51 protein-coding genes and 1 pseudogene (2 of these 52 only partly in view) are annotated in these 57,671 nt (G+C 58.6%); 43 read left to right on the forward strand and 9 right to left on the reverse strand.

What is annotated here, in order from left to right:
• From ACP7DE_RS14670 to ACP7DE_RS14785, 24 genes and pseudogenes are all read left to right on the forward strand, one after another.
• A protein-coding gene (locus tag ACP7DE_RS14670; RefSeq protein ID WP_426072782.1) for an EpsD family peptidyl-prolyl cis-trans isomerase crosses the window boundary here: on the forward strand, positions 1-707 show its 3' portion. 280 nt of this gene lie to the left of the window's left edge; the window shows 707 of its 987 coding nt (coding positions 281-987); its start codon lies off the left edge, out of view; it ends in the stop codon at positions 705-707.
• 56 nt (positions 708-763) lie between these two features.
• Positions 764-1,552 (forward strand): polysaccharide export protein EpsE, encoded by a 789-nt coding sequence (epsE, locus tag ACP7DE_RS14675; RefSeq protein ID WP_426072783.1) that lies wholly within the window; start codon positions 764-766, stop codon positions 1,550-1,552.
• Between the two features lie 59 nt (positions 1,553-1,611).
• Positions 1,612-3,021: a chain length determinant protein EpsF gene (gene epsF / locus ACP7DE_RS14680; protein ID WP_426072784.1), complete on the forward strand. Its 1,410-nt coding sequence runs from the start codon at positions 1,612-1,614 to the stop codon at positions 3,019-3,021.
• Positions 3,022-3,035: 14 nt separating this feature from the next.
• Positions 3,036-3,908, forward strand: a complete 873-nt coding sequence (gene epsG / locus ACP7DE_RS14685; RefSeq protein WP_426072785.1) for a chain length determinant protein tyrosine kinase EpsG — start codon at positions 3,036-3,038, stop codon at positions 3,906-3,908.
• Positions 3,908-4,804, forward strand: coding sequence for an exosortase B (xrtB, locus tag ACP7DE_RS14690; RefSeq protein WP_426072786.1), 897 nt, complete (start codon positions 3,908-3,910; stop codon positions 4,802-4,804). Before epsG ends, xrtB begins: the two co-directional genes overlap by 1 nt.
• A gap of 14 nt (positions 4,805-4,818) precedes the next feature.
• Positions 4,819-5,484 (forward strand): exosortase-associated protein EpsI, B-type, encoded by a 666-nt coding sequence (gene epsI, locus ACP7DE_RS14695; RefSeq protein ID WP_426072787.1) that lies wholly within the window; start codon positions 4,819-4,821, stop codon positions 5,482-5,484.
• Positions 5,485-5,602: 118 nt separating this feature from the next.
• Complete coding sequence (locus tag ACP7DE_RS14700; RefSeq protein ID WP_426072788.1) at positions 5,603-7,198, forward strand: hypothetical protein; 1,596 nt, start codon at positions 5,603-5,605, stop codon at positions 7,196-7,198.
• On the forward strand, positions 7,195-8,463 hold the full coding sequence (locus ACP7DE_RS14705; protein ID WP_426072789.1) for a lipopolysaccharide biosynthesis protein: 1,269 nt from the start codon (positions 7,195-7,197) through the stop codon (positions 8,461-8,463). Before ACP7DE_RS14700 ends, ACP7DE_RS14705 begins: the two co-directional genes overlap by 4 nt.
• The gene (locus tag ACP7DE_RS14710) at positions 8,460-9,206 is read left to right on the forward strand and encodes a glycosyltransferase family 32 protein (protein ID WP_426072790.1); all 747 of its coding nucleotides are present in this window, start codon (positions 8,460-8,462) and stop codon (positions 9,204-9,206) included. Before ACP7DE_RS14705 ends, ACP7DE_RS14710 begins: the two co-directional genes overlap by 4 nt.
• Positions 9,206-10,441, forward strand: coding sequence for an acyltransferase family protein (locus tag ACP7DE_RS14715; RefSeq protein ID WP_426072791.1), 1,236 nt, complete (start codon positions 9,206-9,208; stop codon positions 10,439-10,441). The genes ACP7DE_RS14710 and ACP7DE_RS14715 overlap by 1 nt, the downstream gene beginning before the upstream one ends.
• A 199-nt stretch (positions 10,442-10,640) precedes the next feature.
• The gene (locus ACP7DE_RS14720) at positions 10,641-11,783 is read left to right on the forward strand and encodes an acyltransferase family protein (protein ID WP_426072792.1); all 1,143 of its coding nucleotides are present in this window, start codon (positions 10,641-10,643) and stop codon (positions 11,781-11,783) included.
• A gap of 432 nt (positions 11,784-12,215) precedes the next feature.
• Positions 12,216-14,474: a DUF4962 domain-containing protein gene (locus ACP7DE_RS14725; protein WP_426072793.1), complete on the forward strand. Its 2,259-nt coding sequence runs from the start codon at positions 12,216-12,218 to the stop codon at positions 14,472-14,474.
• Between the two features lie 588 nt (positions 14,475-15,062).
• Complete coding sequence (locus ACP7DE_RS14730; RefSeq protein ID WP_426072794.1) at positions 15,063-16,286, forward strand: glycosyltransferase; 1,224 nt, start codon at positions 15,063-15,065, stop codon at positions 16,284-16,286.
• An 85-nt stretch (positions 16,287-16,371) separates the two neighbouring features.
• A complete protein-coding gene (locus tag ACP7DE_RS14735; RefSeq protein ID WP_426072795.1) occupies positions 16,372-17,361 on the forward strand; it encodes a hypothetical protein in 990 nt (329 codons plus the stop codon).
• A gap of 46 nt (positions 17,362-17,407) precedes the next feature.
• Complete coding sequence (locus ACP7DE_RS14740) at positions 17,408-18,757, forward strand: phenylacetate--CoA ligase family protein (RefSeq protein WP_426072796.1); 1,350 nt, start codon at positions 17,408-17,410, stop codon at positions 18,755-18,757.
• A gap of 71 nt (positions 18,758-18,828) precedes the next feature.
• Positions 18,829-19,899: a glycosyltransferase family 4 protein gene (locus tag ACP7DE_RS14745; protein WP_426072797.1), complete on the forward strand. Its 1,071-nt coding sequence runs from the start codon at positions 18,829-18,831 to the stop codon at positions 19,897-19,899.
• Complete coding sequence (locus ACP7DE_RS14750; RefSeq protein ID WP_426072798.1) at positions 19,896-21,893, forward strand: alginate lyase family protein; 1,998 nt, start codon at positions 19,896-19,898, stop codon at positions 21,891-21,893. The genes ACP7DE_RS14745 and ACP7DE_RS14750 overlap by 4 nt, the downstream gene beginning before the upstream one ends.
• A gap of 11 nt (positions 21,894-21,904) precedes the next feature.
• On the forward strand, positions 21,905-23,215 hold the full coding sequence (locus ACP7DE_RS14755; RefSeq protein WP_426072799.1) for a nucleotide sugar dehydrogenase: 1,311 nt from the start codon (positions 21,905-21,907) through the stop codon (positions 23,213-23,215).
• The gene (locus ACP7DE_RS14760; protein ID WP_426072800.1) at positions 23,196-24,461 is read left to right on the forward strand and encodes a glycosyltransferase family 4 protein; all 1,266 of its coding nucleotides are present in this window, start codon (positions 23,196-23,198) and stop codon (positions 24,459-24,461) included. The genes ACP7DE_RS14755 and ACP7DE_RS14760 overlap by 20 nt, the downstream gene beginning before the upstream one ends.
• A gap of 109 nt (positions 24,462-24,570) precedes the next feature.
• Positions 24,571-26,025, forward strand: coding sequence for a mannose-1-phosphate guanylyltransferase/mannose-6-phosphate isomerase (locus ACP7DE_RS14765; RefSeq protein ID WP_426072801.1), 1,455 nt, complete (start codon positions 24,571-24,573; stop codon positions 26,023-26,025).
• 179 nt (positions 26,026-26,204) lie between these two features.
• Entirely contained in the window at positions 26,205-26,762 is a 558-nt protein-coding gene (locus tag ACP7DE_RS14770) for an FxDxF family PEP-CTERM protein (protein WP_426072802.1), read from the forward strand.
• An 84-nt stretch (positions 26,763-26,846) separates the two neighbouring features.
• Complete coding sequence (locus tag ACP7DE_RS14775) at positions 26,847-27,425, forward strand: FxDxF family PEP-CTERM protein (RefSeq protein ID WP_426072803.1); 579 nt, start codon at positions 26,847-26,849, stop codon at positions 27,423-27,425.
• Positions 27,426-27,559: 134 nt separating this feature from the next.
• Entirely contained in the window at positions 27,560-28,591 is a 1,032-nt protein-coding gene (locus ACP7DE_RS14780; protein WP_426072859.1) for a TIGR03790 family protein, read from the forward strand.
• Between the two features lie 171 nt (positions 28,592-28,762).
• Positions 28,763-29,967: pseudogene (locus tag ACP7DE_RS14785) on the forward strand (ISL3 family transposase).
• Between the two features lie 10 nt (positions 29,968-29,977).
• Here ACP7DE_RS14785 and ACP7DE_RS14790 read toward each other — a convergent pair.
• Positions 29,978-30,700 carry a PEP-CTERM sorting domain-containing protein gene (locus ACP7DE_RS14790; protein ID WP_426072804.1) on the reverse strand — a complete coding sequence of 241 codons (723 nt, stop codon included), beginning with the start codon at positions 30,698-30,700 and terminating at the stop codon, positions 29,978-29,980.
• 455 nt (positions 30,701-31,155) lie between these two features.
• Between ACP7DE_RS14790 and ACP7DE_RS14795 the strand changes: the two genes are divergently transcribed.
• The 4 genes from ACP7DE_RS14795 (at position 31,156) to ACP7DE_RS14810 (ending at position 36,369) form a co-directional block, all read left to right on the forward strand.
• Positions 31,156-34,149 (forward strand): ExeM/NucH family extracellular endonuclease, encoded by a 2,994-nt coding sequence (locus tag ACP7DE_RS14795; protein ID WP_426072805.1) that lies wholly within the window; start codon positions 31,156-31,158, stop codon positions 34,147-34,149.
• A gap of 10 nt (positions 34,150-34,159) precedes the next feature.
• Entirely contained in the window at positions 34,160-34,798 is a 639-nt protein-coding gene (locus ACP7DE_RS14800; protein ID WP_426072806.1) for an NF038129 family PEP-CTERM protein, read from the forward strand.
• 186 nt (positions 34,799-34,984) lie between these two features.
• Complete coding sequence (locus ACP7DE_RS14805) at positions 34,985-35,701, forward strand: winged helix-turn-helix domain-containing protein (RefSeq protein ID WP_426072807.1); 717 nt, start codon at positions 34,985-34,987, stop codon at positions 35,699-35,701.
• A complete protein-coding gene (locus ACP7DE_RS14810; protein WP_426072808.1) occupies positions 35,698-36,369 on the forward strand; it encodes a LuxR C-terminal-related transcriptional regulator in 672 nt (223 codons plus the stop codon). Before ACP7DE_RS14805 ends, ACP7DE_RS14810 begins: the two co-directional genes overlap by 4 nt.
• On the opposite strand, the gene ACP7DE_RS14815 is transcribed toward ACP7DE_RS14810, so the two are convergent.
• The 3 genes from ACP7DE_RS14815 to ACP7DE_RS14825 form a co-directional block, all read right to left on the reverse strand.
• Positions 36,366-36,791: a protease inhibitor I9 family protein gene (locus ACP7DE_RS14815; protein WP_426072809.1), complete on the reverse strand. Its 426-nt coding sequence runs from the start codon at positions 36,789-36,791 to the stop codon at positions 36,366-36,368. The two genes, ACP7DE_RS14810 and ACP7DE_RS14815, sit on opposite strands and share 4 nt — an antisense overlap.
• Positions 36,792-36,906: 115 nt before the next feature.
• Positions 36,907-40,059, reverse strand: coding sequence for a S8 family peptidase (locus tag ACP7DE_RS14820; protein ID WP_426072810.1), 3,153 nt, complete (start codon positions 40,057-40,059; stop codon positions 36,907-36,909).
• Between the two features lie 43 nt (positions 40,060-40,102).
• On the reverse strand, positions 40,103-40,861 hold the full coding sequence (locus tag ACP7DE_RS14825; protein ID WP_426072811.1) for an NF038120 family PEP-CTERM protein: 759 nt from the start codon (positions 40,859-40,861) through the stop codon (positions 40,103-40,105).
• 464 nt (positions 40,862-41,325) lie between these two features.
• Between ACP7DE_RS14825 and gspG the strand changes: the two genes are divergently transcribed.
• The 12 genes from gspG to ACP7DE_RS14885 all read left to right on the forward strand — a co-directional run bounded on the left by gspG (position 41,326) and on the right by ACP7DE_RS14885 (position 51,483).
• Entirely contained in the window at positions 41,326-41,769 is a 444-nt protein-coding gene (gene gspG, locus ACP7DE_RS14830) for a type II secretion system major pseudopilin GspG (RefSeq protein WP_426072812.1), read from the forward strand.
• Positions 41,770-41,805: 36 nt separating this feature from the next.
• On the forward strand, positions 41,806-43,011 hold the full coding sequence (locus ACP7DE_RS14835; protein WP_426072813.1) for a type II secretion system F family protein: 1,206 nt from the start codon (positions 41,806-41,808) through the stop codon (positions 43,009-43,011).
• Entirely contained in the window at positions 43,008-44,714 is a 1,707-nt protein-coding gene (locus ACP7DE_RS14840) for a GspE/PulE family protein (RefSeq protein WP_426072814.1), read from the forward strand. Before ACP7DE_RS14835 ends, ACP7DE_RS14840 begins: the two co-directional genes overlap by 4 nt.
• Positions 44,715-44,727: 13 nt before the next feature.
• Positions 44,728-45,540 (forward strand): hypothetical protein, encoded by an 813-nt coding sequence (locus ACP7DE_RS14845; RefSeq protein ID WP_426072815.1) that lies wholly within the window; start codon positions 44,728-44,730, stop codon positions 45,538-45,540.
• Positions 45,537-46,085 (forward strand): hypothetical protein, encoded by a 549-nt coding sequence (locus ACP7DE_RS14850; protein ID WP_426072816.1) that lies wholly within the window; start codon positions 45,537-45,539, stop codon positions 46,083-46,085. The genes ACP7DE_RS14845 and ACP7DE_RS14850 overlap by 4 nt, the downstream gene beginning before the upstream one ends.
• Positions 46,082-46,657 (forward strand): hypothetical protein, encoded by a 576-nt coding sequence (locus tag ACP7DE_RS14855; protein ID WP_426072817.1) that lies wholly within the window; start codon positions 46,082-46,084, stop codon positions 46,655-46,657. The genes ACP7DE_RS14850 and ACP7DE_RS14855 overlap by 4 nt, the downstream gene beginning before the upstream one ends.
• Positions 46,654-47,175, forward strand: coding sequence for a hypothetical protein (locus ACP7DE_RS14860; protein ID WP_426072818.1), 522 nt, complete (start codon positions 46,654-46,656; stop codon positions 47,173-47,175). The genes ACP7DE_RS14855 and ACP7DE_RS14860 overlap by 4 nt, the downstream gene beginning before the upstream one ends.
• Complete coding sequence (locus ACP7DE_RS14865; protein ID WP_426072860.1) at positions 47,175-49,205, forward strand: secretin N-terminal domain-containing protein; 2,031 nt, start codon at positions 47,175-47,177, stop codon at positions 49,203-49,205. Before ACP7DE_RS14860 ends, ACP7DE_RS14865 begins: the two co-directional genes overlap by 1 nt.
• Entirely contained in the window at positions 49,202-49,693 is a 492-nt protein-coding gene (locus tag ACP7DE_RS14870) for a type II secretion system protein (protein WP_426072819.1), read from the forward strand. Before ACP7DE_RS14865 ends, ACP7DE_RS14870 begins: the two co-directional genes overlap by 4 nt.
• Before the next feature lie 3 nt (positions 49,694-49,696).
• Positions 49,697-50,089 carry a type II secretion system protein gene (locus tag ACP7DE_RS14875; protein WP_426072820.1) on the forward strand — a complete coding sequence of 131 codons (393 nt, stop codon included), beginning with the start codon at positions 49,697-49,699 and terminating at the stop codon, positions 50,087-50,089.
• Between the two features lie 5 nt (positions 50,090-50,094).
• Positions 50,095-50,760 (forward strand): type II secretion system protein, encoded by a 666-nt coding sequence (locus ACP7DE_RS14880; protein WP_426072821.1) that lies wholly within the window; start codon positions 50,095-50,097, stop codon positions 50,758-50,760.
• Between the two features lie 225 nt (positions 50,761-50,985).
• Positions 50,986-51,483, forward strand: coding sequence for an FxDxF family PEP-CTERM protein (locus tag ACP7DE_RS14885; RefSeq protein WP_426072822.1), 498 nt, complete (start codon positions 50,986-50,988; stop codon positions 51,481-51,483).
• A gap of 99 nt (positions 51,484-51,582) precedes the next feature.
• On the opposite strand, the gene murJ is transcribed toward ACP7DE_RS14885, so the two are convergent.
• Positions 51,583-53,130 (reverse strand): murein biosynthesis integral membrane protein MurJ, encoded by a 1,548-nt coding sequence (gene murJ / locus ACP7DE_RS14890; protein ID WP_426072823.1) that lies wholly within the window; start codon positions 53,128-53,130, stop codon positions 51,583-51,585.
• A 297-nt stretch (positions 53,131-53,427) separates the two neighbouring features.
• Between murJ and rpsT the strand changes: the two genes are divergently transcribed.
• The gene (gene rpsT, locus ACP7DE_RS14895; protein WP_010395935.1) at positions 53,428-53,694 is read left to right on the forward strand and encodes a 30S ribosomal protein S20; all 267 of its coding nucleotides are present in this window, start codon (positions 53,428-53,430) and stop codon (positions 53,692-53,694) included.
• Between the two features lie 175 nt (positions 53,695-53,869).
• Here rpsT and ACP7DE_RS14900 read toward each other — a convergent pair whose 3' ends face one another.
• The 3 genes from ACP7DE_RS14900 to ACP7DE_RS14910 all read right to left on the reverse strand — a co-directional run bounded on the left by ACP7DE_RS14900 (position 53,870) and on the right by ACP7DE_RS14910 (position 55,347).
• The gene (locus tag ACP7DE_RS14900) at positions 53,870-54,322 is read right to left on the reverse strand and encodes a DUF192 domain-containing protein (RefSeq protein ID WP_426072824.1); all 453 of its coding nucleotides are present in this window, start codon (positions 54,320-54,322) and stop codon (positions 53,870-53,872) included.
• A 128-nt stretch (positions 54,323-54,450) separates the two neighbouring features.
• Complete coding sequence (locus ACP7DE_RS14905) at positions 54,451-54,675, reverse strand: hypothetical protein (protein WP_426072825.1); 225 nt, start codon at positions 54,673-54,675, stop codon at positions 54,451-54,453.
• A gap of 108 nt (positions 54,676-54,783) precedes the next feature.
• Positions 54,784-55,347: a pseudouridine synthase gene (locus tag ACP7DE_RS14910; RefSeq protein ID WP_426072826.1), complete on the reverse strand. Its 564-nt coding sequence runs from the start codon at positions 55,345-55,347 to the stop codon at positions 54,784-54,786.
• 310 nt (positions 55,348-55,657) lie between these two features.
• On the opposite strand from ACP7DE_RS14910, the gene icd reads away from it, so the two are divergent.
• The gene (gene icd, locus ACP7DE_RS14915; protein ID WP_426072827.1) at positions 55,658-56,911 is read left to right on the forward strand and encodes an NADP-dependent isocitrate dehydrogenase; all 1,254 of its coding nucleotides are present in this window, start codon (positions 55,658-55,660) and stop codon (positions 56,909-56,911) included.
• Positions 56,912-57,002: 91 nt separating this feature from the next.
• Here the strand turns inward: icd and cspE are convergent, their stop codons facing one another.
• The gene (gene cspE, locus ACP7DE_RS14920; protein WP_010395943.1) at positions 57,003-57,206 is read right to left on the reverse strand and encodes a transcription antiterminator/RNA stability regulator CspE; all 204 of its coding nucleotides are present in this window, start codon (positions 57,204-57,206) and stop codon (positions 57,003-57,005) included.
• A gap of 321 nt (positions 57,207-57,527) precedes the next feature.
• Between cspE and clpS the strand changes: the two genes are divergently transcribed.
• Positions 57,528-57,671: the 5' portion of an ATP-dependent Clp protease adapter ClpS gene (gene clpS, locus ACP7DE_RS14925; RefSeq protein ID WP_034751577.1), read on the forward strand. Its footprint extends 159 nt past the window's final position; 144 of the gene's 303 nt are visible here — the first part of the coding sequence; it begins with the start codon at positions 57,528-57,530; its stop codon lies off the right edge, out of view.

A 57,671-nucleotide genomic window follows, 5' to 3' on the forward strand; every position in this document is an offset into this window, starting at 1 on the left:
AGGCGATCAAGGACAAGATCGACCGTGATCCGAAGGTCGTGCAAGCCGTTGAGCGTGCCAAGGCGCTGATCGTTGCTCAAGCCTATATGCAAAAACGCATAGGCGCCATCAACAAGCCCTCGTCGGCGGAAGCGGAAGATTACTTTAACAAGAATCCTCAGTACTTTAGCCAGCGCAAGCAGTTCGACATGCGTGAACTGATCATCGCTTCGTCCGACATGAATGATGGCTTGAAGAAGGCGATGGATGACGCGAAAACGCTGGAAGAGGTTGCGGCATGGCTGGATGCCAACAAGGTCAAATATGGGCGTACGCAACTGTCGCGCACCAGCGCTGACCTCGCGCCTGAATTGAGCAGCAAACTAGCCGGGATGCCAAAAGGCCAGTTGTTCATCATCCGCGAAGGTGATCGTACCCTGCTCATTTCCCTGGCCGACATCAAGGACAACCCCGTGACGCTGGCGCAGGCGGCGCCGCAGATCGAACAGTTCCTTTTCAATAAGAAGAACAAAGAGGCCGCGGACGCCGAGTTGAAGCGTTTACGCGCCAGCGCCAAGATCGAGTATCTGAACAAGACGGACAAGCCGGCATCGGCTTCGGCGTCCGCCTCAGCCGCTGTTGCCGCTTCAGTGCCAGTGGTGGCGCCAGCGGCGCCGGCGGCCGACAATAGCGACGTGAATGCGCGCGGCGTGGCAGGCCTGAAGTAAGAGCAGGCAGGGATCTTTCGGATTTAACAGAAGTTTTTAAAAGGATAGAGCAAATCATGAAACGACTTGCGATGTGGGCAGCCGCCGTACTGATGGCTTGCAGTGTTGGTGTGGCAGGAGCCGCCGAGGTGTTGCTTGGCGCCGGTGATGTATTGAAAATTTCCGTGTATGGCAGTCCAGATTTGGGTTTGGAGACACGTGTCAGCGAGGCCGGCAGCATTACCTTTCCGCTGGTTGGCAGTGTTGCCGTAGGGGGCCTGTCGGTTGCGGCTGCGGAAAAGAAACTGGGGCAGGCGCTGGAGAGCGGTGGCTTTCTGCGCAAGGCACAGGTCAATATCATTGTCACTGCCCTGCAAAGTCAGCAAGTGTCCGTGCTGGGGCAAGTCAATCGCCCGGGCCGGTATCCGATTGAAGGCAAGCGCAGCCTGCTCGATATCCTTGCCATGGCAGGCGGCCAGAATACGGATGGAGGTGACGTCGTTAGCCTGATCCGCAAGCGCGGCGGCACCACCACTAAGGAAACCATCGATATCGTCGATATGATGCGCAGCGCCGATCTGGCCCGCGATTTCGACCTGACCGGCAACGATGTGCTGTACGTCGAACGGGCGCCACGGTTTTACATTTATGGCGAAGTGCAGCGTCCTGGGGCGTTCCGCCTGGAACGCTCGATGACGGTGCTGCAGGCCTTATCCGTTGGTGGTGGATTGACGCAGCGCGGCACCGAGCGTGGCGTACGCATCAAGCGCCGCGATGCGGCAGGTGTCATGCAAATAATCGACGCCAAGCATGACGACATCATCCAAATCGATGACGTGGTGTATGTCAAAGAAAGCTTGTTCTAAGCTGCGTAGTTCCGGCGCTATGGCCAGGCTGGCTTTGTTTATTAATATGAGAGTTGACCATGAATTTCCACCAGTTTCTGCTCGTCTTGCTTGCCCGCAAACGGATTTTACTATTCACTTTGCTTATCACAGTCGGGGCGACGATGGTGGTGAGCCTGCTGTTGCCCAAGACGTATAAAGGCACGGCATCCCTCCTGATCAACTACAAGGGCGTCGATCCCGTCACGGGCTTGGCATTGCCGATGCAGTTGTTGCCAGGTTATATGGCGACGCAAATTGATATTATCAGCAGCAAGAATGTGGCGCTGAAGGTCGTGGATAATTTGCGTCTGGCGGACAATCCTGCCGTCGTTGCCCAGTTTAATGAAGCCACGCAAGGCAAGGGCACCGTGCGCGATTGGTTGGCGGATCTGCTGCTGGCGAAGCTGGAGATCGTACCGTCGCGCGAAAGCAGCGTGGTCGATATCAGTTTCAAGGGTAACGATCCGCAGTTTGTCGCCGTTATTGCGAATGCATTTGCCGATGAATACCAGAAAACCAGCATTCAGCTGAAAGTCGACCCCTTGAAAAAAGTGGCCGTTTATTTCAATGAGCAAACGAAGCTGCTGCGCGACAGTCTCGAAGTGGCGCAAAGCCGCCTGTCGAAGTACCAGCAGGAGCATGGCATCGTCAGTGTCGATAACCGTCTTGACGTTGAATCGAATCGCTTGAATGACCTGTCGGCACAGCTCGTGGCCGCACAAGGACAGGCGATGGAAGCATCCTCGCGTCAGCGCATGGCCGAAGGCAATGCCGGTTCCGAGTCGCCGGACGTGGCGTCGAACCCGTTGGTGCAGAATCTGAAGTTGAGCTTGGCAACGGCTGAATCGAAGCTGGCCGAGATGGCGCAGCGTCTGGGACGCAATCATCCCCAATATGAAAGCCTGAACGCCGAAGTCGAGCGCATGCGCCGGGAATTGGCGGACGGCACGCGCGTGACGTCGAGCTCGGTGAGCAAGAATGCCGGTATCCTGCAGCAGCGCGAAGGCGCCGTGCGTGCGGCACTGGCGGCGCAAAAGGACAAGGTTCTGGAATTGAACCGTACCCGTGACGAAATGGGCGTCTTGCAAAAAGATGTGGAAAGTGCCCAGCGCGCCTTCGATATCGCCTCGCAACGCTTCTCGCAAACCCGTATCGAGGGGCAATCGGAGCAGTCGGATATCTCCCTGCTCAACCCTGCCGTGGCACCGATCAGGCCGGCCGGTCCGAAAGTGATGTTGAACACGTTGTTGGCCCTGTTTCTGGGCGGCTTGCTGGGCGTGGGGTTTTCCTTGCTGGCCGAGATGCTGGACCGTCGCGTACGTTCCGAAGCCGATTTGAGCGATTTGTTGCAGTTGCCTGTGCTTGGCTCGATCGACTGGAGCGCGCCGACGCGTCCGCGCTTGAACCGCTTCAAATCGTTGTTGCCCCGCAGCTTGCGTCTTAATTAAGTATTGGAAATAATATGAATCCAGCATTGCAACCGCTAGTATCCGCGGCGCCGCGGACGGCCGATTCCAGCATCGGTGGGCTTTTGCTCGCATCAGGCAAGATTACGCCGGAAAGTGCCGAACGTGTCCTGCGCATGCAAAAGGAATTGGGCATACGTTTCGGCGAAGCTGCCCAGCGCCTGGGTCTGGTGACGGAGGCGGATATCCAGCAAGTCCTGGCGCGTCAGTTCGACTATCCCTATCTGCAACAGGGGGAGGGCAGGTATTCCGACAAGCTGATCGCCGCTTATCAGCCATTCAGCCCGCAAGTGGAAACGCTGCGCGCCATCCGCAGCCAGCTGATGCTACGCTGGATGGCGTTGGGCCGCAAGTCGCTGGTGGTTGTGGGCGTCAACGGTGGCGATGGTACCAGCCTGTTCGCGGCCAACCTGGCTGTGGTATTTTCCCAGTTGGGCGAACAGACTTTGCTGGTCGACGCAAATCTGCGCAACCCCAGCCAGCACGAGATATTTGGCCTTGCCGGACGGCAGGGCTTGTCGGATATCCTGGCGGGACGTGCCGAGCGCGATGTCATTACGCGTATCGAATCGTTCGTCGATCTGTCCGTGCTGGGGGCCGGCACCTTGCCGCCGAATCCCCAGGAACTGTTGAGCCGCCCCGCGTTTTCTTCCCTGCGCACGGAACTTGAGTCGTCTTACGATGTGGTGCTGTACGACTCGGCAGCCTTTTCACTGGGCTCCGATGCGCTGGCCCTGGCCGCCCGGACTGGCGGCGTCCTGCTGGTGGCGCGCAAGAACCACACGCCTGTCGGCGACATCAACGCCATGACCGAACAGATGCTGCACAGCGGCGCACAAGTGGTCGGCTCGGTACTGGTCGATTTCTGATGAATACGAGCACTCGGCCGAACTTGGCGTCCGTCTTGCCGCGGCGCGACCAGTTGCTGGAATGGTTGCCTATTGTCATTGGTTTTGCGGCACTGTATATCCCGTCATTTTATACCCTGTTTACTGGTATATGGATGACCGAAGAGCAGGCGCATGGGCCGATTATCCTGGTACTTTCAGTCTGGCTCATCTGGCGCCAACGCGAGCAGATATTGGCTGTTGCCCAGCAAGACCGTGCATCCGTAGCCGGCTGGCTGCTTTTTATCGCCGCGCTGCTGCTTTATATCGCCGGTCGTTCGCAGCAGATTCTTGCCTTCGAGATTGGCTCATTCGTCATGATCACGGCAGCCATCCTGGTGCTCAAGCTGGGAGTGGGAGCGCTGCGAGCCGCCTGGTTCCCATTCTTTTTCATGTTGTTCATGATTCCGTTACCAAGCTCGGTTGTCAGTACCTTAACGTTACCAATGAAGATGGCCGTCTCGTATGTATGTGAGCATATTCTGTTTTGGGCCGGCTATCCGATCGCACGTACAGGTGTGATCCTGCAAATTGGCCAGTATCAGCTTTTGGTCGCCGATGCCTGTGCCGGGCTACAAACCTTGCTCACGCTGGAAGCCTTGGGTTTGTTCTACCTGAATCTGGTGCGCCATACCTCGGCTATCCGCAATATCGGTCTGGCGATCCTGATTATTCCTATTTCCTTTACGGCCAATGTCATGCGCGTCGTGGCATTGACGTTGATCACTTATTATTTTGGCGATGCGGCAGGGCAGGGTTTCCTGCATGGTTTCGCGGGGATGGTGCTGTTCGTGAGTGCCTTGGTACTGATTTTGAGTCTGGATTCTTTACTGCAATGGTTAGCGCGACACTGGAACGCCCGAAAGGTGGCATCATGAGGAAAAGTTCGATAATGGGTCTGATCATGGGTAGTTTGATGCTGATCGCTGCCCTTTGCACCAAGGCCGTCACGCCAACATTGCGTCTGTCCGATACGCGCCCGAAAATCATCCTCGCCACGGCGATTCCAACGAAGTTTGGCGATTGGCAGGAGGATGCAAGTCAGGTCGCCGCAGTGGTCAATCCTACCACTGTCGCAGAACTCAATAAAATCTACGCTGAAACCTTGTCGCGCACTTATGTTAATCGGCAAGGCAATCGGATTATGTTATCGATTGCCTATGGCACTGACCAACGCGATAACCTGTCCGTACATTTCCCGGAAGGTTGTTATGGCGGCCAGGGCTTTGCAGTCGGTCAAACCAGCCAAGTCGTCTTGCCGACGGTCGCAGGAAGTATTGCGACGTCGCGTACAGTGGCAACGCTTAATTCCCGCGTCGAACCTATTACATATTGGGTTGTCGTTGGCGACAAGGCAGTACCCAATTCATGGGAAGTCAAAAAAGTCAAACTGGCTTACGCACTGCAGGGCATGATTCCTGATGCGACATTGATGCGTGTGTCGAGTATCGGCGAGGATATCGACCAAGGTTACCAACTGCAGCAAGCATTTATAGATCAGTTGTTGCAATCCATGCCACCCGACTTGCGCGACCATTTTTCTGGTACCTCGCACTAAGGTAATCCCGGCATAGGCGCTGTGCGCGATTGGCTGGCATAGCTCGTCGCTATAGCAGACAGCACTTCTGGCGGTTCACATTATTGAGTCCAGCGTACGCGCTGTGCATGGAATACATATGAGTTTTTCTTTCCATAAACTGGGTTTGAAAGCAGGCAATACGCGGGATGCGCAGTCCACGCGTCGCAAGGCCAGGAAGGGCATGCCTGTCTTTACTGCTTTCCTGTTAGCCCTGGCTGGATTGGCGACGGCGCTTTTGCTTGGCATGGTCATCGCCCTGGGGGCGATTCAGCTAACGATCATGTTGGCTGGCTTGTTAATCTTTATACCAATCCTGCTGTTTGTCGATACTAAAAAACTATTGCCACTGTTGTTTGTGGTTGTGTTTTTTGCATCTGGCACGGCACAATATTTTTTCAATCTGCGTCTGGCAACCTGGATGGCCAGCGGCTTGGCTGCGCTCTTCTTCGCACGGACGATTCTGGAAAAGACGCTGGCCAATCAATTGCTCAAGGATCAGGTCGGTGAAAGCTTTGCCGGCGCCACGCGTATAGTTGTCGCAGCCTGGATTTATCTGGCGTTTTATGCGTTTAGTATTTTTATGGGGCATGCATCAACCGCTCAGTTAATTTCCGTTCTACGTTTTTGTTTGCCCATGTTTGGCGTTCTTTTTGCTATGTACTGGTTTGAATGGTCTGATCGGCGTTTACTTGTCCTGTGGGGAATGATCGTGGTGATTGCGCTGGCACAGCTGCCATTAGCTCTCTACCAACATTTTTTTAATATAGCTACCATGGGCTGGGATAGCGTAGTGGGTTCTTTCGGTGGCAACATGAGCCCGGTACTTGTGCTGTTTACCGTTGTGGCGATGCTCTACGTGCTAGCGCGTTGGGTACAAGGCATCACTCCTGTTTCGCATGTAGTTGGCATGTTTATCATTGGCCTGGCTATTATTCTGCTGGGCGAAGTGAAGGCGGTCTTTATTTGGCTACCTTTTGGGGTGTTCTGGGTGGTGCGGCGTAAGGTGTTGAAAAATATCCTGGTTTTCGTGATGTTCGTGGCCTTGATGTGCAGTATCAGCTCTGGCATCTTCATGGCTTACCATGCTTTGTACTGGGGGAACCATACGAAAACTGACACCATGGAAGAAAAGATTAACAGTGTCGGCGGGTATGTGGTGGATCCCAATGGCATCAATTATGTTACAGGGGAAATTAGTCGCGGTGCCTCGTTGGTATTGTGGTATCTGGATCCGGTTCCAAGTATCCAGGAACGCTTGATTGGTTACGGTCCCAGCGCAAGTTCAACGAGCCAGAACGTCGGGCGTGGCTATGTCGCGGCACGTTATCGTAATTTGCAACTTGGCGCTACTGGACTGGCGAGCTTGCTGTGGGATGTGGGAATCCTGGGCACCTTGGCCTATCTTTCCATTTTTATATTGGGGATACTGCAAGGCGCGCGTTATGTGGCGCGCAGCCAGGCCGGTCCCGAGCGGCTGGCAATGGCTGATGCCAGTACTGTGACCCTGATATTGCTTGTAAGTACGCTGATCTACAATCGGACCATGATTGATGAACCCGCCATACAGTTGCTGTGCTATTTTTCGCTAGGATGTATCGTTCAATTTTCTCGCTACGGCAAACCTGTCACTAATACGGCGAAGGTGCATTCTCAGTCCATGCCGGGCCAGACTCCGCATGGCGTTCTGGCATGACTGTATCGAGCAAGGTATTTAATAATCTGCTCAAAAATAGCTCCATGATGTTCTTGCTGAATGTGGCTGGAGCCGGAGTGAGCGTTATTACCATTCCTGTCATGCTTGCCATTGCCGGCGTGGAGTCATATGGTCATTTGGTACTTGTGCAATCGATCGCCCTGGCTGTATTTACCGTCTGCGGATTTCAGTACTGGCAAGGGATGCTGATAGTCATGCCGGGGCACAGTATTGATGCCGCCACTTTGCGTATTGCCGTTGTAAGAAGTCTAGGCTATGAAATGCTCTCGATGGCTGCTGTCATACTGGTGGTGGCGGGGCTGACTCTATTTTCCTTGCCTCAATTAAAAGAGTTTTCCACTGTAAATTTATTATTATTATCCCTGGCTGCGATTTTCCCCGTCATTGGCACCCATAACGCATACTTCCGGTTGGTCAATCAATACAAGGTATTGATGTATGCAGGTTTCCTGGCCAATTTACTCAAGTTGCTTGTATTGGTCGTAGTGTCCCGCTATCAGCCTACGCTGTCGAGTATGGTGCTGGCCTACACACTGCCGGAGGTCATCCGGTGTATTGTGTTGTTTGTGCTAATTTTTCGCAATCGTAGCGGTATTGAAGGTACTTTGCCCGGCACTGATTTGCGCCCGGCACGCCTGGTCGAGGTGGGAAAGTGGGGGACCTTGCAGGCGATCTGTGACTTACCTGTGGCGCAACTCGACCGCATCATCATTGGATTGACGCTGCCGGGTTACAACTTGGGTGTTTATAGTATCTTGAAGCGGATCTATGCGCTGGTCAATATGGCTACGGCGCCGTTTTATTCGACATCGATTCCCGAGTTTGCCGCTTTTGCCAATGCCGGCGATCTGAAGGGGGCGTTCGAACTGTGGATAAAAACGATGAAGATGCTGTTTGTGGTAACGGCTTCTGCCGGTGCCATCTGTTATTTGAGTAAATTTATCTGGATGCCATTGGTGTTTCCTGTACTGCAGGATTATGTGCTGGAATTCGCCGTGGTTCTCTTTACAGCCGTGATGGCGGGCACTTTCGTGACAACGCATTCGTTTTACTGGGCGTTGGGAAAATTGCGTCAATCAACGATTATCTCAGTAGCTACAAATCTCCTGTATTTGGTGGAGTTGTCAATATTGACGATGTATTTCGGCCTGTCTGGTGCTGTACTTTCCTTTTTGATTCACGTCACATTCGTTGCTGCAATCAAAATTATCTTGCTACGAAAAATTGCTCTGAGAAATCAATGATTCCTAAAGTTATACATTACTGCTGGTTTGGTCGGGGTGAGATGAGTGTATTGCATCGCCGCTGTGTTGATTCATGGAAGAAATATTGTCCAGAGTATGAGTTGAAGTTATGGAACGAGGATAATGCCAATATAGACAATGATTATTGTCGAGAAGCCATTATTCAAAAAAAATGGGCGTTCGTTGCCGATTGGGTGCGCTTTGACGTCCTCTCCAAATATGGTGGTATCTACCTTGACACGGATTTGGAGTTGATTACTTCGCTCGATCTCTTGCTCAACTTGCATGGATGTCTGATGGCCCGCGAAACCTGCAAGGATGTGGGAGCGGGCTATGGCACCGGCTTTCTCGCATGCGAAGCCGGCAATCCTGTGATGATAACTGCCCGTGAACTTATTTTGGGTGAGTTGATAAGGCAGCGCCTTTTTGCCACATCACCGGTGGTGCTAAAAAAAGCGGTGGAACTTGATCTCGGCGGGAATAGCACGCAACTGGATCCAGTTACTTTTTATCCGTTTAATCCGTATGACCGCAACAACTCGCAGAACGCCATGCAGTTAATGTACAGCGATATTACTTCTCAGACTATTGGTATCCATCACTACGGTCTGAAAGCATCATGGGTGGACAGCCGCGTCAAGCGACTGATCTTCAAGATAGTCAAACGCATGGCGTTGCAGCGTCGTTGGGATATTTCTTTTAGACCATTTGACCACGTAAGCAGTATTGCTAATGCAACGTAATGATACTGGGCCGTATTTCTATATTTGTTCTGAAAGTAATAATGGACGTTGTAAGTTTTTTGCCTGCCATGGCGAGTCTGCTGCTGGCATTACTTTGTTGTGCTCTCATTGCTAAAAGATGGGGAGCGCCACCACTTGCCGGACGCTATGCGTCAATCGATGGCTTGCGTGGTTACCTGGCATTTTTTGTATTCTTGCACCATGGTTGCATATGGTACTTTTATGTGCGCTACGGCGCATGGAATGTGCCGCCATCGGCTCTTTATACGAATTTTGGACATGCCAGTGTCGCCATGTTTTTCATGATTACCGGTTTCTTGTTTTATGCAAAATTACTCGCTGCGCGTAGTAGGGGAGTCGACTGGGGGAAGCTGTATGTCTCCCGGATTTTGCGACTGACACCGCTGTATCTGTTTGCCATGGTGCTCTTGTTTATTACCGTCGCTTGTCTTTCTGGTTTTCGCAGGCAAGAAACATTGCCCGCATTATTGATGCATGCCGCACAATGGCTAATGTTTACTTCCCTGGATGCACCAGATCTGAACGGCATTAAAAATACTACACACATTATGGCAGGCGTCACATGGTCGCTGCCTTACGAATGGCTGTTTTATCTTTTGTTGCCATTATTGGCTTTACCCCTGCGCATCATGCCGCCGTGGCCATATTTGCTGACGAGTACCTTGGTGTTTTTGAGCGTGCTGACAGCCGCGATAATAAGACAGGCCCCTGTTCACCACTTTTTGGCATTCTTGGCGGGAATGACTGCTGCCGTACTAGTCCTTTCACCTACCTTTTGCCGACTTTGTGAAAGCCGACTTGCAAGCATTTTCACTGTTGTCTGTATCGGCACCGCCTGCCTGGCCTTCGCTTCTGCGCATGAGTTTGGATCATTATTGCTTCTATCCATAGCTTTTGCAATGATTGCGGGCGGGGCCAGCATATTTGGCGTTCTGCATACTGCCGTATCACGCACTTTTGGTGAATTCGCATACAGTATTTACTTGTTGCATGGTTTGTTGCTGTTCGTGACGTTTCATTTTGTAATTGGCCGCGAGCGTGCCATGACATTTTCTCCCTTGTTGCATTGGTCAATCATCTTATTGTTGACCCCGTTACTAGTATGCATTTGCTTCATGACATTTAGACTCATCGAGCAGCCGGGTATGCGACATGTCAATGCTGTAACAGCATATTTTCGCCGGATATCCCGCCATGCCAAATCAAGTGTCTGACTCGCTTGCCGCCCAAAGCGTGGCCGATGCCCGCTACCAAAGGAATCGCGTTTGGATCGTCGTGGGCAAGCAGTAGCCCAGTAATGGCGGCATGTCGCTCCGATTGCCAACTATCGTTCCCGATGTGCTTGCTCGCAAGGCCTGGAATGCCTGCTACTTGAGAGGCGAATTTTTTAACCTTCGTTAGTCGAGCTAGTCTATGCAGAGAATTCCTTCGAACACATCAATCTGGCTCAATGTCATGCGCGCCTTGTCAGCCCAAGCTGTTGTTATCGGGCATGCCAATTACCTGTTCTTTGACCACGCCGCAGGTACAACTGGTGCGCTTGCATGGTTGGTGAACATGTGCGGCTCTGGAGCCCACAAAGCAGTTATCATGTTTTTTGTCATGAGTGGTTTCCTGATTGGCGGGCCGGTCATTGAGGCAATGCGATCACAACGCTTCGATTCGTTCAAGTATTTCATCGATAGATTGACTCGATTGTGGATAGTTATCCTGCCCGCCTTATTAATGACAGCCTTGCTCGATGGGTTGGCTTTTAAATACGGTGGCGGTGACGCTTTACTTTCCAGCCGCGCCCCCTTTTTTCCTGAGTGGTGGAGCAGCTTGGAGCCAGACTCTATCAAGACATTTGTATTGAATGCATTTTTTTTGCAAATGATTATCGGTTTTCAGTATGGAACGAATCTTTCGCTGTGGAGTATTTCCAATGAATTCTGGTATTACATCTTATTGCCGGCTGGCTTCGGTATATTTGTTTTCAAGAAAAATGCGAGAATTTTATGCCTGCTCTTGAGTCTTTTTGTCGTATTTTTATTTATTTATTCGGCAAAGCCGAATGATGAGGGTAGACCGCTGGCCTATTTTATGATGTTTGTAATTTGGATGATAGGAGCCGCTGCTTATTGTTTCTACGAGAGTATATGGCGGCGCTTCTTCGCGGCTTTTTTTCTTGTTGTCGGAGTTTTCATGTTTATTTTGTTTAAACGTATTTACCCAGATGCCCTCGGTTATGATTTCGCGCTTGGATTTTTTACGGTTTTTCTTGTTTTAATATCAATGGATATTTCTGCCAATTATCTGAAAAAACTGTCGGATTTTTTTTCCGGATATAGCTTTTCTTTATACGCACTACACCTGCCATTGACTTTCTGTATCATGAGTTTCGACCCCCAGTTGGCAGCGCCACAGCCTATTCGCTACGATACGGTGCTTCGTTTCATGCTGTATTTGTTGGCGATTAATGGCGCATCCATTCTCCTCTGGGCGCTAACCGAACGGCACACGGCTACCGTGAGGCGGTTTGTGTTTGCAAAACTGACAAGTCCGCGCGTTGCCTGAGATTGGATATGTGTTCTTCTCACATTTTAATAGCTTGAATTTTCTGTTGCATAGAGTATATGGTGGTTAGTCGCTGTGGAATATGTGGCAAAATATATAAATATTCCATTAAATTATCATTTTCCATTCGCCGCATTTAATTCATCTTGAAATATTTCATCGGAAATATATTTGTCTAATAATGTTTTATTTGTTGCAATTATCGTATCCAAGTTTTTGTTTTATCCCACTGTTATGACTATTTGTTGGATCAGGACAACGCTATAATCTTATATCCGGTGTATAGTTGGGCGATTAAGAAGCAGGTGAAATAGCGGTTAGTGCTAATACATAATGATTATGCGGTTTGCATTTTTATGCGGCAGCCTAGCCGGCCCGATGAGGTGATATCGCTTCCTGTCGTATCCGATTATTTTTTTGTAGGAGCCAATAATGGTTGATCATAAGTTATTTTTTTCAGTTGCTCTTGGACTGGCGCTGAGTGTGATGGCTGGAGCCAGTCAGGCTGACTGGGCCGAGTCGAAAGAGGTGTTCATTGTCCGGCCTGCGCCAGTCGACCGGCAGATACAGGCGCAAAATCCGCCTGCCTTTGGGTGGGCACAATATCCTGGTACAACCGCGCCACCGTCCTATGTTGTTGAAGTTTTAAAGAATGGTGTCGTGTTCGCCACATACACGGCTAAGCGTACCTTTTACCTGCCGACGACGGCATTTGGCGCCGGCCAGTACAGCTGGCGCGTGCGTCCCAGTACCAATACCGATTGGTCGACGCCGCGTACCTTTACGATAGATAGCTCTTCACAAGCGTTTGAAGTGCCCGACAACGAGTTAATCAGGAGCAAAGTGCTGGCGCATCCTCGTCCTCGCCAGCAACGCGCGGATTTTCTGCCTTTGAGTGCTTGGACACCGGCCTTGCGCACAGCGCGCGGGGCTGCACTGACTCGCCTTACGGCACAGGTAACCAGTCTCATGCCGGGTGGTGCCCGTGCGCTGGCTGCACCATCGGATTCGCTTTGGCCAGTGACGTCAAGTACGCAATCCGCAGCGCGCACTGCGTATGTCACCCAGATTTCTCAAGCCATAGGCAGCGCAACCAATCAAATGTTGGGTGCGACACTGTTGTATCAACTTACACGTGAAAGCAAATATCTGCAGGAAGCACTGGCACGCGGTAATCAGTTGGCGGTACTTGATCCTGGGGGCATGACCAGCTATGTCAATCATGATATGGCGACACGCAGCATCATGTTGACATTGGCCAAGTGCGCGGACTTGCTGTCGGTCGAGTTGAGTAAGGATCCGCAGCGCAAAGCACTCTGGATGGCGGCCATTTCTGCGCGTGTCAATCCTATGTATGCTGATCTGATCAAAAATAATTACAGGTTAGATCAAACCCCCTTCGATGCTCATGGCGTGATAGCGCTCGGCTATCTGGCGGTGATTTCCACGCTCACGATGGGCGATATCCCTGCTGCGGCTACCTGGTTTGATTTTTCTTTCCGCTCCTATGTCAACGCGGTGTACGCCTGGAGTGGTCCCGAAGGCGGCTATGCGAATGGTACTTCCTATGCGATGTTTAATACGGAGTATGCCCTGCAGTTATGGCAGCCGATGGCTGAAGCGACTGGAGTGAATATTTTCACTAAGCCGTGGAGTAATGGCTTTGCGCGTTATCTGATGCATTTCTTGCCTCCAGGTGCGCCAGGACAGGTATTTGGCGATCAACATGAGGGTGATATATATAATTTTGTATTGAAGGGTTTCGCGTCGCGCTTCAAGACACCTCAGGCTGCCTGGTATGTCAAGAATATCGTTGGCGAAGAGGCCGATCTGACTTTGTTTCAGGCGCCCTATCCTCTGCCTGTTGAGACGGTGACTGCGACACCCGTACCGCCGCCCAATGCCGCCTTGTATCCGACTATCGGATGGGTCGCCATGCATAGTAATCTGGCGGACCGTGCTCGTACTTCCGTATATTTCAAATCCAGTCCCTATGGTTCGTATAATCATGGTCATGGCGATCAGAACGCGCTGGTGATCGATAGTGGCGGGCGCCGTTTGCTGATTGAGGCAGGATATGAGGATTATTATTATTCGCCGCTGGTGATGTCTTGGTATCGCCAGACTAAATCGCATAATGCTATTACGTTCAATAATGGCATAGGCCAGCTAATCAACGATAACGTCAATAACCTGAGCCGAAATGGCAAGATCACGGCATTTTCTACGACCCCGACGTTGGATTATGCGGCTGGTGATGCGACTCCGGCCTATGGTGGAGCGTTGACTTCGGCAGTGCGCAAAGTATGGTATTTGCGTGGACAAGACGCGGTGGTGGTGGTAGACAGGCTTTCCGCACCCACAGCGATGTCGTTCGAATGGAATCTGCATGCGGCTGGACCGATCGCCAAGGAGAGTGCAACTGCCGTGAAGATTACCAAGATTGATCGTACCCTGTGCATTACTTCATTGGGCGGCGAGGCCAATAGCTACCAGCTGCGCTCGGGACCACCGCCGGCCCCAGGTAAAACCGAAGATCATGGTGCATTTGTGAAAACGAATGTTGCACAGACTGGCGAATTTATTGTATTGCTCGATGTCGGCTGCAAGCGTCCGAAGACGACTCTAACCACCACGGCCACTGGCAAGCAGTTGATGGTTGGGGCACAGGCGATCATGATTCCGAACTAATAGATAGAGGTTGTGTGTCAAAGATCTTTGATTAGCTGTAAAAAACCTGCAGCGTAAACTGAACCCCAAAAGTTGGACACCAATTTTTGGGGTTTTTCATTTCGACGTACAGTGAGCAATTTAAGCTCGACATTGACCGGCAATATTTGTCCGGTGCCGTGGGTATAAGCAGCTGGCCGACGAGCACAATCTGCATCATTTAACTGTGAGATTGTGGATTAAATTGCATGCAGCGCATGGCATTGACGGTCAGGTAAAAAAGGTCAGCTATTACAATGCAGAGTCCAAGTTCTCTGTGTTGCAGTATATGTGAGCCGCTGTACGGAGCTCAGCCCTGCATAAGCTGGCGAACTAAACCGTCCAACTATATGGGGTCAGTTCAGGGGCAGGTTTTTTTATGTGCGGATGAGCGATGGTAGTGCAAGCGAAAGTGCGGGGGGGATTTTTTTGTCAATGAAGCTGACTTTTTGTTAATTATTTGCCTTGGCGCGGGTATGATATGCCTGTTCTTTGAGATCGATGGCCGCGTAGCTGCCATCGATCCTTCTTCAGCGTCTTTCATTGACGGGCTTATATGGGATGTTTGCCTTGAAATCACACAACGTATTTCGATTATTGCAACTTGTACCTGAGCCCTTGCCAACCTTCCGTGTCGACGTGGCCACCCTTTTCGGCAAATACCTGCCGCTTCATGGCGTGATATGCGACATCGTTGGCAGGGCCGGCAAGGGGGAGTTGGTGGAAGGTGCGTATATGACACAGGCGCGTCCCGCCGAGTATTCCAGCCGCTTGCGCCAAGAGTGGGCATTTTTCAAGCTATGCCTCGGCCGTGTCTTGGCGACCAGTAAAAAGCAGTGTGACTTGATCCAGGTGCGAGATATGGTCTCCATCGGTCTGCTGGCGATGCTGATGGCTCGTTGCAAGGGTATCCGGTTTGCATATTGGGTATCATTTCTGATGAGTGAAGGGCGCATCGCGCGTGCCCGATCCTCAATTGCCGCTGGCAGGGGCAAGCGTTACTACATCGTGTTGTTGAAGGGGCTGGTTGAGCGCTTTCTCCTGTACCGATTTGTGCTGAAATGGGCGGACCATGTTTTTGTGCAAAGTGAAGCGATGAAGCAATTGATGGTAGAACGAGGTGTTGCAAAAGATAAAATCACCGCCGTGCCGATGGGCGTCGACATGGACATGCTGCATGCGGAAGGATTAGCGCCACGCCGCCTGGCCGGCTGGGAAGACGTCCCCGTGCTGGCTTATCTCGGCACGCTGGATAGCTCGCGCGAGCTGACGGTGCTGCTCGATGCGCTGCTGCTTCTGCGCCGCCGCCAGCCATCGGCACGTTTGCTATTGATCGGCGATTCGCCGACGGCATCCGATGTGCCCGCCTTGATGGCTTACGCGGCGGGCCTTGGCCTTGCCGATGCCATTCATATTACGGGCTGGCTGCCGTCGCTGCAGGCGCTGGCCCTGCTGCGTGGCGCTGATGTGGCGCTTTCCTATGTGCCACGCGGCGCGCTGTTCGATTACAGTTCGCCGACCAAGCTGCTCGAATACCTTGCGCTGGGCATGCCTTGCGTGGGTAATGACAGTCCGGACCAGGAAAATGTGTTGCGTGCAAGCGGTGCCGGCTGCCTGGCGGCCAGCACCGCTGAGGCGATGGCCGAACAGATCGGCGTCATTCTTGCCGACCTGCCTGCCGCTCGTTTGCTTGCGGCCGTCGGCCCGGCCTTTATTGAGGAACAGCGCAGTTACCGGGTTCTGGCCAGCCGGCTCGCCACCGTGTACACAGAGGAAATTGCTCAGAAGCCATAATATTGTAACAATCCTGTGCACTGCAGCAAAATGCTGGACGATGTCGCTATGCCATGTGATAATATTTTTTTGAAAATATTTTCTGATGATTCAAATAATCCTTTCCCAAGCTGGCGGCTACCAGGACGTTGTCGCCTATCTGCAGCAGCAGGGGGGTCACGTCAGTAACATGGGCCCGGATCGTGGCCGTGGTTCGTCGTTTCGCGGAAAACTGTCAATCCTGTCTGCCATGGTGTCGCCCAAGCTGTGGGGTGTGCGCAAGCTGTGGGGCAGCGACGATATCGTGCTTCTGATCGGTTGGCAGGCGCTACCCATCCTGGCGATGATACGGTGCGGCCTCGTGAAGCGTCCGCGCAAGCTGCTGGTGATGGCGTGTTTCGTCCATTCGGTGCGGGCGCGCCGTTGTCTGAATCTGCTTTGGCGCGCGCTGCGCTTCCCCGGGATGGGCTTTGTCGCCTTCTCGAAAGGGGAGGGGGATAATTTGATCAAGGCCGTCGGCATGGCGCCGCAAGACGTGCATTTTCACCTGTGGCGGCAGGAACTCTATGGTTTTGGCGGCGCCGCGGCGGCGGTCGAGGGCGACTATGTGTTCGCCGGCGGTTATTCCAATCGCGACTATGACTTGTTGTTGCAGGCCATGGCGGGCGTCAATGCCCCGCTGGTGGTGGTGGCTGCAGAACGCAATCACATCGCCGTGCCGGAGCAGTCGCGTGTTACCCTGCACCGCGATTTGCCGGAGGCGCAGTTCGAGAGTCTGCTTGCCGCCAGCCGCGTGGTTGCCATGCCCTTGAAAAGCCAGGGTGAGGCATGCGGGCAAAGCGTGCTGTTGCGGGTGTTGCGCAACCGCAAACCGCTGGTGGCGACGTGGCATGAGGCGATCGAGGCATATCTGGGCAGCGATTATCCAGGATTCGTCCCGCATGATGATGTCGAGGCCATGCGCGCGACCCTCGAGCGTGCCGTCGAGGACGCCACATTTCGGAAAGCATTGAGCGATGCGATCGTACAGGCGGAGTCCCGCCTGGCCAAGGTCGGCAGTCCAGGTGAGGAAATACATCGTTTCCTGCTGCTCTGATGCTTTCCATTCCACTCCTATCGGACACCCCGTTGCGGGAGCCACTGTGAATATGTCTTCAATCAAGAACGAACTGCGTTTCGGCATGCGAGCCATGTTGCGCGATAATTTTTTGTTGCGGCGTGCCATGGACCGCCTCGCTGCACATGAGCGCATGAGCGTCGACGAGTTGACGCACTATTCTCAGCTGCGCCTGCATGCAAGCATGCAGCACGCGATACGAACGCTGCCTCATTACGCGGCCATGCCAAGCGGTTTTACGCCAGCCAATGCGGCACAGGTATTGCGCGAGCATTTTCCCGTGATCGACAAGGCGACCCTGCTGGCGCACCGCGCGGCGCTGTACCCGCATCTGGGCCACAAACGCCCGTGGCAGGCGGCTGGGCAGACCAGTGGCACGACCGGCACGCCGTTGACGATTTTTCGCAGCATGCAGTCTGTGTTGATGGAAAACGCCTTTATCCAGCGCCACTGGAGCTGGTCCGGCTACACGCCCCAGGTGACGCGCGCGACCTTGCGTGGCGACATGGTGGCGGGGATCAACCAGACCAGACCGCCATTCTGGTTCTGGAACCGCTATAACCGCCAGTTGTTGCTCTCGTCGCGGCACCTGACCGAGGCGCATGCCGATGCGATCATTGACCGCCTGGAACAGGCGGCGCCGGCCATGTTGCAAGCCTATCCATCGACAGCCTATACGTTGGCCGGTTTCTTGCAGCGGCGGGGGCGCCGGCTATCCATACCGTATGTGTTTACAGCATCGGAACCGCTGTATCCGCATCAGCGCGCATTGATCGTCCAACGCCTGGACGCCACCATCATGGATATGTATGGCATGGCGGAGCGCGTGGCGTTCGCCACCGAATGCGAACACGGAAACATGCACTTGAACAGTGATTATTCCCATGTTGAAATCCTGGACGAGCATGGCGAGCCGACCGACGGGGAAGGCTTCGTGGTGGGAACGACCTTTCATAATCTGGCCATGCCGCTGCTGCGTTACCGGCTCAGCGACCGGACGCGCTGGAAGCCCGGTCGCTGTGATTGCGGCAGGCCCTTTCCCATGATCGAGCCCGTTACCGGCAAATTTGAGGACATCATCACCGGCAGCAGCGGTGCAGTGATCAGTCCATCGGTGCTGACGTTCGCCTTCAAAGGTGTCGATAACATCCTCAAGTCGCAAGTGGCGCAAGTGGGTACTGCGCGCTGGGAAGTGCGTCTGCTGCCTGGCCCCGCCTTTTCCGATAGCGACAAGCTCAAGCTGCTCGACAATATCCACACCATGGTCGATTCCGGCGTCAGTGTGAATGTGGTGCTGAAGGCGGACTTGCCCAATACGGCGGCGGGGAAATTCCGTTGGGTGGTCAATGAGACGAGTGCCCACGCAGCTAGCTAGTGCCGAGCGGCATGGCCATGTGCGGTAGGGCCCCACCGGCTGGCGGACAATGATAAATTACCGGATTCGACATGAAAAAAATTCTGATGGTCGGCACCAGCCTGAACACCATGGGCGGCATTGCTGCCGTGGCGCGCGTCTACGAGAGCGCGGGCCTGTTCGAGCGCTATCGCGTGCATTACCTGGCCACGCATTGTGATGGCGGGCCCGTGGCCAAGCTGCGCATCATGTTCTGCGCCTATGCGCGCTTCCTGGGCATGCTGCTGACCGGACAGGTAGGCCTGATTCACGTGCATGTCGCCTCGCACGCGAGCTTCTGGCGCAAGTCGGGCTTTTTCCTGCTTGCCTTCCTGTGCCGCGTTCCCAGCATCCTGCACTTGCATGGCGGCGGCTTTGCCGCTTTTTATGAGCGGCAGTGCGGTCCGTTGCGGCGCGCGTATATCCGCTACATTTTCAATCATGCGTCGCGCGTGCTGGTACTGTCGAGCGGCTGGCAGGCCTGGGTGCGCGGCATGAGCCGCAATCCGCATGTCGAGATCATGTTCAATCCGATGTCGTTGCCGCCTATTGTCACACCATGGTCTGCACGGCAAGCTGGAAGCGTGTTGTTCCTGGGTAAACTAGGTCAGGCAAAGGGCGTATATGACCTGCTGCAGGCATGCGCCGAACTGACGCAACGTTGTCCATCGCTGCACCTGGCGTTAGGTGGAGATGGCGACCGTAGCGCCGTGCAGCAACAAGCCGATGCGCTGGGGGTGGCGCGGCACGTCGACTTGCTGGGCTGGGTACAAGGCGAGCAAAAGACGCGCCTGCTCAATAGTTGCCGCATCTACGTCTTGCCTTCGTATTTTGAAGGCTTGCCGATGAGCATACTGGAGGCGATGGCCTGTGGCGTGCCCGTGATTGCTACGGCGATCGGTGGCATTCCCGAGGCAATACAAGATGGGGTGGAGGGATATCTGCTCGCCCCCGGCGACGTCAATGGGCTTGCTGAGCGGATCGCACGCTTGCTGTCCGACGACGCGCTGGCGCAAAGAATGGGCGCCGCGGGGCGCAGCAAGGTGGAGCGTCAGTTTTCCACGGCGGCGGTCATGCCGCGCCTGGAGCAAATTTATAACGACTTGGGGTTGAGTGCTGTATGACATCGTTAGCATGGAAAATCAACCGCTTGAAATTGATGGGCGCGCCCGAAGTTGCCTGGCGCGTGCAGCAATTGCTGCAAAAAAAAGCCAGCAAACTTGGCATCGGCTTGCTGCGCCGCGTGCCTGCGCCGCAATTGACGCGTATGGGCCAGCCTTTCCTGGCTGGCGATGGCCGCGATACCGATAGCGTGGCCTTGCGCGCCGCAGCCGATGCCGTGCTGGCGGGCCGCTGGAATGTCTTCGCCTTGCTTGGTGCGGAACTGGGTTTCCCGCCGCAATGGAACCGCGATCCGAAAACAGGTACCGTGGCGCCGGTGACCCTGGGCAAACAGATCGATTACCGCAGCGAAAAAGTGGTTGGTGATATCAAATACTTGTGGGAACCGAACCGACACCTGGAACTGGTGGCGCTGGCGCAGGCATGGAAAGTGACGGGCGAGCAGCGCTACGCTGACGGTGCGCGTACTTTGCTGCAATCGTGGTTCGAGCAATGCCCGTATCCGATGGGCGTGCATTGGACCAGTTCACTTGAGCTGGCGCTGCGCCTGCTGAACTGGGCCTGCGCCTGGGAATTGCTGGGCGGCCTGGCGTCGCCGTTGTTTCAGGGCGAAGCGGGGCAGCGTTTCTTGCAGCAATGGCTCACCGCCATCTACCAGCATAGTCACTTTATTTCAGGTTATTTTTCGCGCCACTCGTCAGCGAACAACCATTTGTTTGGCGAATACATGGGCTTGTTTGTAGCCAGTACTGTGTGGCCTTGCTGGCCGGAAAGTACGAGATGGCAGGCGCTGGCGCGCAAGGGGCTGGAAGAGGAGGCGCTCAAGCAAAATACGCCAGATGGTGTGAACCGCGAGCAAGCCGTCTATTATCAGCATGAGGTGATGGACATGATGTTGCTGTGCCAGAGGATCGGTCAGGCCAACGGTGCGGGCTTTTCCACGGCGTACTTGCAGCGCCTGGAGCGCCTGGCTGAGTTCATCGCGGCGCTGATGGACGTGGACGGCAACGTGCCGATGACGGGTGATGCTGACGATGCGCAGATGGTGCGTCTGGCGCACGAGGATGGCTGGCATCGCTACCGCTCGCTGCTGGCCAGCTGCGCCGTGCTATTTGGCCGCGCCGACTTCAAGCGCAAGGCCAGCCATTTTGACGACAAGAACCGCTGGCTGTTCGGTGTGGCGGGCTTGCAACATTGGCAGGCGCTCAATGGCGGCTTGCCCGAGGCGCCCGTACTGGCCTTTCCCGAAGGCGGTTACTTTCTGCTGGGTAGTCATTTCGGCACGCCGGACGAGGTGCGCCTGGTGGCGGACTGCGCACCGCTCGGCTATCTTTCCATCGCTGCGCATGGACATGCCGATGCGCTGGCATTTACCCTCTCGGTGGGTGGCGAGGAGTTGCTGATCGATCCCGGTACCTATGCCTATCACACGCAAAAAAAATGGCGTGACTACTTTCGCAGCACGCCCGCGCATAACACGATAGCCGTCGATGGCCTGGACCAGTCTGAAATCGGTGGCAATTTCATGTGGCTGAAAAAAGCCAACGCGCGCATGATTGCTCATGAAACGAATTCCGAAGTGCAAGTTTTTGAGGGCGAACACGATGGCTATGGCCGCCTTGCCGATCCCGTGCTGCACCGGCGTCGTATCGAGTTCAACTTTAATAATAAATGCATTGTTGTAAAAGACATATTACAATGTACAAATGTACATGATATTGCCGTGCATTGGCAGTTCGGCGAGAGCTGTGATGTGAGCCTGGTAGATGGGCAAGTGCAGGTGCGGGGGCAACGTAATGGCTTGCGCATGATGTGCACGCACGGTATCCCGGAGGTGTTGTGCGGTAGCGACACCCCGCCCGGTGGCTGGATATCGCGTCGCTTCGACGAGAAATTGCCCATTGCCAGCGTTGCCTGGCGCGTGCAGGTGCATGGCACAACTGAAATCGTGACGCGAATCGAGCTGATGCCGTTTGCGTCGCCAGCTAATTATTGAGGGAGCATATTTTGAAAATCAGTATTTTTGGCCTCGGCTATGTGGGTGCAGTATCGGCCGGTTGCCTGGCAACGGATGGACATGAAGTGATCGGTGTCGATCCGAACAGGACCAAGGTGGAACTGATTAACCAGGGCACCACGCCCATCATCGAAAAAGATATCGGCGAGATGATCGCCGCCACCGTGAAGAGCGGCCACTTGCGCGCCACCTTCGACGTGCGCGACGCCGTCTTTGGCTCGGACATGTCGCTCATCTGCGTGGGCACGCCTTCTCAGCTGAATGGCAATCTGGACCTGAGCCACGTGCGCAAGGTGTGCCAGGAAATCGGCGCCGCCATCGCCGAGAAGGACAGCTTCCACGTCGTTGTGGCGCGCTCGACCATGCTGCCCGGCTCCATGCGTTCGCTGGTCATTCCTACGCTGGAAGCGGCCTCGGGCAAGGTGGCCGGCGTTGATTTCGGCGTGTGCAACAATCCGGAATTCCTGCGCGAAGGCACGGCCGTCTACGATTACTACCATCCGCCGAAGACGGTCATCGGCGAATCCGATGAAAAGGCCGGCGCGCTGCTGGTGCAGTTGTATGAAAAGATGGATGCGCCGCTGGTGCGCACGGACGTCGAGACGGCCGAGATGGTCAAGTACACCGACAACACCTGGCACGCAGTGAAAGTGGCGTTCGCCAATGAAATCGGCAATATCTGCAAGGCCGTCGGCATCGATGGCCACAAGGTGATGGAAATTTTCTGCCAGGACACCAAGCTGAACCTGTCGCCCTACTACATGAAGCCGGGCTTTGCCTTTGGCGGCTCCTGCCTGCCGAAAGACGTGCGTGCGCTGACCTACAAGGCGCGCAGCCTTGACCTCGATTTGCCTTTGCTCAACTCCATCCTGCCGTCGAACCAGCGGCAAGTGGAAAAGGGCATCAAGATGATCGTTGACAAGGGCGCGCGCAAGGTGGGCATCCTGGGCTTCTCGTTCAAGGCAGGCACGGACGACTTGCGCGAGTCGCCGCTGGTCGATGTGATCGAGTATCTGCTGGGCAAGGGTTACGAGCTGAAACTGTACGACAAGAACGTCAACCTGGCCGCCCTGACAGGCGCCAACCAGGATTACATCCTCAACCACATTCCGCACATTTCCAAGCTGATGGTGACGAACATGCAGGACGTGCTCGATTTTGCCGACACCATCGTCATCGGCAATGGCGCGGCCGAATTCAAGACCGTGCCCGCCAGCCTGCAGCCGCACCAGCACATCGTCGACCTGGTGCGCATCAGCAAGGAACAAAGTGGAGAGCAATATGACGGCATCTGCTGGTAACAAGGTGGCAGGTGCGCCACGCCGCGTGCTGATCCTGGTGGAAAACTTGCCGTCGCCGTTCGACCGGCGCGTCTGGCAGGAAGCGACTACCCTGCATGCGAATGGTTACGAAGTGTCGATCATCTGTCCCACGGGCAAAGGTTACGAATCGCGCTACGAAGCCATCGACGGCATCCATATCTACCGCTACCACCTGCCGCTGGAAGCGGAAGGGGCCAAGGGCTATCTGGTGGAATATTCGCTGGCGCTGTTCCACACTTTCCGCCTGGCGTGGAAAGTGCATTTCGCGCGCGGTTTCGACGTCATCCACGCCTGCAATCCGCCCGATCTGCTGTTCCTCATCGGCGGCTTCTTCAAGTTGACGATGGGCAAGCGTTTCCTGTTCGACCACCATGACATCAATCCGGAGCTGTACGAAGCGAAGTTTGGCCGGCGCGATTTCTTTTATAAACTGATGGTGCTGTTCGAACGCTGGTCGTTCCAGAGCGCCGACGTGTCGATCGCCACCAACGAGTCGTACAAGAAGATCGCCATCGAGCGGGGCGGCATGAAGCCCGAGGATGTCTACGTGGTGCGTAGCGGACCCAAGCTGGACCGTTTGCGCGTGCTGCCGCCCGTGCCGGCACTCAAGAAGGGCCGCGCCTACCTGGTCGGCTACGTGGGCGTGATGGGCGCGCAGGAAGGCATCGACCTGCTGCTGCAGGCGGCGCAATACATCGTGCAGACCTTGCAGCGCGAGGACGTGCACTTCGGCCTGGTGGGCGGCGGCACCTCGCTCGAACAGATGAAGCAGATGGCGCAGGACATGGGCATCTCCGACTACGTGACCTTTACGGGACGCGTGCCGGACCAGCAATTGCTGGAAATGCTCAACACCTCGGACGTGTGCGTGAACCCGGACGTGGCGAACGAGATGAACGATAAGTCGACCATGAACAAGATCATGGAATACATGGCCCTGGGCAAGCCTATCGTGCAGTTCGACTTGGTCGAGGGCAAGGTTTCCGCACAGCAGGCATCGCTGTATGCCTTGAAGAACGACCCCATCGACATGGCGCGCAAGATCGTCGAATTGCTGGACGATCCGGCCCGCCGCGAGCAGATGGGGGCGTTCGGTCGTCATCGCGTGATCAATGAGCTGGAGTGGGAATATGAAGCGCCCAAGCTGCTGGCCGCGTATGCGCGCCTGTTTCCCGCTGCCGCGCCCGCCGCGCCGGTGACCTTGAGCAAGGATGGCGGCGGATAGCGCCGTACAACCGCGCCGTGCGCGGCGTGCTGGGCGGCCTGCGGATCGCCTGAAGGATTATAGTGTCGAGCGTGCATGCTCCTCAATAAACTGTTTGTGAAGTGAAGCCATGAAAATTTACCCAGTTATCCTGTCCGGCGGTTCGGGCACCCGTTTATGGCCGCTGTCGCGCGCCGTGCTGCCCAAGCAACTGTTGCCGCTGGTAACGGACAAGACCATGCTGCAGGAAACGGCGCTGCGCGTGACCAGCCTGTCCAACCGCCGTGCCGGCGATAGCGGACTGGCCGGTTTCGACGTCATGCCGCCGCTGGTGGTGTGCGGCAATGAGCACCGCTTCATGGTGGCCGAGCAACTGCGCGAGATCGGCTTGCCGCCGCTGGGCATCTTGCTTGAACCGGTGGGGCGCAACACGGCGCCGGCCGTGGCCGTGGCCGCGCACTACCTGCTGGCCATCGACCCGCAGGCGCTGATGCTGGTCTTGCCGGCCGACCATGTCATTACCGATGTGGCCGCGTTTCACCAGGCCATCGCCCAGGCGGCGCTGCTGGCGGCCGATGGCGCGCTGGCCACCTTCGGCATCGTGCCGACGGCGCCGGAAACTGGCTATGGCTACATTCGCAGCGGCGCGCCCGTGAGCCCGGATGCTGTGGGCTGCAAGGTCGAGCGTTTCGTGGAAAAGCCGGACCTGGCCACGGCGCAGTCGTTTCTGGCCGCCGGTAATTATTTCTGGAACAGCGGCATGTTCCTGTTCCGCGCCGAACGCTTTCTGGGTGAGCTGGGGCAATTCCAGCCGGCCATGCTGGCCGCCAGCGAGGCGGCCGTGCGCGACGGTTACCGCGACCTCGATTTCTGCCGCCTGGAAGAGAAAGCCTTCGCCGCCTGCCCGTCCGATTCGATCGACTATGCCGTCATGGAGCATACGGCGCATGCGGTGGTGCTGCCGGCCGCCATCGGCTGGAGCGATGTCGGTTCCTGGTCGGCCCTGTGGGAAGTGCAGCAGGGGGACGCCAACGGCAACGTGGTGCGCGGCGACGTGTATCTCGATGGCGTGAGCAATTGCCTGGTGCGCGCCGAACGCCGCATGGTGGCCATGCTGGGCGTGCAGGATCTGATCGTGGTGGAAACGGACGACGCCATCCTGGTGGCGCACAAGGACCAGGTGCAGCGCGTCAAACAAGTGGTCGATCACTTGAAGCAGGCGGGGCGCAGCGAACACGTGCAGCACCGCAAGGTGTACCGCCCGTGGGGCAGCTATGAAGGCATCGATATCGGCGAGCGCTTCCAGGTCAAGCGTATCACGGTCAATCCGGGCGGCAAGCTGTCCTTGCAGATGCACCACCACCGCGCCGAGCACTGGGTGGTGGTCAGCGGCACGGCCAGCGTCACCTGCGGTGAGAAGGTGACCTTGCTGACGGAAAACGAATCGACCTACATCCCCATCGGCATGACGCACCGGCTGGAAAACCCGGGTAAGTTGCCGCTGCACCTGATTGAAGTGCAGTCGGGCAGCTACTTGGGAGAAGACGACATCGTGCGCCTTGAAGATGTCTACCAGCGCGCCTGATGTGCGGTTTCACGATATCCGCACAGTGAAACTATTGGCTTCAAGAATGATGCTATAAAGTAACTTTTTATTGAACAATAGTTAACACAAAGAATTGCTTTATGCTATGATTCTGCCTGGTTTGATCAGATAACTCATGTGGATGCAAGCGCATCCACAATCACGCTCGGTGGAATCGCATGAAGAAAAATACGTATTCGGTGCTGGCTGCGCTGGCCTTTGCCAGCTCAGCTTTGTTCGCGCAGGCAGCCTTTGCCGCGCCCGTCGACATCAGCTCCACGCCTGGCGCCGTCAATCTGGCAGCGGGCGGTTCGCTGACCTTCGGCGACAAGTTTAAAAATAATCAAAAAAGCAATTTTTTCAATGACCTGTTTGCATTTAACGTGAGCAAGGCCAACGACCTGAGTGTGGTGCTTTCTGCGCGCAGCAGCAGTGCGAAGAATGGCCTGAACCTGACGGGTTTTGGCTTGTACAGCAGCGTCGGCAATACCTTGCTGCTGGGCGGTGATCAACTACTGACCGGCATCGATGACAAATGGACCCTGTCGTATGCGAATCTGGCGGCCGGTTCCTATTATTTGAAAGTCAGCGGCAACGTGGTGTCGAATACGGGCGCGGCTTTCAGTGCGAACGGTAGTCTGGTATCGGCCGTGCCTGAGCCAGGTACGTATGCGATGTTGCTGGCGGGCTTGGGCCTGCTGGGCTTCATGGCACGTCGTCGCCAGAAGGCGGCTTGAGCCTGGCCTGGCTGATTGGTATCCTCGTTTGCGTTTCCATCCCGCAACTGGCATGAGCCAGTTGCAGTTATCTTGGTGAAAAGTATGAAAAAATTCCTGAAATCCCTGTTTGTGGCCGCCATGTTTGCCGGCAGCAGCCTGGCAGCCCATGCTGCGCCGGTTGACATCAGTCACGCGACGGTGGATCTGACGCAAGACTTGCTCGATTATTCCAGCAGCGAGCTGCTGGGCTCGTTTTCGCTGGCACCAGGCCAGCTGGCCGGCGCGGGCAATAACTTTTTCAGCGACAAATTCACGTTCAACGTGACGGGTTTTAACGACCTGAGCGCACTGGCGACGTCGCTCAAGCCGAGCGCCAACTCTGGCCTTACCCTGACCGGTTTCAGCCTGGGCAATGCCAGCGGCATTCTGTTTCATGGCGCCCTTGACCTGATCAACTTCTCGGCGCAAGACCAGGCATGGTCGCTGCAGTCCGGTTCCACGCCTTTGGCTGCTGGCAATTACTTCCTGCAAATTGACGGCTATGTGGCCTCGCCAACTGGCGGCAGCTATAGCGGCATCCTGGCTGTCACGCCGGTGCCTGAACCGGAAACCTACGGCATGCTGCTAGCAGGCCTGGGTTTGCTCGGTTTCATGGCACGCCGCCGCAAGCTGCAAGCCTGAAGATAAAAGATTCTGTACATGGTACGGAGGCTGCGGCCTCCGTTTTTTTTTGTCGCTGGCTAACGCGGGGCTATAATCGTCACACACAGTGGGTGGCTGCGGCATGGCTGCTTCGATCTTCCTCAACGACGATACTGACCTTGCATAAATCTCTCTTCCTTTCGCTGGCGCTGGCTGCCGGCATCGCACATGCCGACGCGCCCTCCATGCCGCCAGGATTGAATGCGCTGCAATTGGCTGTCGTGATTAATGACGCCGAACCGAACAGCATCGCGGTGGGCGAATATTACCGCCAGGCGCACGGTATTCCTCCTGCAAACGTTGTGCACGTGAATATCCCGAATCGCCCGCGCAAGCTCAGCGTGGATCAGTTCGCGCAGTTGAAGAAGCGTATCGATGCGCAATTGAAGCCCCATATCCAGGCCGTGCTGATGGTGTGGAGCGCGCCGTACGCGGTCGAATGCAATTCCATCACTTCCGCTTATACCCTGGGCTACGATGCGGGGCAATGCGCGAAGACGTGTGACGCCGGCAAGCCCAGTATCTATTTCAATAGCAATGTGCCGCAACCATTTACGCAGATGGGCATGCGCCTGTCCATGCTGTTGCCCATCGATTTCGTGGAAGAGGCCAAGGCCGTGGTGGATCGTGGGACAGTCAGCGGTTTTTCCGTGCCCGCCGCCAGCGCGTATTATCTGACCACCAGCGAAAATGCGCGCAACAGCCGTGCCGCCTTTTTTCCGCCTGCCGGGATCGTGCGCCAGCGCAAGCTGACGGTCAAGAACCTGAAGGCCGATGTACTCGATGGCGCGCAGGACATCATGGTTTACCAGACCGGCATGGCCAAGGTCGCCAAGCTCGACACCTTGCGCTTCCTGCCTGGCGCCCTGGCCGATCATCTGACATCGTTTGGTGGCGATCTGCAGGGGACGGCGCAAATGAGCAGCCAGCGCTGGCTGGAGGCGGGCGCCACGGCCAGCTATGGCACCGTCAGCGAGCCGTGCAATTACTGGCAAAAGTTTCCCAATCCGACGGTGTTGTTGCGGCGCTACCTGACAGGTATGACGGCGCTGGAAGCGTATTGGGGTAGTGTGGCGTGGCCCGCGCAGGGATTGTTTATCGGCGATCCCTTGGCGGCGCCGTATGCAGCGCTCCGGCGTCGTTAGCATCATGTTGATGCAGGCATAAAAAAAGGTTCATCGCGGTTGGTGCGGGAAGACGGGCTTGACGTTTTTGCCGAAGAGGTGGCGGTGAGGGTTTTGAATTGGTAAATTAGTTGTCGCCAATCAAAACAATTTACCTTGCCACCTTCGCCGCCATGCTCAATGCTCACTGCTATGTTGTCCCTTCCATTCTGGGAAGGGCATGTTGTCGATTCCGTCGTTGAACTAGACGATGGTTCGCTGCAAATTACTCTCCACGCCGCTCCCGGCGCCGATGCGCTGTGCGGTTTCTGCCGCAAACCTTGCGTCTTGGTCCATGAGCGGCGCTGGCGTTGGCGTCGCGTGCGTGAGCGCGATATTTTAGACAGGCGAGTTTGGCTCAAGGTGCCGATCCGCCGCCTCGACTGTCATCATTGTGGGGCCCGGGTCGCTGAGCATATCGCCTGGCTGGAGCCCCGTTCGCGTATCACCCACCGTGTACGCACCTGGGTTGAGGCGTTGATGCAACTGCTGCCCATTGCGCATGTGGCCAAGCTGACCGGTCTGCATTGGCATACGATTAAGGCCATCGACCTGCAACGCCTCCAGCAATTACATGGTGAGTTCAAGGCACCAGAGGTCACGCGCCTTGTCATGGATGAATTCGCTCTGCACAAGAGGTCCGCTACGCCACGGTCATGCTGGACGCGCAACGCAGGCGCGTACTGTGGGTTGGCGAGGGGAATAGCCGGGCAGCGATCCGGCCCTTCTTCGAAGCACTGGGAGCGGAGGGCTGCAGCCGGATCGAAGCAGTGGCAATGGATATGAACACGGCCATGGATCTCGAGGTACGCCAGCAATGCCGTAACGCCGAAGTCGTCTACGACTTGTTCCATGTCGTGGCACGCTTCGGACGTGAGGTCGTCGACAGGGTCAGGGTGGATCAGGCCAATGCGTTACGCGCCGATCCCAAAGCCCGTCAGGTGATCAAGCGCAGCCGCTGGCTGCTGCTGCGCAATCGTGACAACTTGGACAACGAACGCGCCGTCGAACTGGACGAACTGCTCGCTGCGAACACCCCCTTGGCCACAGTCTACCTACTGAAGACCGAACTCAAGGAACTCTGGTATGCGCCGTCCGTTCGAGAAGGCGCACGCCGTTGGAAGCGCTGGCTAAGGCTGGCACTTGATAGCCAGATTACGCCGGTCATCCAGTTCACCAAACGACTACGCAAATACCTGCGTGGCATTTTGGCTTCGGCAATCTATCCGATGAATTCGTCCATCCTGGAGGACATCAACAACCGCATTAACGTCATCAAACGGATGGCCTACGGCTTCCGGGACTCAGCCTATTTCATCCTCAAAATCAATAATGCGTTCCCCGGTAAACCGCGATGAACCTTTTTTATTAGGTTTTAGCAGTGCGTTTTCGGCGTCCCATGAAGGTCACCATTCCCAGGCCGGCCAGCAGCATGGCATAGGTTTCCGGTTCAGGAACGGCCAGTACCGGCGGCAATATGGTGTTGGGAGTAATGCCACGGCCTTCGATGCCACCACCAGCACCACCGGAGCCAACGCCACCGCCGCCAGCTGCCGCGGGAAGGGCCGTGTCGGAGGACGTCAGCAGTGGCGCATACTGCTCCGGCATCGCCCGTCCCATACCACGATAGCCTTCGCCGCCGCTAAACGGTTCCAGTCTTTCCTGCGCAACAAAATCGCGCGTACCCGAACTATAGTTAAAACCATCTTGCTTGACGCCTCTTCCCAGGCCCTTGGTGCGAGTGCGGGAATCCGTATCGAACTGGCTCAAATCATGGCCGCGACTGTCGAAATGCGGCTTGCGCAATACTTGCGAAGATTCCTCACCACTGAAATCAGGCGTGGATCCTTTGCCGTCGTTGGTTCGCCAACCCATGCCGATGGCACCATTTGCCAAACGGCAAGCGCTATATGTGCTGTTCATGTCCGCCTCACTGGCATTGCCATTGGTGCCGGCATCGTTTGCTTCGCAGCGTTTGTGGTCCGCAGCGGCTGGAGCCGCTGTTTGCGCAGCCGCGGAACCTGCGCTCAATACCAGGGTGGCGGCAATGGCCAGCAGGGATAGGTGGAGGGAGGGGGTGAATTTTTTCATGGTTTGATCTCGCTAGGGTTTTTCATGCCGACAGGGCGCTGTGCGCTCCATGGTCTCGACGCAATAAAATTAGCAGTACATTCAAATAGCGCATCGAATTATGCGTGGCGCAGGGCGTGGACTGGGCCCTTTGCATAACTATTTACTGGCGTGTTGCTACTGACTGGGCAAGCTTTGCAAACTTGCAAGGAATAAAACTTATTTAATAGAAATATATCATATTTTTGAGCAATTTGCTGTTCTTGCTGAAGTTCGAAAGTCAAATGTTGTTGATTGGCTACTTGCATGAAGGATGAGAGGATGGACTTTTACTCCATTCGGCTTAATCAAATGTCATCAAGTCGTCATCCCATGCCTTTAATATGCAAATAACAAGTCTGAAATACTTTTGTTAATTGTGGCGCGCCGGCCGATCATGTGGGACCGGCGTCATTTATTTACCGACCGGGATTCTCATGCACACCTCGTTTTCCCCCTTGCGCACGCCGCTGCGCCTGACCGTCATGGCCACCCTGCTGGCCAGTCTCTCCGTGCCGGCTCTGGCTGCTTCCGATATCGTCATCAGCCAGGTATATGGCGGTGGCGGCAATAACGGCGCGTTGTATCGCAACGATTTCATCGAACTGTTCAACCGCGGCGCCAGCGCCGTGAACCTGAGCAATTGGAGCGTGCAATACGGCGCGGCCGGCGGAACGAGCTGGGCCGTCACGGCCTTGCCGGCTATCGATTTGCAACCTGGCCAGTATTTGCTGGTCCAGCAAGCCAAGGGTACGGGCGGCACGCTGGACTTGCCTGCGCCGGACGCCACGGGCGGCCTGACCATGTCGGGCACGACGGGCAAAGTGTTGCTGAGCAATAGTAAGACGGCGCAAGTGGGAGCGGCGCCAACGGGCACCGCCGTCGTCGACCTGGTCGGTTTCGGCACGGCCAACGGCTTCGAAGGCAGCGTAGCGCCCGCGCCGTCGAATACGGTATCGATCTTGCGCGCGAATGGCGGCTGCGGCGATACGGACGACAATGGCGCCGACTTTGCCAGCGGCAGCGTGACGCCGCGCAATACGGCTTCGCCGCTGAATGTCTGTGGCGGCCCCGTGGTGCACCAGATCATTACCAGCTGCCCGGCCAACCTGGCTTTGGCCGTAGGCAATGGCGGCAGCGCCGTGCTGCGCGCCGCCGATGTCGATGGCATGGTGAATTCCTCTACCTTGAGCTCGCCGGCCGTGGCCGGCATCAGCCTGGCCAATTTCAGCGCCGCCGGCGTTGCGGGCGAGAGCGCCAGCGTGAGCCTGCTGGTGGCTGCCGGCGTGCCGGTGGGTATTTATCCTGTCGTCGTGAACTTCAGCAACGACCAGCAGCAAAGTGCCAGCTGCAAGATCGATGTCGCCGTGCAAGGCCTGGCCGCCGTCAGCCACACGATTCCGCAAATCCAGGGAGCGGGCGCGGCTAGCCCGTACGCCAATTCCGTGCAAACGACGCAGGGCGTGGTGACGCTGAAAGTGGGCACCGGCTTCTTTATCCAGGATGCGGCCGGCGATGGCGATTCGTCCACGTCGGACGGTATTTTTGTGTACACGGGCGCGACGGCTACCACCGTGCAGCCGGGCGAGCTGGTGCGTGTGACGGGCACGGTGGTCGAATACACGCCCTCGGGCGCGAAAAATTCCTATACGGAATTGAAGGACGTGACGGCCATCCTCACGCAAAGCGCGGGCCACAGCATCGTGCCCACGAATGTGACCTTGCCGAACGACAAGCTGGCCGCCGTGGAAGGCATGCTGGTGCGCTTCACGCAACCGTTGACCGTGTCGCAAAACGCCTACCTGGGCGCGCGCGGCGAATTGAGCCTGTCGGCGGGACGGCGCGAAGTGCCGACCAACCGCCATCCGGCTAGCTCCGCCGAGGCGCAAGCCTTGATCGCCGCCAATGCGAACAACCTGATCGTGCTCGATGATGGCATCTTTGTTGCTCCGGCAACGATACCGTACATCGGCCAGGATAACACCGTGCGCAGCGGCGATACGCTGGCCGACCTGACGGGCGTGGTGGACTTTGGCGCCATCGGCGGTGGCGGGGCCGCATATAAATTGCAGCCGACGCAGACGCCGCAATTCTCGCGCGACAACCCGCGCATGGGCAGCCCGGAACTGCCATCAGGCAATGTCAAGGTAGCCAGCGCCAACGTGTTGAATTTCTTTACGACCTTTACTAATGGCAACAATATCTTTGGCCAGACGGGGCAGGGCTGCACCGTGGGCGCCTCGACCACCAAGTCGAACTGCCGCGGCGCCGACAACCTGGCCGAGTTCGTGCGCCAGCGCGACAAGATCGTGGCCGAGCTGAAAGCCATCGACGCCGACGTGGTGGGCTTGATGGAAATCCAGAACAATGGCGAGACGGCCGTCACTTACCTGGTCGAGCAGCTCAACGCTGCCATCGGCGGCGTCACGTATGCCGTGGTGCCGAAACCGGCCGCTACGGGCACGGACGCCATCCGCGTGGCCATGATCTACAAGCCATCCAAGCTGGGCCTGGTGGGCGGCGCCTTGTCGGACGCCAACGCCGTCAACAACCGTCCTCCCATGGCGCAAACTTTCCGCGCTGCCAATGGCGAGAAATTCTCGCTGGTCGTCAATCACTTGAAATCGAAGGGCAGTTGCCCGTCGAGCGGGCTGGACGCTGATCAGAACGATAGCCAGAGCTGCTGGAACGCCACCCGCGTACGGCAAGCCCAGCGCCTGGTGGGCAGCTTCGTGCCCCAGGTGGCGGCCGCTGCCGGCGACGCGGACGTGCTGGTCATCGGCGACCTCAATTCGTATGGCGCGGAAGATCCGATCCAGGTCATCACGGGCGCCGGCTTCGTCAATGAACTCGAGCGTTTCGTGCGGCCATCCGGCATGCCGTACTCGTACGTATTCGGCGGCCAGAGCGGCTACCTCGACCATGCGCTGGCCAGCGCTTCGCTGAGCCCGCAAGTAGCCGGCGTGGCCGAGTGGCATGTCAATGCGGACGAGCCGGAAGTGATCGACTACAACATCGACTCGGCCAAACCGCAAGACTTGTACAACGCCTTGCCCTATCGCGCCTCGGACCACGACCCCGTCGTCATCAGCCTGGACTTGCAACCCGCCTACCGCGACATCACGGCTGCCGTCTCGACTGCCAGCTCAGGCCTGACGTTCAACCGCGCGACGCAAAAGTACACGGGCACGTTCGCCTTCACGAACACGGGCACGGCGGCCATCAGCGGCCCGTTCCAGGTCGTGTTCGGCGGCTTGCCGGCCGGCGTGACCCTGGCCAATGCCACTGGCAGCCGTGCGGGCGCCGCGTATGTCACCGTCAACGCTGCCAGCCTGGCGCCTGGCGCGACAGCCTCGTTTGCCGTCAGTTTCACCAATCCGTCGAAAGTGACGATCAATTATTCCGCCAGCATCTTTGCCGGCAACTTCTAAGGATACGACCATGTTTGCACAGAACCTCAACCTGACCCTGCGCCGTGCCGTGCTGGCCGCCGTGCTCGCCGCCAGCAGCAGCCTGGCGCTGGCGGACCCGCTCGCCTACCGCGTGGAAATCGACACCAGCCAGTTTTCGGGCGCCGGTTTCCTCGATTTTGCCTTTATCGCCGGCAACAGTCCTGCACCTGGCGCCAGTGCCGTGCTCAGCAATTTCTCGGGCGCATTTGGCGCGCTGGCATCACAGGACGGCAACGTCAGTGGCAGCTTGCCCGGTACCTTGACCTTCGGCAATAGCGGCGCCTACAACGACTGGTTTCACAACGTGACCCTGGGCGGCAAATTCGGATTCAACGTTGTCTTTGGCGGCGACTTCCTGAACACGGCCGGCAACGCAGGCACGACGTTTGGCGTGGGCTTGCTCGACTACACCGGCACGGCTTACCTGGGCAATGCGAATGGCAACTTGCTGCAATTCGAACTGACCCCGCTCAACGGCGGCTTGCCCGCCAGCATTACGGGCAGCACCTACGCCAGCATAGCAACGATCTCGGCCGTGCCGGAAGCGTCGGAATGGATGATGCTGACGGGTGGCCTGGCGCTGATCGGTTTTGCCCTGCGCCGTCGCCAGCCTTTCACACGCGCATAGTCTTTCTAGCCAGGACACAGCGTGCCTGCGGGGCGCTGTGTTTTTTTTCGTCTATTTATTTGAAATAGCTATAAATCAGGAAACTAAATTGTATTAGCCAGCGTTTTACGCTTGATGCATATTAAAAAGTGTCGAGCAGTCTAGTTTTTCCTGGACTGCCGCCAACTTTTTTCCGGAGATGCATCGATGCCTGGCCATATCCTGGTGCTGGACCCTGCGCCCGTCATGCAGGCGTTGCTGGCGCATAACCTCGTGGGTGCGGGCTACCGGGTCAGTTGTGCCCTGGACGCGCGCGGTGCGCTGGCGCTGCTGGCGGCCGATCCGCCCGATGTGCTGCTGCTGGAGTGGGAGCTGCCGGATGCGTCCGGCATCGCACTGCTGCGCCAGCTGCGCCAGGATGAGGTGCTGTGCAACTTGCCCATCATCATGGTCAGTGCGCGCGACAGCGAGCAAGACAAGGTGCTGGCGCTGGAAAGCGGTGCCGACGATTATCTGTGTAAACCTGTCGGTCCCCGTGAAATGCTGGCCCGCGTGCATGCGTTGCTGCGCCGGCGCGCGCCAGCGGCCTTGCGCGCTGGCACGGCTGGCGCTAGCGCCTTGCGGCTCGATCCGCGCACCCAGCGCGTGACGGCCGGCAGCGTGCCCGTTAACCTGGGCCGCGTGGAATTCAAGCTGCTGCATTTTTTGATGGACCATCCGGACACGGTGCATAGCCGCGCGCAACTTCTGGACCAGGTGTGGGGTCACGCCGCCTATCTCGACGAGCGCACGGTCGACGCCCACGTGGGACGCTTGCGGCAGGCGCTGCAGCCAGGCGGCTGCGGCCACCGCATCGTAACCGTGCGCGGTAGCGGCTATCGCTACCTGGCAACCGATGCCACCGATACCGCCGTGTGCGCATGATGCTGCTGACGGGGCGGGAACAGGAATACCTGCTGCACGCCATACTTGGTGCGCATGGCATTGGCGTGCCCGGCGATTTCTTTCTGTGGAGCCAGGGGCCGTTGCAAACGCTGTTGCCGCACGACATATTAATGTGCGCGCAGCTGGGCGTCGACGGGGCCGTGCTGCGCAGCGAAGCGTGGCACAGTATCGTGCCTGATCACGCACAGCTGCGCCAGCGCCATGGACAGCTGGCGCGCCTGGTGCTGGCCTGGCGCGCGGGCGGGCGGCAGGCGGCCGTCATCGATAGCGTGCTGGTGCATGGCTGCGTGGGTGAGGCTGGTGGCAGCTTTTTTGCCCTCTTCTCCATGGGGGGCGTGGATGCAGCGCGCCAGGCCTACGCGCTGGAATTGCTGCTGCCGTATCTACATGTGTACTGGCTGGCGCTGCAAGGCAGCCAGCGTGCGCCCCTGGCCGGTCCGGGCGCCAGGCGCGCAGCCAGTGCGCGCGAACTGGAAGTGCTGCATTGGGTACGCGAGGGGAAGAGCAATGACGAGGTCGGGCAAATCCTCGGCATCAGCGGCGCCACCGTGAAAAGCCATTTGCAGCGCATTTACAAATTATTGGGCGTGAGCAACCGCATGCAGGCCGTGTCGCGCGGCATCGCGCTGCGCCTGCTCAGCCATTAGCGCTGGTCCTGCGGCCCGGCCTGCATCGTTTCATTGCCATTGCCGCCGACATCTTGCGTGTGTTCGACGGTGCCGAGCGACACCCTTGCCACGTCCGGGCTCGCTTGCAGGCGCGCCACTTCGGCTCGTGTCAGCATGGCGGCAAAACCGTTGAAGGTCACTGTGTAGCGGTACTGCACGGTAGCGTCCGGCACCAGCGCCAGCACGGCGCGCTGCTGCGCTTCCAACTGGGCCGTGTAGCGCCGCGTGGCGTCGCTGTTCGTATCGAGCCCATGCACGCCGTCCGCTTGCGAGGCCAGCGGTGGGGCGCGCAATTGCACCAGATAGGACAGTCGCGCCGCAGCGGCCTGCGCCGTGACAGGCCGTGCATGGATGCTGGCCATGCCGGCCAGGATGGCAATACTGAGGCGAAATGCGGACATGCAAGCTCCTTTGGCGCGTGGCGTATGCAAGCCGCCCATGCGCCGATTGTACGCGCCTCGCGCATAAAAAACGCGCCCCGCAGGGCGCGCCGTGTTACGGCTTGAAGCGATATCGTTACAGCTTGGCGTCCGCTCTCACGTTGCGCAGGCTGGGGACGGCCAACGGCAACGGGCTGTTGGTTTCCACCGACAGTACGGTGGTGGACGCCGCGGCGTTGTTGCCATCAAGGAAGACCACGCCGCCCAGGTAGCGCTTGCCCGTTTCCAGCCCCGACCAGCTGATGCCGGCCGTGGCGCTGCCGCCCACGTACACCTTGCCTGGCAGCGTGGCTTTCAGGTTGCCGCCCTTGTCGGCTGTGGTGACGACGGCCGACGACAGGCCGAAGCCGGTCGACGCGCCATTCGCCAGCTCGTAGCCGATCACGCACACCTTGTAGCTGCCTGCCGCCGGGGTGGTCACGGTGATAGCCTCGTTCGAGCCGGCCGTGGCCGAGGTGGCGACGGTCGCGCCAGCGCTGTTGAGTAGCAGCAAGTCGAGGTCATTGCCGGCGCCTTCGCTGGTATCGCGGTCGAAGGTTTCGAAGCGCGCCACCACCGTGTTGGCGGGAATGCTCACATTGACCACGCGCACGCCGCTGCCACCCGCCTTGCAGGCGGTGGCCATCTGCGCCAGCGTTTCCACGCTGCCCGGCGCGGCCTGGCTGATGGTTTGCGCGCTGCGGGCCACTTCCTTCAGGCCGCCCGTCGCCGCGCCGACCTTGCCGGCAAAGCCGGTGGACAAGGTCAGCGAACGCAAGCCGCTGACCTTGTCGGCCTGCAGCAATGCCGGCGACTGCACCGCGCGGCCCGAGCGGGCCGTGACGGGGCTGCGTACTGTGTGCACGCCGTCGCTCCACACGAGCGCGCCGTACTGCCAGGCGTTGTCCGGCGCCGTGGTGCGCGTCAGGGTCACGCTGAAGGACTTGGTTTCGCCCGCTGCCAGTACCAGGGTGGCAGGCGTCACCGCCACGCTGTAACCGCTGACCGAGGCGCTGGCCGTGTAGGTGGCGCTGCTGCTGCCCACATTGGTGACGCGGCGCGTCACCGTTTGCGTGCCCAGCACGTTGCCGATGGTGATGGACGGCACGTTCAGGTTGTAGCCGGCAATGGTGCCGCCCGCACATTCAGCTGTCATGCCGACGCCGCACATGTATTTCTTGTAGTCAGCCAGGCTGGCGTCATATACGAGGCCCGGATCGGTGGCTTTGTTCGGCGTCACGTGGCCGGCGCCCTGGCCCCATGGCAAGATGCCGCGCGCGTCGCCTGCCTGGATGTCGGGCAGGGTGGTGCTGCCGGTGGTCATCAGGGCCGATTTGATGGCGGCCGGGCTCCAGTCAGGATGCTGCTGGCGCAGCAGGGCGGCCAGGCCGGCCACATGCGGGCTGGCCATCGAGGTGCCTTGCAGGAAGATGTAGGCTTGCGCCGGCACCAGGCTGCCATCCTGCACGGCATCGCGCTGCGCGCGCGACAGGGCAGGCGAGCCGCCGGCCAGGATGTCCACGCCAGGCGCCGTGACGTCGGGCTTGAGCAGGTTGGCATCGAACAGGTTCGGGCCGCGCGACGAGAAGTCCGCCACCACGGGCGCGGCGGGGCCGTTGCCATTGGTGACGAAGCGCGAAATGGCCGCCGTGGCTACGCCAGTTTGTGCTTGGGCGTTGATCAGCGCGCCATCTGCAGCGCTCACGTGCACGGCCGGCAGCACGTGCGGGTCGGATACCAGGCCCACGCCCGTGTCAACCAACACCATGCCGGCACCGCCCGCTTGCAGCACGGCGACGCCCTTGTCGGTGCGCGCCGTGGTGCCGCGCAGGCAGCTGACGACCTTGCCTGCGACCTTGGCCGGATCCAGCAAGGCCACGCCGCCGTTGTCGCCGGCGCGGTAGCACAGTGCCAGTTTTTGCGCATCAGCGCCAGGCAGGCCCGCGTCTTGCGCGCGGATCAAGGTTGTTGCTGGCAGCGGGTTGTAGTTGAGCGAGGCACCCGTGTAGCTGGCGCCGTTGCCCAAGGTCACCTTGGCCTGGTTGGCGCGGTTGTGTGTCGAGGCTGCCACCGTGGTGATCCACGGGCTGACGTGGGCCACCGTATTCGCCGGTCCCGCGTTGCCGGCCGAAGCGGCAACGAAAACGCCGGCATTCGAGGCATGCAGGAAGGCTTGCTCGACCGGGTCGTTGACGCTGCCGCCACCGCTGATCGAGTAATTGATCACGTGTACGCCATCCTGCACGGCTTTTTCAATTGCCGCCACGCTGTCGCCGCCGTAGCAGCTGTTTTTCGCGCCGGTCGGCTGGGTGGCCAGGTTGTAGGACCAGCACACCTTGTAGACGGACAGGCGGGCGCGTGGCGCCACGCCGGAAATCGCGCCCAGCGGCGCGCCGCCTACGATGACTGGCACGCCCGCATTGCCGCCCGCGGTGGACGAGGTGTGCGTGCCGTGACCGCCTTCACCGCTGGGGTCGCCAACGGAGTCGCGCGGCGAGGTGAATTCGCTCCAGTGCTGGATCTTGTCGGTCTCGGTCAGGCGCACGGCGTTGAAGTATTGCGCGCCAAGCAGCTTGTTATTGCAGTGCTCTTGCGTAAAGCCTTCGCCCGCTTGGCAGCTGCCCTTCCAGGCGGCCGGCGCCGCGCCGTATGCCAGGGTAGCGTTGGGGTCGAAGGTCGGGGTGCCGTTGGCGTCGACCTTGTCCGCATACGACAGGTTTTCCGGCCACACACCGCCATCGACGATGCCGATGATGATGTCTTCGCCCGCATGCTGCTTGCCGCCCAGCTGGCTCCACAGGCCGCCCGGTTGGTCCAGGCCCAGGAAGGTTGGCGTGTAGTTCGTTTGCAGGGTGCGCGGTTCGTCTGGGGCGATGCTGGCCACTTCGCCGCTCGCTTGCAATTGGCGCACTTCGGCGTCGGTCAGCAGGGCGGAGAAACCGTTGAGGACGATCTTGTACTGGTATTGCACGGGCGCGGCGGCAACGAGCGCTTGTACCCGTGCCTGTTTCTGGTCAAGGTAGTCGCCGTACAGCTGCACTTGCGTGCTGGCCAGGTCGAGGCGGCCGCCGGCGGCAGGCTGGGTTGCGCCCAGGCCTTCCACCGCGCCGGTGTAGGAGGCGATCGGTTTGTCGGTCAGCTGCACGATGTAGGGACGGCGCAGGTCGTCGGCGTGGGCCTGGAAGCTCAGGCTGGCAAACAGGCTCAGCACGGCGAGCGAAATGGGGCGCAAGGCGGGACGGAATGTCATGTGGGGTTTCCTGGTGGCGGTAGCGGGAATCGAAAGGGGCAAATCAGGCTTGCTGGCGGCGGCGCGCCGCGAAACCGATGCCTGCCAGGCCCAGCAGCAGCATCGCGTAGGTCGATGGCTCAGGTACCGAGGCGACGATATTGTCGAGCGCAAACTGGCCCTTGTTGGTGCTGAAGGCGTTGCAACTGCCGGCCGTGTTGCAAGTGAAACCGAAGAAGGCCAGCGAGGCGAATTGCTGGCTACCGAAGCTGGCGCTGGTGTTGTAGTGCTGGAACTGGAAGTTGCCGCCGATGGGGCCGCCCAGCTGGTATGTTTCATACAGGGAAGACCCGTCAGCATAGAAGCCTTGCACGCGTAACAGTCCCGCCACCGCCGGATAGGTGATGCCCTGGGCGTAGCCGATGAAGCTGGCGTCGAAGCCTTGCAGGCTGACGCTGCCGCCCGGGTTCAGTGGATCGAGGTAGACGATGCCGTCGTTGAGCGAGGCATAGTAATTGCTCGTATTGTTGCTCGGGCACGCCATGCCGCAGGCGGCCGGATCCGTGCCGTCGAACACCGCGCCGACCAGATCGCCATAATTGGCGCCGGCGACATTCGACGCGCCCGTCAGCAGGAATTTTCCGATTTCCAGAGCGTCGCCATGGCCGACGAACTGGCTATCCAGATTATCAAAATTGATCACGTCCGCGATGGCGGCTGGGGCACAGACAGCGGACAGGGTCAGGATGGCGGCGCCAGTCAACTGCTTGGCGGAGAAGGGACTTGCTGCGAAAGCTGCCTTCGAATGCACAATACGAGTCATAAATTTTCCCTTGGTGATTATGTAGGATGCAATATGTTTTGCGTCTGGGTGCTCTTTCCTGCGTGGACGGCTGAGACCAATACGTAGAAAATTGATTTTTACTATAGCAAAAGAGGCAATTCCATTGTTTGATATTCTTGCAAATTTAATTTGAAAGTTACAAATAATGAATGAATAAAATTCATCACTCACTATGAATTGCTAACCAATAGTAGATAGTTTCCGCATTGAAAATAGTTGAGTAATTAACCAGTCAGCCAAGCGCGCGCGGCACGCCGGCCGTTTCGCGCACACTGGATGGTTTCCCATGAAATTTGTTGTTCACAGTACAAACAAAAGATTGTATTAACCATAAGCGGCATGGTAGGCTGATAAGCATCGGGCAAGCGCGTGTCGCCCGGGCATGGCCATCAGCCGCGCGCAGCGACGCAATGTATTGAAGGTAGGCAATAAGGAGTTAGCGGATGCATGCAGCACACAGGCAGAACCTTGCGGCAACGCGCCATGCGCGCGGCTTTACCTTGCTCGAACTGTTGGTCGTGATCGTGATCATCGGCTTGCTGGCGGCCTATGTCGGCCCCAAATATTTCGCCCAATTGGGCAAATCGGAAGTAACAGTGGCCAAGGCGCAGATCGAGGCGTTTGAAAAATCGCTCGACACCTACCGCCTCGACGTGGGGCGCTATCCCACCACGGAAGAGGGTTTGGCCGCGCTGCTGGCCGCGCCGCCTGCTGCCGGCACGCGCTGGAATGGTCCCTACCTGAAAAAAGCCGTGCCGCTCGACCCGTGGGGCCATGCCTATCAATACCGTGCTCCCGGCAGCAAGGGCGAATATGACATCGTCTCGATGGGCAAGGATGGCCAGCCAGGCGGTAGCGCCGAGAACGCCGACATCAGCTCGCAATAGCGCCACCGCCATTCTTTTTCCTACGGACAAGCCATCATGCAGTTTGAAGTACGCGCGCTTTCCACGGACCAGGCAGTCACTACCTTGCAGACGTGCGTGATCGACGGCCGCGACGAAGCCGACGCGCGGCGCCAGGCCGAGGCGCGCGGCTTGTTCGTCAGCGCCATCCGTCCATTGCGCGCCACGCCGTTCAGCGCTGCCGGGCGCCAGCGCGCGCGGGCGCTGCCCCTGCTGCTGTTCAGCCAGGAATTGCTGGCGCTATTGCAAGCGGGCCTGGGCATCGTCGAAGCGCTGGAAGCCTTGCTGGAAAAGGAAGCGTCGCCAGCCACGCGCAGCGTGCTCACGCGCCTGCTGGAAGGCTTGCGTGAAGGCAAGCGCTTTTCCGCCGTGCTGGCAGAGCAGGCCGAACTGTTTCCTCCTTTGTACATCGGCATCGTCAAGGCGGCCGAGGGCACCAGCGACTTGCCGCGCGCGCTGTCGCGCTACATCGACTACCAGCAGCGCATCGATACGGTGCGTGGCAAAATCGTCAGCGCCGCCATCTACCCCACCATCCTGCTGGCCGTGGGCGGCGGTGTCAGCGCCTTCCTGATCAGTTACGTGGTACCCCGTTTCGCCGAGGTCTACCAGGGCGCCGGGCGTAACTTGCCATGGATGTCGCAAGTCATGCTCAGCTGGGGCCAGTTCGTCACGCAGCACGGTGTGCTGCTGTTGCTCGGGCTGCTTATCACGGGCAGCGTTGTATTGACGGCCGTGCGGCGCGTGCTGCGCCATGGCGGCGTGGCGCGCCTGCTGGCGAAACTGCCCGGCATCGGCGAACGCGCGCGCATCTATGAACTGTCGCGCCTGTACCTGACCCTGGGCATGCTGGCCGAGGGCGGCATCACCATTGTGCAAGCCATTACCACCGTGCAGGCGATGGTCTCGCCGGGCATGCAGACGTCCTTGCAGGGGGCGCGCGGCGCCATCGAGTCGGGCCAGCCCCTGTCGTCGGCGTTCGAACAGCACCAGTTGACCACGCCGATTTCCCTGCGCATGCTGCGCGTGGGCGAGCGCACGGGCGACATGGGGCCCATGCTGACGCAGTCGGCCGCCTTTTACGACGGCGAAATCAGCCGCTGGATCGACCGTTTTACGCGTACTTTCGAACCCTTGCTGATGGCTGCCATTGGCCTGGTCGTAGGCGCCATCGTGATCCTGCTGTACATGCCCATCTTTGACCTTGCCGGCGATATTTCATGATGCCCATTACTGCCGAATCCACCGTGGCCAGCGTGGCCATCGACGCTGCGCTGCTGCAGCGCGCGCGCGCCCTGAGCCGGCAATCGAAGCGCAGCCTGGTCGAGGAATTGCAGCAATTGAGCGGCATCGAAGCGCGCGCCGTGGTGCGCGAGCTGGCGCGCCCGTTCGGCCTGGGCGTGCTGGAAACGGCCGACATGCTGGCGTTGTCTCCCGCCTTCGACCTGCTGCCGCTGTCGCAGGCGCTGGCGCGCCACTGCGTGCTGCTGCGCGCCAGCGACGGCCAGCTGGCGGGCGTGATCGCCGACCCGTTCGACCTCGATCTGCAAACCTGGCTGGGCGCGCGCGCGGGGCAGGGTGGTTTGTGCATCCGCCTGGCGCTACAGTCTGACATCGCCGCCTACCTGTCGAAGCAGGAAGAATCGGCGCGCGCCGTCGACAGCCTGCTGCCCGGCGCCGCCAGTGACGCGCGGCGCGATGGCAAGACGGCCGCCGTGCTGTCGTTCGCCAGCGTGTCGGAAGCGGCCAGCCCCGCCGTCAAGCTGGTCAACTCGACCTTATATGACGCGCTGAAGGCGGGCGCCTCGGACATCCACCTGGAAAGCACGGCTGGCGGCCTGGCCGTCAAGTACCGCGTCGACGGCGTGCTCGATCACGCCACGTCCGTCAACGGCATCGAAGTGGCCGAGCACATTATCTCGCGCCTGAAAGTACTGGCCGAACTCGATATCGCCGAGCGCCGCGTGCCGCAGGATGGCAGCTTCCGCGTCGAGTCGGGCGGGCGCGAAATCGATTTGCGCGTCTCCATCATGCCCAGCATCCATGGCGAGGACGCCGTCATCCGCATCCTCGACAAGCGCGCCATGATCGAGGCATACGGCGCCTTGACCCTGGAAGCGCTGGGCTTTGACGCGCCATCGCTGCATGCCTTGCGCGCGCTGGCGCAGGAAGCCTATGGCATGCTGCTCGTCACCGGTCCCACGGGGTCGGGCAAGACCACGACCTTGTACGCGGCGCTGACAGAAATCCACAACGGGCGCGAAAAGATCATCACCATCGAAGATCCAGTCGAATACCAGCTGCCCGGCATCCTGCAGATACCCGTGAATGAAAAGAAGGGCCTGACGTTTGCCAAGGGATTGCGCTCGATCTTGCGCCACGACCCCGACAAGATCATGGTGGGCGAAATCCGCGACCGCGAGACGGCGGAAATCGCCGTGCAGTCGGCCCTCACGGGGCATTTGGTGCTCACCACCGTGCATGCGAATAATGTCTTTGACGTGTTCGGCCGCTTCACGCACATGGGCATCGATCCGTATGCGTTCGTCTCGGCCCTGAACGGCATCTGGGCACAGCGGCTGATCCGCACCAACTGCCCCCATTGCGCCACCGAATACACGCCCGACGATCTGGAGCTGGCCAGCGTGGGCCTGGCGCGCGCCGAGGTGGCAGGCTATGAATTCAAGCAGGGCAAGGGCTGCGGCGACTGCCGCGGTACCGGCTACAAGGGGCGTCGCTCGATCGCCGAGATTCTCGTGCTGACCGATGAAATCCGAGAACTGATCGTCGATAAAAAACCGATCCGCCAGATCAAGGCGGCAGCGTATGCGAACGGCACGCGCAGCCTGCGCCTGGCGGCGCTGGAACTGGTCAAGCGGGGCGCCACCACCATCACGGAAATCAAGAGGGTCACCCTGCATGCGTAGAGGTTTTGCGAAGTTGAGTTTGGGACATGGACTACGCCTGGGCGTGGCGGCGGGCACAGTGAGCCTGTGGCGTAGCAGCCGCTGGCGCGCGCCCGCCTGGACCTTGCTGGGTGAAGCCGCGTATGTGCCGGACGACATGCTGCATGGCGACTTCGCTGTCCTGGGACAGGCATTGGAACAGCTGCTGCCGGTGGATGAATACGCCGGCTGGCCCCTGTCCGTGGTGCTCGACGATGGCTTGGCACGCCTGTGGCAGGTGGACATGCCGCAAGGCGCCGCGCGACTGGCCGATATCGAGGCCGCCGCCGCGCTACGCTTCCAGTCGCTGTATGGCGATGCGCCAGGCCTGTGGCACAGCAGCAGTGCCTGGGATGCGCGCACACCGTTCTTTTGCGCCGTGCCCCGTGCACTGCTGGCGCAGCTGACGCGCGTGGCGGCCGCACGCAAGCTGGCCCTGATTTTCATTACGCCGCAATTCACGCGCCACTGGAACCGCTGGCACGGTGCGTTGAAACCGGGCGCCTGGTTTGGCCAGTTTCAGGAGAACGTCTTGACCTTGGGCGTGCGGCAGGATGGTTATTTACGCGCCGTGCGCGCGCTGCCCGTGCCCCCAGACGCCAGCCATGGCTGGCTGGTGCAGACGTTGGCGCGCGAGGCGCTGCTGCACGGTGTGGAAGCTCCAGGCTTGCTGCAACTGTGCGGCGCGGCGCCAGCGGGCTGGCTGGCGCCGGCGAAAGAGTTCAACTGCCAGATTTTCGCGATGCCGTACGGGGAAGGCGCCTTGTCGCCAGCCGCCCGGCTGGCCCGCAGCGGAGGCGTGGCATGACGCGCCTGGATATCGATTTCGCGCCACCAGGCTGGCGCCGCAGCCTGCACCGCGTGCCCGCGTGGGCGTGGTGTATCGGCGCGCTGGGCGTGGGGCTGACTGTCACGGCGGTGTACAGTGGCAACGCCGCGCTGCAGCGCCAGCAGGCAAACGAGGCACGCTGGCAACTGGCGCAGCAGCGTGTGATGGTCGCCACGCAGGGACCGGCGCTTGTACCGCAAGCGCCCATCGCGCCGGCGCAGGCGGCGGCCGTGAATGCGGCCATCCTGCAATTGAACTTGCCGTGGCGCGACGTGCAGGATGCGCTGGCCAGCGCCACGCCGCCCGGCATCGCGCTGCTGGCACTGGAACCGGATGCGCGCAAGCGCGTGCTGAAGATCACGGCCGAGACGACCGGCAGCGACGCCATGGTGGCCTACATCGCGCAATTGAAACAGCAGGAGCTGTTCGGCACCAGGGTGCAGCTGCTGCGTCATGAAATCAATGCGCTCGATCCGAACAAACCCTTGCGCTTCCAGCTCGAAGCGCGCTGGGGCACGCCATGATGGCCATCGACCTCTCGATCGTGCGTCTGCGCGCGCAACTGCTGTTGCGCCGCCTGGGCGCGCCCGCCTGCCTGGCCGTGGCCTTGCTCGCGCTGGGCATGGGCGCCTGGGCCTGGGCGTGGCAGCAGCGCGCCGTGGCGGCGCAGCTGGAAGCGCGGCCCTTGCCGCAGCCATCGCTGGCCGTGGCGGCCTCGGTGCCGCCGGCGACGGCCAGCGAGAACCTGGCGCGCTTTTATGCCACCCTGGGACAGCAGCGCCACGCGGAACAGCAAGTCAAGCAGCTGTTCGACTTGGCCGCGAAAAACGGTTTGCTGCTGGCGCAAGGCGATTACAAGAGCGGTTATGACAAGGCCAGCCGCGTGGCCACCTGGCAGGTGACCTTGCCGCTGAAGGGCAGTTATGCGGCCGTGTGGCAGTTCGCGCTGCAAGCGCTGCGCGCCGCGCCCTTCGCCTCGCTCGATGAACTGAGTTTTCGCCGCGAGCAGATCGCCGATACGGAACTCGAAGCGCGCTTGCGCCTGACGTTTTATTTGACCGATGCGTTGCCTGACAGCGCGGGAGAGGCGCCATGACCCCGCGCCATTGGCTCATGCTGGCCGGCGTGCTGGGCGCGGGCGCCTTGCTGCTGTTCGGTGAGCGCCAGCCCGTGGCCGAGGTGGCCGAAGCGGTCGAGCGGGCCGTCGCGCCGGCGCGCCATGCGTCCGCCAGGCCGCCAGCCGCGCAGCCGGCCATTCTGGCCCTGCTGCCGCGCAGTGAAGTGGCGGGCGAGGAGGGCGAGACCTTTGGCGGCGCCGGTGGCGTTTTTCAGAGCCAGAACTGGACCCCGCCGCCACCGAAAATGGTGGTGACCGCCGCGCCGCCACCACCGGCGCCGATGGCGCCGCCGCTGCCCTTCGTCTACCTGGGCAAGGCAGCCGCCGACGGCGCCTGGGAAGTGTTTTTGTCGCGCGCCGACAAGACGTATATCGTGCGCGCCAATACCGTCATCGATGGCGCCTACAAGGTTGTGACGATCGCGCCGCCCGTCATGACGCTCACTTATCTGCCGTTGAACCAGGTTCAACAGCTCAACATTGGAGTACTCGAGTGATGTCTCGTTCTTTTTCATCGGCGCCGTTGCTGGTACTGCTGGTGCTGCTGGCCGGCTGCGCCGGGCAGCAAGCCTACCGCGACGGGCGCGAGCTGATTGCGCAAGATAACATCCCGGCCGGCCTGCAAAAGCTGCAGGAAGCGCTGCAGCAAGACCCCGGCAACGCGCAATACCGCAGTGCCTACCTGCAGGCGCGCGAACGGGCCACGGGCAGCCGGCTGCAGCAGGCCGAGCGCCAGGCACAGGCGGGGCAGGGCGACCTGGCGCGCGCGGGCTTTTTGAGCGTGCTGGAAATCGATGCACAGAACGAGCGGGCCAACAGCGGCTTGCGCGCGCTCGAACGTGAGCAGCGCCAGGGGAAATTGCTGGCTGATGCACGCACGGCGTTGGAGGCAAAACAATACGACCCGGCGCGCCAGCGCCTGAACGCTATCCTCACCGAGCAGCCGAACCATGCGGGCGCGCGCGCGCTGCTGCGCGACGTCGATGAAAAGACGGCGCCGCCTATCGTCGAATCGGGCCTGGCCAGGTCGTACAAGCAGCCGATCACCATCGAATTTCGCGACGCGCCTTTAAAACAAGTGTTCGAACTGATTGCGCGCCGCTCCGGTCTTAATTTCGTCTTCGACAAGGATGTCAAGGCCGATGCGAAAACCTCGATCTTCCTGAAAAACAGCACGGTGGAATCGGCCGTCTACTTCCTGCTGGTGACGAACCAGCTGGAGCAGCAGGTGATGGATGCGAACACGATTTTGATTTATCCGAACGTGGCGGCGAAATTGAAGGAATACCAGGAAGTGCTGGTGAAAACCTTCTTCCTGGCGAACGCGGACGCCAAGCAGGTGGCCAACACGCTCAAGACTATTTTGAAGACGCGCGACGTGGTGGCCGATGAAAAGCTCAACCTGGTCATCGTGCGCGACACGCCCGAGGCGATCCGCCTGGCCGAGCGCCTGATCGCGCTGCAGGATGTGCCCGAGGCGGAAGTGGTGCTGGAGTTGGAAATCCTCGAAGTCAAGCGCAGCCGTCTGCTGGAACTGGGCGTGGCCTGGCCAACGAGCCTGACCCTGACGCCGCTTTCCACCTCGGGCGGGATAGGCTTGACCATCAATGACTTGAATAAGCTGAACCAGCGCAGCATCGGCGTGAGCGACCTGTCCGTGACGGCGAATGTCAACAAGAAGGATGGCGACGCGAACATCCTGGCCAACCCGCGCATCCGTGTGCGCAACCGGGAAAAGGCGAAGTTCGTCATCGGCGACAGGGTGCCGGTGGTGACCACCACCATTTCACCGGGGACGGGCGGCTTTGCTTCCGAATCCGTCAGCTACCTGGACGTGGGCTTGACGGTGAACGCCGAGCCGACCATCTATTTGAATAATGAAGTGGGCATCCGCATCTCGCTCGAAGTGAGCAACCTGGGCGCGGCCACCATTACCAGGAGCGGCTCGACCCTGTACCAGATCGGCACGCGCCAGGCGTCGACCATGCTGCAATTGAAGGATGGCGAAAACCAGGTGCTGGCGGGCCTGATCAACAATGAAGAGCGCAGCTCGGGCAACAAGGTGCCTGGCCTGGGCGACATACCCGTGCTGGGACGCCTGTTCGGCAGCAGCAAGGACGACAGCCAGAAGACGGAAATCGTGCTGTCGATTACGCCGCACCTGGTGCGCACGGTGCAGCGCCCGGAAGCGAAGGAGTCGGAATTTTCGGCCGGAACGGAAGGCAGCTTCCGCCGCCGTCCCGACATGGCGGCCAAGGCGCCCACGCAGATGCCGGGCACGCTGATCGTGCGTTCCGGCCCGTCCGCCGTCGGCATGCAGCCGGCGCCCGCGCAGCCGCTGATGGCGCCCGGCCAGGTGCCATCGACCTTGCCGCAGACATTGCCGCAGACGGTGCCCGCGCCGGAAGTATTGCCGTCGCCCGAGCCGGCCGCGTCGCCTTTGCCAATATCGTCCGACCAGCCCGTGCCGCTGCAGGCGGCGCCCTTGCCGCTGTCGTCGGGCCAGCCGGTGCCGGTCGCCAAATGAGACTGGCGTGTGCGCAGGGTGGGCAGGGCGGCTTCACCCTGATCGAGGTGCTGGTGACCCTGGCCATCCTGGGCGTGCTGGCCACCTTGGTGATCCCTGTTACGCAGGTGACGGTGCAGCGGCGCCAGGAGCAGGAATTGCGGCGCGCGCTGCGCGAGATCCGCCAGGGGCTCGACGCCTATAAACGCGCTGGCGACGAGGGCCGCATCCTGCGTGCGCCCGACGCCAGCGGTTACCCGAAAAGCCTGGAACTGCTGGTCGAGGGCGTGTCGGACCAGCGCAACCCGAAGCGCAGCAAGCTGTTTTTCCTGCGCCGCGTGCCGCGCGACCCGTTCAACGCGGACGCGGGCCTGAGCGATGCGCAAACCTGGGGCAAGCGCAGCTACGCCAGCGAAGCGGCCGCGCCGCGCGAGGGCGACGATGTGTACGACGTGTATTGCACATCCGGCAAGACCGGCTTGAACAACGTGCCTTATCGTCTATGGTGAACCATGCCCGCTGAAATCCTTCCTGCCCGTAGGCACGGCTTTACCCTGATCGAATTGCTGGTGGTGCTCGGTATCGTGGCGCTGCTGCTGACCCTGGCCGTGCCCCGTTACTTTCCCAGTCTCGACAAGGCGAAGGAAACTGTGCTGGCGGACAACTTGCGCAACCTGCGCGCCACCATCGATCAGTTTCATGGCGATACGGGCCGTTATCCCGATACTTTGGAGCAATTGGTAGAAAAAAAATACTTGCGCGCCATGCCCATCGATCCCATCACGGACAGCGATGCCAGCTGGGTCATCGTGCCACCGCCCGACGATACGCCGGGCCAGGTGTATGACGTGAAAAGCGGCGCGCCCGGCAAGGACCGCGCCGGCACGCCGTTCGCCGACTGGTAGCTGCCGTGCACTGTTCTGCATGCCGCCAGCGCGGTTTTACTTACCTGGGCCTGATCATCCTGGTGGCCATCCTGGGCCTCGTGGGGGCGGCTGGCCTGAAGATGGGCTCGCTGCTGCAGCGCCAGGCGGTCGAACAGGAGTTGCTCGACATCGGTGCGCAGTTTGCCGATGCGCTGCAGAGCTACGCGGGTGCCACGCCTGCCGGCCAGCCGCAGCAGCCGCCGAATCTGGCCGCCTTGCTGCGCGATCCCCGCTTTCCGCAGGTGCGCCGCCATCTGCGCAAGCTGTATGTCGACCCCATCACGGGACGCGCCGAGTGGGGCTTGCTGTACCAGCCCGGCACTAACGGCATCATTGGTGTCCACAGCCTGTCAAAGGCAGAGCCATTAAAAATTGGCAATTTCGATGTGCGGTTTGCCGGCTTCGAAGGCAAGGCCCATTTTTCGGAGTGGCACTTCATGGTCGATGCACAAGTGCAAGCCACCCTAGCTGCGGCGGATTCAGCCATGCCGGCGGGCGAGGCGTTTGCCATCGCACCCGCCTTGCCGGAGTCACCGTTGTTTTTCAAGCCTATTGCCTCACCGCAAGAAGAGCTGCCGCCAGAGCCTGTTGACCTGCTTGAACCTCATAATTCTTCGGATAGCCCGGCCGAGCCGGCGATTTCACCGTAAAGCGGAGTAAAAACAGATCAATGCACGAGTAACTATTTTCACCAAGAAAGTCATAGGTACTGGCAAATATTTCACTATGAAAATACTTGTATTAAATGAAACTTCGATAAAATATTTATAAGTAATTCAATGCATTTATGCTACCATCCTTATCAGTACTTCCGGTACTAAAACTATTGGTGGCCTGCGCATTGCAGCCATAAATTACTTTTTAAGGAATAAGCTATGAAATTGAAATTTATCGCTGCAGGCATTCTGGCAGCAGCATCGTTCAGCGCGTCGGCGGCAACCTACGACCTGGGTATCCTGGACCCGACCGGTTCCGACACCCTGTCGGCTTTCACGACCAAGTTCGCCATCAATTCGCAGATCAATGATTCGTGGACTTTCCAGTTGCTGGCCCCATCGTCGACCTCGTTTGGTGCATTGCAAACGTTCTCCGTTGCTAACGGCGCGATCAAGGATTTCGCCGCTACCCTGGTCGGCTATGGCAGCTTGGACAAGAGCACGGCTAGCGGCATCCAGAATCTGAGCTGGGCAGGTCAATTGGCTGCAGGTAACTACACGGTGCAAGTCTCGGGCCTGACCCTGGTAAAAAATGTGCAGTACGTAGGCACGGTTTCGGCCCTGCCAGTACCAGAACCAGAAACCTACGGCATGCTGTTGGGTGGCCTGGCGCTGGTTGGTGCCGTGGCACGCCGCCGCGCCAAGAAAGCTGACTAAGCTTTCGCCGCAGTGAAAAAAACCCGCCTCGGCGGGTTTTTTTTCGTCTGGCTCATGTGCGCAAGGCGTGACGCTGGCAACACCGTCCCGCGCATGTGCTTAGGCGTGGCGCTTGAAGTCACGGAAGCGGAAGCCAACGAGCAATAGCGTGGCAAAGTACGCCACGCCGCACAGGCTCACCACCAGGGCCAGCGCACCGGCCCGCAACAGCGGATGTGCTTGCATGGCGATCCAGTCGATGCGCACGGCGCCAACATACGCCACGCAGCCCATCACGATGAGTGCTGGCAGCAGGCGCAGGAAGAACTTGGCCCAGCCCGGTTTCGGCTGGTAGATGCCGCGCTTGCGCAAGCCCCAGTACAGGAAGCTGGCGTTCAGGCAAGCGCCCACGCCGATCGACAGGGCCAGGCCGGCCACGGCGATGTAGGGCACGAACAACAAATTCATCAGCTGTGTGGCGATCAGCACGCCGATGGCGATTTTCACGGGCGTGCGGATGTCCTGGCGCGCATAGAACGCGGGCGCCAGGGTTTTCACCAAGATAATGCCGATCAGACCCAGGCTGTAGGCCACCAGCGGCTGCGTCGACATGGTCACGGATTCGGCTGTAAACTTGCCGTAGTGAAAGAGCGTGGCGATCAGTGGCGTGGCCAGGGTCGCCATGCCGACAGCGGCGGGCAGTGCCAACAGGAAAGTCAGGCGCAAGCCCCAGTCCAGCAGGGCCGAGTATTCCGTCTTGTCGCCATCCACATTCGCCTTCGACAGGCTGGGCAGCAAAATGGTGCCCAGGGCCACGCCCAGCATGGCGGTCGGGAACTCCATCAGGCGGTCCGCATACGACAGCCAGGAAATGCTGCCTTCGGCCAGGCGCGACGCGATGCTGGTGTTGATCATCAGACTGATCTGGGCTGCCGAGACGGCGAAGACGGCCGGTCCCATCTTTTTCAGCACGCGGCGCACGCCGCCGTCGGACAGGCCGATGGCGGGATTGAGCGACAGGCGCGGCAGCATGCCGATCTTGATCAGGGCGGGAATCTGGATGGCCACTTGCAGCAAGCCGCCGGTGAACACGGCAATGGCCATGGCGTAGATCGGCTGTTTCAAGTGCGGCGCGAGGAACAGCGAGGCGGCGATGAATGACAAATTGAGCAACACTGGCGTAAACGCGGGAATCTTGAATTCGCGCCATGTATTTAAAATGCCGCCGGCCAAGGCCACGAAAGACATGCAGGTAATATAAGGGAACATCAGCCGTGTCATCCACACGGCCGCATCAAAAGCGCCGGCATCTTTGGTCAGACCCGTGGCGATGGCGTACACGAACCACGGCGCGCCGACGATGCCGATGGCGGAGACCAGCAAGGTGGCCCAGACCAGGGTGGTGGCCACATGGTCGGCCAATTGTTTGCTGGCTTCCTGTCCATGCTGGTTCTTGTATTCCGACAAGATCGGCACGAAGGCTTGCGAGAACGCGCCCTCGGCAAACAGGCGGCGCAACAGGTTCGGGATGCGGAAGGCAACAATGAAGGCGTCCGTGTAGGCGCCGGCGCCAAAGGCGCGCGCGAACAGGCTTTCGCGCAATAATCCGGTTACACGGGACAGCATGGTCATGCTGGAGATGGCGGCAAGGGTTTTAAGCAAGTTCATGGGGGCAGATTATAGCCGGGCATGGCCCTGGAAACCGCTTAAAATATGGTAACAATCGCTGTTGATTCACCGTTGCCAGGCCCATTTTCAGGTGTTTTTGGCGTCACACACGGTTTTTTGATTTGCCCCCGCTTGAAAATATCGCTATAATCGAAGGCTGTACAGAATTCTGTTACGCAGACACTAATGTTTGACAGGCACTGGTTTGGCACACATGGTTCGGCAGACGCACAGAACGCACCGGTTGGCAAACACTAATGTTTGCAAACGCACTTTGACCCTGTTTTAGGAAATTCCATGGCAAATACCGCACAAGCGCGCAAACGCGCTCGTCAAGCAGTTAAGCAAAACGCACACAATTCGTCCCAACGTTCGACCTTGCGCACGGCTATCAAAGCTGCTCGCAAAGCGATCCAAGGTGGCGACAAGGCAGCTGCTGCTGCAATCTTCCAAGCATCCGTGTCGACCATCGACCGTATCGCTGACAAGAAGATCATCCACAAAAACAAGGCAGCTCGCCATAAGAGCCGTCTGGCAGCTGCTTTGAAAGCACTGTCCGCTTAATATTCGCCAGCAGGCAAGCCACCAAGGTGGCCTTGCCTGTGCCGGTACGCTGGCACTGGTTGAAAAGCAAAAACCCGCAGATTCGTTCTGGCGGGTTTTTTCGCGTGCGCGCGTACTTTTCATGGCCATCTTCGGCTGCGTTTTCCGGCAGCGGCCCGCTGCCGGCCGCCACAGCTTAGCGCAAGGCGGGCAAATTGCCGATGTTCATACCCGGTTTGATATTCTTTTGCTTGAACCAGCCCAGGTTCATTTCCAGCGCATAGCGCACGGGCACGGTCTTCGTGGAGCAATGGCTGTCGAGCGTGTGCGCTTGCATGTCTTCGATATTGACGATCTTGCCGCCGGCATCGATAAAGGCCACCGACAGGGGGAGCGGCGTATTTTTCATCCACATGCATTGCGTCGACGGGTTGCCAAAGACGAACAGCATGCCCGCATTCATCGGCATCTTTTCGCGGTACATCAAGCCTTGTTCGCGTTGCTCTTGCGTGGCGGCGATTTCCGCCTGGATCAAATGCATGCCGGCCGAGAGCTGCAAGCTCTTGCCTGGCGATGTTTGCGCGAGCGCAATGCTGGCGCAAGCCATCAGGGCGATGGACAGGCTGAGATGGCGAAGGGAAGTTTTCATGGAGCGGGACGGTGGCTGCGAAGCGGCGATTAAGCCATGCAGGCAGCCGCCCGGTCAAGCCTGCTGCTTGGCCGCGCCGAAAGCGTGGGGTTACAGCAACATAGTTGTTGTAACCCCGGGGACAACGTTTATTTCACGGGCTTGCCTGCTTCAGATGCTGGCTGCTTCGACTTGCGCGCCTGGGGAATCAGGCGCGGCGCATCGGTCGCGGCCGAGGCATGGCTGGTTGCCGATGCGGGGGGCGGTTTGACGGCATCGGTCGCTGCGGAAGCATGTACCTTGGCACCCGATTGCGCCAATGCGGCGCCGGCAAGCAGGGAGGCGGCCAGCGTCAGTATTACTTTTATCATCATCTTTCCTTTTCCGTCATGTTAAGGTGGGATGATTTTAATGCATTATCTAAAAATAAATAGTGCTTACTGGCAAAATTTTAGTGCAGACGCCATCTTTTCTTGGCCTGCTCACGCTTTTCCAATGTTCTCGGCCGGCACTTCGCACCACTCGCCAGGCAGCAGCGGGTGGCTGGCCAGCGAGAACGGACCGATGGCGCTGCGCACCAGGCGCAGGGTCGGCAGGCCGACGGCAGCCGTCATGCGCCGCACTTGCCGGTTTTTTCCTTCTTTCAAGGTGATCGCCAGCCACGAGGTCGGTTTGTCGGCGCGCGCGCGGATGGGCGGGTTGCGGGGCCATAGCCAGTCCGGCTCGGCGATGCGCACGGCCTTGCATGGCTTGGTGACGAAGTCGCCCAGGTCCAGCGGCGCCTGCAGGCGCGCCAGGCTGGCCGCGTCGGGCACGCCATCGACCTGCACCAGGTAGGTTTTCGCTTCCTTGCGGTCGGGGTGGCTGATCTCGTGTTGCAGGCGGCCGTCGTCGGTCAGCAGCAGCAAGCCTTCGCTGTCGGCGTCGAGCCGACCGGCCGGGTAGATGCCGGGAATGGTCAAATGATCAGCCAGGGTGAGGCGGCCGTCCTGCGGCGAAAATTGGCACAAGACCTGGAATGGTTTATTGAAGAGAATGAGTGGCATGCTGATAAATGAATTGATGCAAACGATGGTGGCCGCTGGTTGGCGCCGCAAATGCGTGGCGCCCTGTGAGATACTGGTGCATAATGTGAAACGATAGTCTTATGTCTTATAGAAGACTTGGTGCCAGCGTGGCGATACGCTTCTTTGGCGCTGCATTCTGCATTGCGATGCAGATGGCCCGGGTGTTCTTTCCCTGCTAAAGTGCGTTGTTGCCGCCATGTTCGGACTTGTTTTTGTAAACTCTGCAACCGCAGAGCGCGTCGCCGGCCTGTGTTGCCCGCCAGCGGTGTGTCCCACTTCGGAGATCACGATGTATCAACATATCACTGTACCTGCTGACGGCCAAAAAATCACCGTCAACGCTGATTTTTCGCTGAATGTACCAGATAATCCTATCGTTCCCTTCATTGAAGGCGATGGCACGGGCATCGATATCAGCCCGGTCATGATCAAGGTGATCGACGCTGCCGTGGCCAAGGCTTATGGCGGCGCGCGCAAGATTAGCTGGATGGAAATCTATGCGGGTGAAAAATCGACGAATGTGTACGGCCCCGATGTGTGGCTGCCGGAAGAAACGTTGGCCGTACTGAAAGATTACGTCGTCTCCATCAAGGGCCCGCTGACCACGCCCGTCGGCGGCGGCATCCGCTCGCTGAACGTGGCGCTGCGCCAGCAGCTGGACCTGTATGTCTGCCTGCGTCCCGTGCGCTACTTCACGGGCGTGCCGTCGCCCGTGAAAGAGCCGGAAAAGACCGACATGGTGATTTTCCGTGAAAACTCGGAAGACATCTACGCCGGCATCGAATACCAGCAAGGCTCGCCCGAAGCCAAGAAATTGATGGATTTCCTGATCAATGAAATGGGTGTAACCAAGATCCGCTTCCCGGCCACCTCGGGCCTGGGCATCAAGCCCGTGTCCATCGAAGGCACCGAGCGCTTGGTGCGCAAGGCCATCCAGTACGCGATCGACAATGACAAGCCATCCGTGACGATCGTGCACAAAGGCAACATCATGAAGTACACGGAAGGCGGCTTCCGCGACTGGGCGTATGCGCTGGCGCAAAAGGAATTCGGCGCCGAACTGATCGATGGCGGTCCTTGGTGCAAGTTCAAGAATCCAAAGACGGGCCGCGACATTATCGTCAAGGATTCCATCGCTGACGCGTTCCTACAACAAATCCTGCTGCGTCCGGCCGAATACAGCGTCATCGCCACCTTGAATTTGAACGGCGATTACATTTCCGATGCGCTGGCGGCGCAAGTGGGCGGCATCGGCATCGCACCGGGCGCCAACCTGTCCGACTCCGTCGCCATGTTCGAGGCGACGCACGGCACGGCACCGAAGTATGCGGGCAAGGATTACGTGAACCCCGGTTCCTTGATCCTGTCGGCGGAAATGATGCTGCGCCACATGGGCTGGCTGGAAGCGGCCGACCTGGTCATTTCATCGATGCAGAAATCGATTGCCTCGAAGCGCGTCACCTACGATTTCGCCCGCCTGATGGAGGGCGCGACGCAAGTGTCGTGCTCCGGTTTCGGCGAGGTAATGATCGAGCACATGTAACACGAGGGGCAGGGCAGGGTCAGCGCACCCTGCGGACGAAAAAAAACCCCGTTTGACAACGGGGTTTTTCACATCTGAGGGCCGGCGATGCTTAGGCTGCTTGGATGTTGGAAGCTTGCTTGCCTTTAGGGCCTTGCGTGACTTCGAATTGAACTTTTTGACCTTCTTTGAGGGTCTTGAAACCGTTCATGTTGATTGCGGAGAAGTGAGCAAACAAATCTTCGCCGCCGTCATCTGGAGTGATGAAGCCAAAACCTTTGGAATCATTGAACCACTTAACTGTACCTGTTGCCATAAAAAGAACTTTCAAAATTAAAACAAATCACACGAGCCATAAAAGCAAGAAGCTTCTTGCCCCCTCCTCGACGTCTCACTTCTTATCAAGCTGTACATTACTGCAACAGTCGATACAGCATTGTTGGCGGAATAAATAATGAAGTCAAGCGCTTTTCCATCGATATTGCCAAATTCTTCACGGCAACCAAAAAAGCAACTCTTGATTTTGACAGCAAGGTCGCCATCTGCGCACTATTAAGAAAACGCGTAAGATTGAAAACAATTGGAAAGGCGTAGATATTGCGCATGACAACCACTGTGAAAGCATTAGAATAAGCGTATGGCAACCAAGCACGACACAGAAACCCTGCTGGAGCGGCAGGTACTGAAGCCGCCACCGCTCTACCAGGTAGCCTTGCTCAATGACGACTACACGCCTATGGAATTTGTGGTGGCCATCATTCAGGAGTATTTCAACAAGGAC

The sequence above is a fragment of the Janthinobacterium sp. DSP2-3-3 genome, assembly GCF_049897325.1.
Classification (GTDB): Bacteria; Pseudomonadota; Gammaproteobacteria; order Burkholderiales; family Burkholderiaceae_D; genus Janthinobacterium.

What these genes read in the sequence shown, in the direction of transcription:
- ACP7DE_RS14865 (WP_426072860.1), top strand. Translation starts at nt 47,175, where the DNA reads ATGTCTCGTTCTTTTTCATCGGCGCCGTTGCTGGTACTGCTGGTGCTG.
- ACP7DE_RS14790 (WP_426072804.1), bottom strand. Translation starts at nt 30,700, where the DNA reads ATGAAAAAATTCACCCCCTCCCTCCACCTATCCCTGCTGGCCATTGCC.
- ACP7DE_RS14875 (WP_426072820.1), top strand. Translation starts at nt 49,697, where the DNA reads ATGCCCGCTGAAATCCTTCCTGCCCGTAGGCACGGCTTTACCCTGATC.
- ACP7DE_RS14905 (WP_426072825.1), bottom strand. Translation starts at nt 54,675, where the DNA reads ATGATGATAAAAGTAATACTGACGCTGGCCGCCTCCCTGCTTGCCGGC.
- ACP7DE_RS14700 (WP_426072788.1), top strand. Translation starts at nt 5,603, where the DNA reads ATGAGTTTTTCTTTCCATAAACTGGGTTTGAAAGCAGGCAATACGCGG.
- ACP7DE_RS14750 (WP_426072798.1), top strand. Translation starts at nt 19,896, where the DNA reads ATGACATCGTTAGCATGGAAAATCAACCGCTTGAAATTGATGGGCGCG.
- gspG (WP_426072812.1), top strand. Translation starts at nt 41,326, where the DNA reads ATGCATGCAGCACACAGGCAGAACCTTGCGGCAACGCGCCATGCGCGC.
- ACP7DE_RS14815 (WP_426072809.1), bottom strand. Translation starts at nt 36,791, where the DNA reads ATGTCCGCATTTCGCCTCAGTATTGCCATCCTGGCCGGCATGGCCAGC.
- murJ (WP_426072823.1), bottom strand. Translation starts at nt 53,130, where the DNA reads ATGAACTTGCTTAAAACCCTTGCCGCCATCTCCAGCATGACCATGCTG.
- epsG (WP_426072785.1), top strand. Translation starts at nt 3,036, where the DNA reads ATGAATCCAGCATTGCAACCGCTAGTATCCGCGGCGCCGCGGACGGCC.
- ACP7DE_RS14765 (WP_426072801.1), top strand. Translation starts at nt 24,571, where the DNA reads ATGAAAATTTACCCAGTTATCCTGTCCGGCGGTTCGGGCACCCGTTTA.
- ACP7DE_RS14720 (WP_426072792.1), top strand. Translation starts at nt 10,641, where the DNA reads ATGCAGAGAATTCCTTCGAACACATCAATCTGGCTCAATGTCATGCGC.
- ACP7DE_RS14795 (WP_426072805.1), top strand. Translation starts at nt 31,156, where the DNA reads ATGCACACCTCGTTTTCCCCCTTGCGCACGCCGCTGCGCCTGACCGTC.
- ACP7DE_RS14715 (WP_426072791.1), top strand. Translation starts at nt 9,206, where the DNA reads ATGATACTGGGCCGTATTTCTATATTTGTTCTGAAAGTAATAATGGAC.
- epsE (WP_426072783.1), top strand. Translation starts at nt 764, where the DNA reads ATGAAACGACTTGCGATGTGGGCAGCCGCCGTACTGATGGCTTGCAGT.
- ACP7DE_RS14900 (WP_426072824.1), bottom strand. Translation starts at nt 54,322, where the DNA reads ATGAAAACTTCCCTTCGCCATCTCAGCCTGTCCATCGCCCTGATGGCT.
- ACP7DE_RS14870 (WP_426072819.1), top strand. Translation starts at nt 49,202, where the DNA reads ATGAGACTGGCGTGTGCGCAGGGTGGGCAGGGCGGCTTCACCCTGATC.
- ACP7DE_RS14860 (WP_426072818.1), top strand. Translation starts at nt 46,654, where the DNA reads ATGACCCCGCGCCATTGGCTCATGCTGGCCGGCGTGCTGGGCGCGGGC.
- ACP7DE_RS14855 (WP_426072817.1), top strand. Translation starts at nt 46,082, where the DNA reads ATGATGGCCATCGACCTCTCGATCGTGCGTCTGCGCGCGCAACTGCTG.
- ACP7DE_RS14805 (WP_426072807.1), top strand. Translation starts at nt 34,985, where the DNA reads ATGCCTGGCCATATCCTGGTGCTGGACCCTGCGCCCGTCATGCAGGCG.
- ACP7DE_RS14850 (WP_426072816.1), top strand. Translation starts at nt 45,537, where the DNA reads ATGACGCGCCTGGATATCGATTTCGCGCCACCAGGCTGGCGCCGCAGC.
- ACP7DE_RS14735 (WP_426072795.1), top strand. Translation starts at nt 16,372, where the DNA reads ATGATTCAAATAATCCTTTCCCAAGCTGGCGGCTACCAGGACGTTGTC.
- ACP7DE_RS14745 (WP_426072797.1), top strand. Translation starts at nt 18,829, where the DNA reads ATGAAAAAAATTCTGATGGTCGGCACCAGCCTGAACACCATGGGCGGC.
- ACP7DE_RS14835 (WP_426072813.1), top strand. Translation starts at nt 41,806, where the DNA reads ATGCAGTTTGAAGTACGCGCGCTTTCCACGGACCAGGCAGTCACTACC.
- ACP7DE_RS14840 (WP_426072814.1), top strand. Translation starts at nt 43,008, where the DNA reads ATGATGCCCATTACTGCCGAATCCACCGTGGCCAGCGTGGCCATCGAC.
- ACP7DE_RS14910 (WP_426072826.1), bottom strand. Translation starts at nt 55,347, where the DNA reads ATGCCACTCATTCTCTTCAATAAACCATTCCAGGTCTTGTGCCAATTT.
- icd (WP_426072827.1), top strand. Translation starts at nt 55,658, where the DNA reads ATGTATCAACATATCACTGTACCTGCTGACGGCCAAAAAATCACCGTC.
- ACP7DE_RS14725 (WP_426072793.1), top strand. Translation starts at nt 12,216, where the DNA reads ATGGTTGATCATAAGTTATTTTTTTCAGTTGCTCTTGGACTGGCGCTG.
- cspE (WP_010395943.1), bottom strand. Translation starts at nt 57,206, where the DNA reads ATGGCAACAGGTACAGTTAAGTGGTTCAATGATTCCAAAGGTTTTGGC.
- ACP7DE_RS14800 (WP_426072806.1), top strand. Translation starts at nt 34,160, where the DNA reads ATGTTTGCACAGAACCTCAACCTGACCCTGCGCCGTGCCGTGCTGGCC.
- ACP7DE_RS14710 (WP_426072790.1), top strand. Translation starts at nt 8,460, where the DNA reads ATGATTCCTAAAGTTATACATTACTGCTGGTTTGGTCGGGGTGAGATG.
- epsF (WP_426072784.1), top strand. Translation starts at nt 1,612, where the DNA reads ATGAATTTCCACCAGTTTCTGCTCGTCTTGCTTGCCCGCAAACGGATT.
- ACP7DE_RS14810 (WP_426072808.1), top strand. Translation starts at nt 35,698, where the DNA reads ATGATGCTGCTGACGGGGCGGGAACAGGAATACCTGCTGCACGCCATA.
- ACP7DE_RS14825 (WP_426072811.1), bottom strand. Translation starts at nt 40,861, where the DNA reads ATGACTCGTATTGTGCATTCGAAGGCAGCTTTCGCAGCAAGTCCCTTC.
- epsI (WP_426072787.1), top strand. Translation starts at nt 4,819, where the DNA reads ATGGGTCTGATCATGGGTAGTTTGATGCTGATCGCTGCCCTTTGCACC.
- ACP7DE_RS14705 (WP_426072789.1), top strand. Translation starts at nt 7,195, where the DNA reads ATGACTGTATCGAGCAAGGTATTTAATAATCTGCTCAAAAATAGCTCC.
- ACP7DE_RS14760 (WP_426072800.1), top strand. Translation starts at nt 23,196, where the DNA reads ATGACGGCATCTGCTGGTAACAAGGTGGCAGGTGCGCCACGCCGCGTG.
- ACP7DE_RS14775 (WP_426072803.1), top strand. Translation starts at nt 26,847, where the DNA reads ATGAAAAAATTCCTGAAATCCCTGTTTGTGGCCGCCATGTTTGCCGGC.
- rpsT (WP_010395935.1), top strand. Translation starts at nt 53,428, where the DNA reads ATGGCAAATACCGCACAAGCGCGCAAACGCGCTCGTCAAGCAGTTAAG.
- ACP7DE_RS14770 (WP_426072802.1), top strand. Translation starts at nt 26,205, where the DNA reads ATGAAGAAAAATACGTATTCGGTGCTGGCTGCGCTGGCCTTTGCCAGC.
- xrtB (WP_426072786.1), top strand. Translation starts at nt 3,908, where the DNA reads ATGAATACGAGCACTCGGCCGAACTTGGCGTCCGTCTTGCCGCGGCGC.
- ACP7DE_RS14885 (WP_426072822.1), top strand. Translation starts at nt 50,986, where the DNA reads ATGAAATTGAAATTTATCGCTGCAGGCATTCTGGCAGCAGCATCGTTC.
- ACP7DE_RS14820 (WP_426072810.1), bottom strand. Translation starts at nt 40,059, where the DNA reads ATGACATTCCGTCCCGCCTTGCGCCCCATTTCGCTCGCCGTGCTGAGC.